The sequence below is a fragment of the Enterococcus sp. DIV1208 genome, assembly GCF_050530455.1.
Lineage (GTDB): Bacteria > Bacillota > Bacilli > Lactobacillales > Enterococcaceae > Enterococcus_B > Enterococcus_B hirae.
In genome coordinates this window covers 390172-447842 of the sequence record NZ_CP172887.1, presented here as the reverse complement: position 1 = coordinate 447842, position 57671 = coordinate 390172, and the positions used below count along the sequence as shown (strand labels likewise).

Sequence of the window (57671 nt, the reverse complement as noted above, 5' to 3'; positions counted from 1 at the left end):
ACTGGAACATACACATTCTTTTCTCGCACTTTCAAAATACAAGAGTAAGCAAGCTGCCTCCAAAGGATTTTTGAACCTCGAGAAATCTTATTATTTACATACAATGTTTTGATTGCATCTTCTTCTGTGTGTAATTCTGTTTTTTCCCGTAATTGTTCAATATCGGATAAATGTGTCTGCGTGTACTTCGTGACAGCATAACTTTTATCTTGTTTATTCAGTGAAAACACAATTTTAGCTGTGTCATCATAAAAAGGTAGACCATCATATTTCTGACTCGCTTGTACTTCCGGCGTTGCACTGTCTAGATCAGAAAAATTCTTCATATAAACATAATCGCTACCAAAGAGTACATTGTTTTTTTTGTTTAAAAAGCTATTCACTGAACTTCCCATTTTATCAGGATCAAAAATACTATTTTCTGATTCTGTCTCAGATAAAGTTTTTGTTAAAACATTGTCATTGAAAACAATCCCACTACTCAACAGTCCTTTTTTACTTGTCCCATGACGTTGACTGTCCAGTTCCTTACTAAGGTCCGTTTCCTCCGCACTTAAATAATACCCTTGTCTACTTTCTGAAGAGATTTTACCAGTATAAGAAATGTCATCACTAGAAAGTCGTTGTTGAATGGATTCGGTTTGTCCTGATCGGATCACATTATTTTCTTGACTGATCGTTTCTTGATAACTTCTAAATAAAAAAACATTTAACCCTAAAAAAGCAACGAAAAAAATCCATTCAATTTTTTTGAAATCCATTTAATTCGCCTCCGTTTCAGGTAATCGTCCAAGCAAATCATTGACAGCGTACCATTGACCTTGGTATTTTACATACCACTCAGGTAATAAATCGACGACTCGATTCGTTTCCTTGATATTTTGCCACGTGTAGCCAACAATCAACGACTCGATTTTTTCTTTGTCTGCCCCTTTATCCAAAAGACTCTGGATGACTTTTTCTGTTTGTGGCAATTCAACTTCTTCATCAGATGGAATCGGTACTTGGATCGTATTCAAGCTGGTTTGGATCTTCACTTGTGAATCTACTTGATCCGCTCCAATTTCAATCTCAACTTTCCCTTTACTGTCTGAACCAAATACAGGAAATCCTTCTACAAATATTCGATAATCGATCTGATTGTTCTCTCGATCAAAATAACGCATATTTCCTAATGAATTGCCTAATTTACTAATATATGGAAAACTTTGTGAGAAAATATTCGCTGTGACGTTGTCTTGTCCGATTTCTCCCCGAAAATCAACGATTTGTGTTTCTGAATGGATCCTCATCGTCTCATTTCCATCATAAAAAAGCAGTTCATTGCTCTCATTATTTGTTTTGACCTCATCTGGTTTTTGGAAAAAGGCATTTCTAAACAAAGTATATGGTTGTTGTGACAGGATATAACTATATTTTTTTAATTTGATTTTATCTTTCGTTTCATATTGTGTCTCAACAATCGAAGGCGTTTTTTCCATCTCTGTCCACGTACTATCGGTTGCCTTTAATTCTTTTTCCAACTCTTTCCAATCAACTGAAAGATTCGATTCGTAAATGGAATCCGTCTCAAAATCAAGGAATCGCACTTTGTTCTCATTTTTATCAAACTGGATACGCATAAAGTAAATAGAATCTGTCCGATTAGGAAGCGCTGAAAAATCCAAACTTAGATGAAAGGCTTCTTTATACTCACTAAGTAGCAGCGGCGCATTATAAGTAAGCTCAATGCCTTCTTGAATAGTTTTTAACTTGTCAAATTTCTCTTTATCGCCATTGACGATTTCTGTTACTCTGCCAAATCGAGCGCCCTCGATGACTGTTTGGAGGCGAGAAACAAGATTTTCACTATTTGTTTCCTTTATTTGTCCTGAATGCAACCAAGTCACATGTAATGGAAGAAAAACTTCAGATGCTTTTCGGTAGTTTTGTGAATCGATCATCTGTGAATTGGATTCGTCAAAATTAACCGAGGTTTTACCTGCTGGACTTAGCCAAATGGCATATGAGAGGTAGATACTTAAAGCAATCATTAGGAGTAATCCTATTCGAATAACTTTTTCAGAAATTTTCATTCCCACCATTCCTCCTCATATGGTTCATATGGCAACGAGATATAGAAGGTTGATCCTTTTCCTTCTTTACTCTCTGCCCAGATTGCGCCACGGTGGGCTTTGACTACTTCTCTAGAGATAGCCAATCCTAACCCCGTTCCACCTTGGGCTCTCGCACGCGCTTTATCCACGCGGTAAAATCGTTCAAATACCCGATTCAAATCTTTTTTAGGAATCCCAAGTCCTTGGTCAGTAATACTTAAAATCACATTATTGTGTGTTTCCAACAAACGACATGTGATCATTCCACCGTCTGGAGAATATTTGATCGCATTATTCATAATATTATCAATCACTTGGATTACTTTATCGGTATCAATCTCTACCCAAAGATCTCTTTGGGTAAATTCCCGTTTAATCGTATAGTTCTTTTCTTGGTTACCCACCATCATATCAAAGCGGTCAAGAACAAAATTGACTAATTCATTAAAATTGACGTACTCTAACTGTAATTGTGTATTTCCTGTATCCATTCGCGAAAGATTCAACAGGTCATTGATCATGCGGATCATTCGATCTGTTTCATCTAACGTTACTTTTAGGAAATTAGGAGCAACTTCTTCATCTTTCCAAGCTCCCTCACTTAAAGCTTCAATATAACTACGCATACTTGTCAACGGTGTGCGAAGTTCATGAGACACGTTCGAGACAAATTCACGACGTTCTCTTTCTGTTTTTTCTTGTTCTGTTACATCATGCAATACGGCTACCAATCCACTAATAAAACCTGATTCTCTGCGGATCATGGAGAAATCTACTCGTAAAATCATTTGGTCGCTTTCCATTAATCCAGTTGAACGATCAAGTACCATTTCATTTGGGTCTTCTAGCAGTTTACGTAATGTATATTCTTCTTCAATATCTAACAAAGTCAAAATCGACTGACCGATTGCATCTTCATTTTTGACATCCAATAAAGAAACAGCCATATCGTTGATCGTAATGACTTTACCTCTTCGATCGGTCGCAATGACACCATCTGTCATATGTGACAGGACGCTATCTAAACGATTCCTTTCCGCTTCCATCGTGTCTTGAGCTTCTTCGATTCTTTCAGCCAGCTGGTTGAATGTATCCGCCAGTTGCCCTAATTCATCTTGTCCATGGACTTTAACTTTACGACTATAATCTCCCCGAGCAATCCTAATCGCTTGCTCTCGCATCTCGCCAATTGGCTGAGTGATCGACCGTGCGACTAAGACTGATACGACCATGGAGATCAGGGCTGCGATCAACGAAGCTGTGAAGAATATAATCGCAGTATTATTGATTTCAGAATATTTTTGCTCAATATTACTTTTGACGTAAAGAGCCCCGATAACGGCATCGCCGGTCGGGGACAGGATCGGTTGAATATTGATATTCACTCGCTTATCGTCACTATCTAATGCGACATACCTTTTTGTTGTGAAATCATTGATATCTACATAATCGTTTTTCTTACCGATTGAGCTTTGATCACTAACATCCGTTGTCCCACGTATAATCCCTTTTTCATCAATAACTCGAATCTCTAAAATGTCACTCGAGGCATTGTTTTCAATGAATCGTTTGATATTGGCATTGACTTCTTCAATGTCTGCGTTGTCTTTACGATTTAATTCGGGACTGATCGTGGTCGCTAAAGATTCAACTGTTTGATTCATATCTTTGATAAATGTATTGATTGTTGAACGCTCTAACCCTCGGATAAAGTAGGCACCAATAATCTCAATCGAAATCAATAAGATCAAAATAAACGTGATCGCAATTTTGAAATTGACTGATCGAAAAAATCGCACTTTTCCTTTCATCAATTACTCCTGTTCCTGGTTACGTAAATAGTAACCAACACCTCGCCGTGTCACTAAATAATTAGGATGACTTGGATTATCTTCAATTTTTTCGCGTAGACGTCTCACGGTTACATCTACAGTTCGCACATCACCAAAGTAATCATAGCCCCACACGGTTTGCAGCAAATGCTCTCGTGTCATCACTTGTCCGATGTGTTTTGCTAAGTAAAAAAGCAATTCAAATTCACGATGCGTTAATTCAATTGTTTCGCCTCGTTTTGTTACCATATAAGCATCCGGATGAATCGTCAGGTCACCAATCACGAGTTCAGAAGGGGCAATTTCTTCTACTTCTTTGGTAGCAGTTGCGCCACGACGAAGATTGGCTTTCACTCGAGCCACTAGTTCACGATTAGAAAAAGGCTTCGTCACGTAATCATCAGCACCTAATTCCAGTCCTAATACCTTATCGATTTCAGAATCTTTTGCAGTCACCATAATGATCGGCATGTCGTAGGTTTTCCGTACTTCACGCGCGACTTCTAAGCCATCCATTTTTGGTAACATCAAATCTAGCAAGATCAAATCAGGTTCCACCTCAGTGACTTTTTCTAAGGCTTCTTCCCCGTCATATGCAGTATAAACATCATAGCCTTCCTTGGCTAAATTGAATTTGACGATATCCGAAATCGGCTTTTCGTCATCGACAACTAAAATCTTTTTCATTAAAGAGCCACCTCTTTTTTATTATTGTCATACTCTCCCATTATAACGTATTTTCCAAGATGTTTCATCTTTGTAAAAAAAGCCTTACAGAAAACATACACTTCTCACTTGAATCCTCATTTTGTTTATCCTTTATTTGTTTTTGGTGACAAAAAATAAACGAATCAAAAAATAGCAATTTTTCGATTCGTTTTACTGATTGATAGGGCTATTTTATTTTTTATAGAAAACGACGGTATTCATCAGTTATCTACAACTTGTACCGTAATTAATTCTTTGACATCTTCAGGATTGCCAGTCGGGATCGAAACAATCGTTGCTTGATCAAGGATTTCTTGTTCCTGCTTTTTCACTGCTGCTTGATCTCTTGGATCACCTTGAAAATGACTCGGAACAGGATAACAAGTGATCGTACCGTTATGATTGCTTGAATAAACAACTAAACTTTGATAACCATATTCTCCTGAAAGAGTGACCGTTTCAGTTGGAAAAGTCAAACTCGTGCTATCATAAGGATTGACTGCTGCTCCAGCAGCTGAATGTGACACATGAAGTTTAAAATTCCCACTGGCTAAATCGGTTTTGTAATGTGTACCCATAACCGCTAACCAGACACGGGCATATTCAATTTGGTCGTTTGTATAGCCACTTAGCGGATTGGGAGTGACCATTGTTTCGGTGGTGCTGCTGATTGTCGTTGATGCGCTCGTTGTTTCATTTTGCGTAGTATTCGTATTTTTCGCGACAGACTGGGAGTTAGTCGTAGTAGATTGGGTTTGTGATGATGCTTGTTTGGCTGAACTTGAAGAGTTAGTCATTGTTTGAGTTTCACTGGATGAAGCAGCCTTTGATTCTTCTGCTTTATTTCCTTTTGTGCCACAACCAACAAGAAGAAAAGCTGAAATAACCATTACAAATCCTACTTTTTTCATTTATACCACCTCTTTTTATTAATAGTTCGTATTATAACATTTTACGCTGCCAAATACATCGCTACTTAAGCTATATAATATTTATCTTTTTTTGTTTAAGTTGTAAGATGTTGATTTTTATCTTTCCTATCGCTCAGAGTCATTCTTAGCTAAACGATCAAAAACGATCAAAAAGAGACTAAGGCAAAACTTGCCTCAGTCTCTTCTAGTATCTCTAAAAACGAATAAACGGTGAGACAAAAGCAGCATCTTCGGAAATAAGCCGAAATTAACCAATAATTTGGGAAGTGCCAAGTAGATAACAATTAACAGCAACACTAGTATTTATACTTCTTTTCAATTTCCGAAAATCCCTTCTTATTTCTCGATGCTAAACACTTTTATTTCAACCTCTTCTTTGCTATTTTAAGCTGTTTGACTTTGTTGAATAGCTATTTTTCTGATTACTTTTCTAATACTTGAACCCCGACGCCTAACAAACCAGGACCTGTATGAACAACAAGTGCAGGGGATATTTGACCAAAATAGATTTGTTGCGCTTGTGGAAATTCTTCTTTCAATCTAGCCATCATCTCAGTTGCTTCTTCTTTGGCGTCTCCATGCGCAACGGCTAAGTTAAAGACTTTAGCTGTTCCAACTCGTTCTTTCACATAGGAAACAGTTCGATCTAGACTTTTTTTACGACCTCTTGCTTTGCCCACTGTATAGTAAATGCCTTCATCATTACAAGAAATGATTGGATTTAATTTTAAAGCCGTTCCTAATATAGAAGCAACTAACCCAATCCTTCCCCCTTTTTGTAAATATTCAAGGGTTGCCACGTTAAAGAATACTTTGGTCTGTTTGACTAATTCATTGAGTCTTTCAATCAATAATGACCATTCCATTCCTTCTTCTAACCATTTAGCTGCTTGAATTGCTGAAAAGCCTGCTCCGATCCCAATGTTCTTAGTATCTAGTACATACGCTTCCAATTCTTCTTGTTGTTGGGCAATCAACCGAACGATGTTATACGTACCACTTAATCCACTTGAGATTGTTACTGCTAAGATTTTTTCATAGCCGTCCTGTTTGATCTGTTCAAAAATTTTGGTAATTGTTTCGCCATCAGGTAAAGATGTTCCTGGAATCTCTTGAGGTAATCTTTGATAGATTTCTTCCGGAGTAATATCAACTTTATCAGTATATACTCGATCTTTATAAATAATCTTTAATGGAATCACATACATTTGATATTTTTCAATTAGCTCTTGTGGAACGTCTGTCCCAGAGTCTACTAAAATCGCCACTTTATTTTTCATTTTTTTTCTCCTCAATTAAATACTCAGTTTCTAGACTAATCGTTTTTTCTGCCAACAATTTCATCGCAAATGACAAGGTCGCCGATCGAACTGCGATATATTCTACGGGTATCTCTTGCTCCAATATCTGTGGATAGACTTCTCCTTGAGCCAATTGGCTAACCATTTTGATGGCTTTTTCTTGTTCGTGACAAAATAGATTGTAGGCTTCACGGATACCAACCGTTTTCCCTTGAAAGAGGATTCCTTCTTTAATTTCCGGAATCGTTAGAACTTGCTTCAATGATGTAATTGCAATTAAAAATGCAACATGCTCTTTGTTGTATCGTTTTTTGATGGGCGCTGGAACTAGCCCTAATTTCACATAGTTATTTACCATTGAAGAGGTCAACAATGGATGTTTCTCACCTCGGATAACAGGAGAAAGATAGCGATCAACTAACGTTCTGACCTGATCCATATAAAGTTCTAAATCAGGAAGTTCATCCCACTGAGGTAAATGATAATTTTCCAGTTCTTTTCCCCATTCAATTAATTGTTGTCGCATTTTTTCCATTGCTTGTTCTCCTTTGTTGTTTTCACAAACATCTTATTAGAGTTATTAAAAACATCCAATCTAGTTTTTTTAACTAGGTAATTCAATTATAATAAATTTCTCGAGAAAATAAAACAATTTTACTTGCGAATACCTAAAATAAAACAATCTTTCCCTCCTTAAATAGATATCTTGGTTCTTTGTTTGCTATTTTTTCTTACTTTTCTGATTCCTTAAGACCTACGGATAGTAACTTGCTTACTTCTAAGCTTATTTGAAACCTTCAGTCCATTCGGCATGGTACACTGAATAAGAGTGAATGGAGGGAAATAAAGATGATTCCAACAGATAAATTTTTTCAAGGAGAAAACAAAACCCACCCTTTTTTTGAAGGATGGTATTTTAAACATCAAATCGGAAATAACGTTTATGCTTTCATTCCTGGCTATTCGATTGCGGAAAATGGCGAAAAGTCTCCCTTTATACAAGTAATCAGTCATGAACATTCCGAGATTTTTTATTTTGATAGTGCGCAACTCTTTATCGAAAAAGAACATTTATTCATAAAAATTGGTGAAAATATCTTTAGTGAAAAGGGTATTTCTCTTTCGTTAACCAATGGCAATCTGTCGATTCATGGAACGATTGATTATGGCGATTTTACACCTATCCATCGGACCTACTATGCTCCTAGTATCATGGGCCCTTTTTCTTATTTCGCTTTTATGGAATGTTACCATGGGATATTAAGCATGAAACATTCACTACAGGGAGAATTAGTCTGGAATGATCAACCCATTGATTTTGATCAGGGGATTGGTTATATAGAAAAAGATTGGGGCTCTTCTTTTCCTGCAACTTATGTATGGGCCCAGTGTAATCAATTTGAGACGTCCGATGCACGTTTTTTCTTTTCTGCAGCAGAAATTCCATTTCTTGGTGGACGTTTTTTGGGAATCATCGCAGTTTTGCAGATCCAGAGCGAAGAATATCGCTTTGCTACTTACTACGGAGCTAAAATTTTATCGATCGTCCAAGAAAAAGACTATTTAGTTATCACGATCAAACAACAACAGCTTAAATTAACACTGGCAGTCCTGCAAAAAGACGGACATCTATTAATGGCGCCTCACAAAGGATTGATGAATCGAGTGATTCGTGAAAAAGCCAGTACAGAAATCTATGTAACGTTACAAAAAAATAATGAAACGCTTTTGGAACAAAAAGGGATCGCAGCAGGATTTGAGGAAGTGGATCATTTGCATGGTTTTACCTACTAAAATAGGAGACCCGCCATTAAAAATGGCGGGAAGGAGTAAAAATGAAAAAGTGTTAGGGTTCGTTCTTTTGCAAGAACTTTTGTTGGTTGGTATGGTTATATCATACTGAGCATTTGTGAATAAACTATGAATGAATTTCTATAAAGACGTAAAGTTTTTTATGATTTTTTTTAAGCTAGTCTTGCATTTTAAAATCTACAGTGCTACTATTATTAAGTAATATTCAGTAAATATTTCATAAATTTATTGGGCCGTTAGCTCAGTTGGTAGAGCAGCTGACTCTTAATCAGCGGGTCGCGGGTTCGAGCCCCTCACGGCCCATTGGGTGCCAAACCCACGTCATCAGTACATTCTTGGCTACTTCGGTAGTTTCGAAAAGAGTGTACGTGATGACATTTTTTGTTTTTCGGATATATTTTTTTGATTGATCACTTAGTATTGTCCGGGGGAAAACTACGAATGAATGAACTCCGCCAAACCGTCAATTAATTAAACCACATTGCTTCCTCTAACAGATCTCTTCATCGCAACTAAATGATAGCGTTCACTTTACTAATAAAGCATTTATCGTTACAATCTAATTAAAGTTTCAATGAAACAAAGTAAGTCTAGCCCTTTTGACGTATTACCAAAGAAGTTCGTACACCTTGGGATCCTATTTAGTTGATGAGACAGCCTTTTGCCAACCATTAACTAACTATTGGATCGTTTTATCAACTAGTAATTGGAGGAAAAAATTATGTGTGGACGTTATTTTTTTGATTTAGCATCCGATGAGCTGAAAAAATATTATGAACAAGTAAAGCCACAGGCGGAAAGTCGGCAAATCCACATTGGAAAAAATGAAATTTTTCCATCGAACCATGTAGTAACATTAGGTCTTAATCAAGAATCCGTTGTTGTGCCAGGTATCACTCGTTGGGGCTTTACCGGTTTTAAAAAAGGACAGCTAATGATCAATGCTCGAGCAGAAACTGTGGAAGAAAAAAAGACATTCTCTCACCCTTTCAAAGAGACTCGTTGTGTTTTCCCAATGTCGGGTTTTTATGAATGGGATTCTGATAAACACAAAGTAATGTTCACTGACAGTCAAACGTCCGTCCTTTATGTCGGTGGTTTTTATCGAATCCATAAAAATGAAGCTGGATTTGAAACCGAATCAATCATTTTGACCACTCAACCAAGTCAATCAGTGCTTCCCGTTCATGATCGCATGCCCTTAATCCTAGCAAAAGAACAGATTAAAGACTGGCTTAATGATTTAGATTTTGCAAGGAGTCAACTGACAGCGAAGATGCCTGAGTTAAGTCGACGAAATGTAGACGAAAACCATATATAACCAAAAACAAACATGTACTGAAAAATACAATGAGCAAAATGCTTCTCAGATACTTCGGTTTGTTTTGAAGTGTTGAAGCATCATAACATTATTCAAATATTTACAAAAAATTGAACGAACACCTCAATACTAGCTGTCTTGCACAAAAACTTCTAATATATTGGTACAAAAAATGAAGCGTTCCAAAAATAGTAAAGACTATTTTCAGAACGCTTCATTATGATTTACTAGAGTTTGATCGAACTTTTCGTGATCAGTTACCTAAACATTATTCTTTCCAGCTATCGACTGTTTTTTGATTTTCTTTGATCCAGTCTTGCGCTGCTTGTTGTGGATCTTTTCCGTTATTGATTTCTAACATGACTTTTTCCATATCTTTTTCTGACCAGTGGAAATTATCTAAGACCTTATATGCTTCTGGTTGGTCTTCTTTTAATCCTTTGCGGACGATCGTATGGATTTCTTCAGCACTTCCCATAGCTTTTTTAGGATCTTCAAGATACTTCAAGTCATATTTAGCAAACATCCAATGTGGAGTCCAACCAGTAATAACGATTGGTTCTTTCTTTTTGATGGCTTGACCTAATGCCACTGTCATCGCACCTGAAGAAGAAGTTTCTACGGTCCAATCTTTTAAGTTGTCATATTGCTTGATTGTATTTTCAGCAGCATTGACGACTCCGGCACCAGGTTCAATACCGGTGATTTTCTTACCTGCTTGATTGGTTAATTCTTCAATCGAGTTGACATCCATATAGCTTGGAACAGCTAAGCCAACTTTAGCACCAGTTAAATTAGCACCTAGATCATTTATTTGGTCTTTGTACTGTGCATATTGAGAACCATGGGTTTTTGGTAACCAAGCAGCTACCATCCCATCTGATTCTCCTTTAGAAACAGATTCCCACATGATGGAATTATCTAATGGTGTGATCGACACATCATAGCCCATTCCTTTAAGTACTTCAGCAACTACATTCGTTGAAGCTACTTCAGTATCCCATTCTACATATGAAAGATTGATTTTTTTTGTTTCTTTGTTATTAGCTAAACTACCTAAGCCAATGGCACCTAAAATCACAACCACTACAGCTCCAATAATGATTCCTTGGCGTTTTTTACTTTTTTGTTTGTTCGCACCTGTCGCTTTTTTATTATTTGGTTGATTCAAATGTTGCGTAAAACGGTCAATGATGATCGCCAAGATAACTAAAGCTACCCCGTTAACAAATCCATTTCCGACTTGTGCACGTTGTAATGCTGACAAGACGCCACGACCTAATCCTGGCGCTCCAATCATTGAAGCAATCACGACCATTGAAAGTGACAACATGGTGGTTTGGTTGATCCCCGCCATGATCGTACTTTTAGCCAATGGCAATTCTAACTTGAACAGTTTTTGCCAACTGGTACTACCAAATGAATCAGATGCTTCCACCAATTCTTTTGGTACTTGGCGAATACCTAGATTTGTGAAACGAACAGTTGGTGGTAACGCAAAGATAACTGAGGCGAATACCCCTGGAACCATCCCAATCCCAAAGAATGCAACTGCTGGGATCAAGTAAACAAATCCTGGCATAGTTTGCATAAAGTCAAGGATCGGTTTGATGATACTTTGCGCTTTGCTGCTTTTTGCCATTAAGATTCCTAATGGTACACCAATAATGATGGAGATCATACTAGACAATAAGACAAGTGTCACAGTATTCATCAAATCAGACCATAACCCTTGATTGTAAATAAACCATAGACCGATCAACGTAAACAAGGTCAGTCCTGGACGTTTCTTAGAGATAAAGAATGCAACGACTGTTAATAAAAGGATGAACACTGGTGCTGGAATAACTAATAATAAATTAGTGATCCCAGACATCACTGCTTGCCCGATCGTTTGTAGAAAAGCAAATAATCCTGCAAACGTAGTCGTAAACCATTCTGTCAATTTTTCAACCCAATCTGCTACGGGTAATTGATAGTTTAATAAATTATTCATGTTCATTCACCTCACCTGATTCTGCTAATGCTTCAATCACACTTCCTCGAATGACAACCCCTTTAAGTTTACCGTTGTCAACGACTGCTAGTGGCGTAGGTGAATCATAAATAATATTGAAGATATCACTGACAATCATGTCTTTCCCAATGACAGTGACATTTTCATCTAAGAAATCAATTAACGGCCGTTTTTGGCGTCTGGCTTCTAGCGCTTGATCAGCTGTAATGATTCCTTTTAAGTTTCGTTTTCTATCGACTGCCATCAACATACTTACTTCTTCGTTGCGCATTCGAGTCAATGCAACATTCGGACCATCTGATTCAATATTGGTAGTCAACGCTGGAACCATGATATTTTGAGCTGTTAAGACTTTGGAGCGATCCACTTCCTCCACAAATTCTCGAACATAATCGTTAGCAGGATTCGTTAAGATTTCTTCCCCTGTGCCGATTTGCATGATTTCACCATCTTTCATCAATGCAATACGGTCACCGATTCGCAACGCTTCGTTTAGATCATGGGTGATGAAAATGATTGTTTTTTGGACATTTGATTGTAATTCGAGTAGTTCATCTTGCATTTCACGGCGAATCAACGGATCAAGAGCAGAAAAAGCTTCATCCATCAATAAAATCTCTGGATCGTTGGCTAATGCTCGAGCTAGCCCCACACGTTGTTGCATCCCACCAGATAATTGATTTGGATATTGATCTTTAAATGAAAGCAAACTTGAGTTTTCAAGTGCTTGTTCTGCTTTTTGTTGGCGTTCTTCTTTCGGAACTCCTCGAACTTCTAAACCATATTCCGTATTTTCTAAGATCGTACGATGTGGAAATAACCCAAAGTTTTGGAAAACCATATTGATCTTGTGACGACGAACTTCACGAAGTTCTTCTTTACTCAATTTTGAGATGTCTTCTCCATCGATATAGATGTTTCCTGCTGTTGGTTCGATCAAACGATTCAATAATCGAATCAAGGTTGATTTCCCACTACCGGAAAGACCCATGATAACGAATATTTCGCCTTCTTGAACATCAAAGCTAGCATCGTAAACACCGACCGTTGCGCCGGTTTTTTTCAATATATCTGTCTTCGGTTGATGATTCTTCATCATTTCTAAAGCTATTTGTGTCTTTTTACCAAATATTTTTGTTAAATTTTTTACTTCTACCTTTACCAAACAAATTTCTCCTTTTTTATGTTTATGTAAATTCATTTTACTTTCTGAAAAAAGTGACCACACTATACTAACATCGTGTAGTCACTTTGTCAAAAAGGAGACTTTTTTGTTTGCTTCCAAAATAAAAAAAACTTGAATAAAGCCCTAGCGGTTAGGCTTATTCAAGATTAAAATTTGATGATAAAAAATAATTGAAGGACTAGTTTTCTGGATAGAAGAAATTAGTCATTCTTTGTAAGGTAAATTCGTTTCCAATGAAATGTACAGTGTCACCCGCTGTGAATTTAGCATACGGTCCAGGTGAAACGAGCAACTCTTCTTTATGGGAAATCGCAATCACTGTCGCTCCTGTTGCTTGCCAAATATTCAACTCGCTGATGGAGCGGTCAAGATGGGTCGCTTCTTTCGTCAACGTTAATTCAAATGGCAATAAAGGATTCATCTTATGTATCCGTTTCGTTTGACTGACTAATTGATCTAATAATTGTGAAAAATGATCCAATTCTTCTTGTTGCTTTTCTACACTTGCCATAATTTCAGCTTTTGTTTCTTGGATCGATTGAACATCTTGGTATTGCAATAAAAAATCTTTGGCTTTCTCTTTTGAGGCAACGAATGCCCCACTGCCATGGCGAACCTCCATGATCCCTAGATCAACTAGCACATTGATTGCTTTTCTTGTAGTTTCAGGAGAAGCATTATATGTACTTGCTAAAGTGGATCTCGCATGGATCTTCTCCCCTACCTGATAACGGTTTTCCACGATTCGTTCAGCCAGATCAACTGCGATTTGTTGGTATCTTGGACGAACAATTTTTTTCTTTCCTGCCATTTATTCTCCTCTTCCTTCTCTTTTTCAGTTACATCTTACTATGGGAAATCAAAATAAGCAAAAAATCTTAAAAAGGTTTTAAGTCTGTTCCTTGGAGAAAAATCAAAAGAAGCAGAATCAACCACTCAAAAAAACAACGAACGATGAACTGTTTTTCGATCATCACTCGTTGTTTTTATCATCTCACATCCGTTAGATTTTCTTTACTGGGCAAGCACTTTTACAGTCATCACACGTTTTTCCTGATTTGATACGTGAAAATATAATATAACCAGCACTGCCAAAGATCAATACACTTAATAAAAAAGTCGCCATTTAATTTCCACCTTCTAATGATAACGTCAAAATTTCTTGTTTCTTCTGCTGCTTTTTCAATAAAGCGTAACCTAATCCAATCAGGACCATACCTGCTAAATAAGTCGAAAATACGATAGAGCCGCCTTCTAATAAATGAGCGAACTGATAAATCATGAAGCTTACCAAGTAAGCAAACCCACATTGATAACCAACTGCGATCAGTGTCCATTTCCTTGAATTCATTTCACGATGGATCGCACCGATTGCTGCAAAACAAGGGGCACAAAGCAGATTGAACGACAACAAGGAATAAGCAGCAGCGGAAGTATACGTACCTTGTAATGCTTGCCAAATCTCTCGACCATTTTCCGCTACTTCTTTGTGCCCAAACAAAATACCAAAAGTCCCAATGACATTTTCTTTGGCCACTAATCCAGTGATCGTAGCTACTGTTCCTTGCCAATTCCCCCATCCTAGTGGTTGGAAAAGAGGAGCCACAATCCGTCCAACACTTGCTAGAATACTTTGATCTTCTGTAACAGGTTGACCAAAAAAGTTATACGAAGAAGTAAACCAAATCAAAATACTTGAAACAAAGATGATCGTTCCTGCTTTTTTGACGAATGATTTACTGCGGTCATAGGTTTGGCGTAAAATCGTTGTTCCTTGTGGAAAATGATACGCTGGTAGTTCCATAATAAATGGTGCGGTATCGCCAGCAAATAACTTCGTCTTCTTCAACATGATCCCTGATAAAACGATGGAAGACATACCTAGAAAATAAGCAGAGGGTGCTACCCAAGAAGTATGGGGGAAAAAAGCTCCTGCAATCAAAGCAATGATTGGTAATTTAGCAGAACATGGCATAAACGTCGTGACCATAATCGTCAAGCGCCGATCTTGCTCATTTTCAATGGTTCGGCTAGCCATCACCCCTGGAACGCCACAACCTGTAGCAATCAACATAGGAATAAACGATTTTCCTGACAAACCAAATTTCCGAAATAAACGATCCATCACAAAAGCGATCCGTGACATGTAGCCACAATCTTCCAAGAAACTTAAACACAAGAACAAGACGATCAGCTGAGGTAGAAAGCCCAACACTGCGCCTACCCCTGCTATGATTCCATTGAGGATCAATTGTTGCATCCACTGTGCCACTTGCCAGTTGACCAGTACCTGTTCGACGTGTTGTGGCAACCAGCTGCCAAATAACGTGTCATTGATCCAATCAGTTCCCATTGTTCCGATTGTTTGAATCGCTAAATAATAGATCAGCCACATGACAAAAGCAAAAATTGGTAAAGCGAACCAGCGATTAGTAACGATTCGATCGATTTTATCACTGATGGACAAGCGAAATGAATCCGTAGACACGACACAAAGTTCAGTAAGTTGCGTTAGCCATTCATATCGTTCATTAATAACTATTGTTTCGCTATCTTCATCAAATAGTCTCTCTGTCAGACGAATCAGCTGCTCAATTTCTTTTTCTTGTTTTGTCGTTATTGTTTGTTTTTCCCATAACTGTGGATCACGCTCAAAATATTTGATGGCAGACCAGCGTTGAAAAGGCTGATCTTTTCCTAATATCTCTTCGATTTCATGGATTGCAGCTTCTAGTCGATCGTCATAATTAGTTAGTAAGGATACCTTCTGTTCTTTTGGCTGCTTGGAGGCATCAATGATTTTCTTCGTGAGTTTATCCAATCCTTCTTTTTTCAATACACTGATAGGAATCACAGATATGCCTAAACCATAACTTAATTTTTCGACATTGATTTTTTTGCCATTTTTTTTAATGATATCCATCATATTCAGTCCGATAATGATGGGGATTCCTAGATCTAATAATTGTGAAGTCAGATAAAGATTTCTTTCTAAATTTGTGGCATCGACAATATTGATGATCAGATCAGGACATTCGTTGGTCAAATAATCTCTCGCAATTACTTCTTCAGGTGTATAAGGTGACAGGGAATAGATTCCAGGTAAATCTTGAATCTTGATTATCGGATTCTTCTTCATTTTTCCTTCTTTTTTTTCCACCGTTACCCCTGGCCAATTCCCTACGTATTGTTTAGCACCAGTTAAGGCATTGAATAAACTACTCTTTCCACTATTAGGGTTACCGACTAAAGCTACCTTCATTTTTTACACCTCTTTTTGCACAAGGATCAACATTGCTTCTTCTTTACGAAGCGTTAACTCATACCCTCGCAAGGTAATTTCTAACGGGTCTCCTAGTGGTGCTAATTTTCTTACGGTCAAAGGAACATTTTTCGTTACACCCATATCCATCAAACGCCGTTTAACAGCGCCTTTTCCATGTATCCCTACAACGATTCCTCGTTCTCCAACAGTCAGTTGATCTAATGAAGTCCAGTTATCCTTAGAAAGTTCGTTCTTTTTCACTAAAATTTGTTTAAACAACTCTCGATCGATCGCGATCCGATTATTTTTTAGCAGGACGATTCCATTACTTCCTGATCGATTGATAACAACGAGTTTACTTCCAACGATTATACCGAGATTTTGCAAATGTTTTTTGACTGCTTCACTCGTTTGCAATTTTTCAATTTGGTAAACAAGATTTAGCTTCGCTTCTTCTAAAGGGACAGTGGCATCTAAAGATAAAGTAGCATTCAAATTCATAAATCGATTTTCATCTCCTTCTTGTGAAAAACATCATGATAGTTCTTTCTATTTTTTTTCCCTATTATTTACTTCATTTATCAACATACATTGAGAATCATTCTCAATAAGAATACTCTCGTTACTTGATAAAGTCAACGAACGTTGTGATTTTATGAGCGAACTTTCATTTAACCATTTAATAAGGAGATAAAAAAATCTTTTCGGGGATTTTTCCACAACCTTCACTGTACTAAAACAAGTATTTTTTCCCCTGTTACTTGTTTTCAGCTGTTTTTCAAAAACCACAAAACATAGTATTCCACAGTTTCCACAACACAAGATGTAGTGTTTGTTGTTTGACTTTTTTACTAATAGTTTTATACTATTCATTATAGATAAACAAGAGCTGTGGAGGAGGCAATACACATGAATGTCAAAATATTTTCTAAAAATAATTGTATGCAATGCAAGATGGTCAAACGCTTTTTAACTGACAACCAAATCGATTTTGAAGAAGTTAATATCGACGAACAACCAGATGCAATTGAATGGTTAAAAGCTCAAGGATTCCAAAGTGTTCCTGTCATTACGTCAGATGCACAAACGGTGATCGGGTTTCGACCAGATCAACTTCGCAAACTTGCTAGTTAGTCACCAGTCAATCGAAATGGAAAAGAACGTAGAATTGGATTTGATGGAATTGAGGCACTTGTTTTTGCCGTAAACTCCCCAAATCCTTTTTTACAGCACGAAACAATATTCACTATCAAAATATGGAATGAAGGTTGGGCGTACTTATGAGTCTTAAGCAGTTAAAAGATGTTAGTTACTTTAAATTAAACAATGAAATCAATCGACCAGTAAATGGTCAGATCCCGCTAAATAAAGATAAAGAAGCGCTAACCGCTTTTTTTGAAGAAAATGTCAAACCAAACACGATGACGTTTGCAACAGCAATGGATAAAATCAATTATTTGATTGAAAACGACTATTTAGAGTCAGAATTTATCCAACTGTACTCTGCTGAATTTATTGAATCACTTTATCAATTTTTAGCAGAACAACACTTTACCTTTAAATCATTTATGGCTGCCTACAAATTTTATTCACAATATGCGTTAAAAACGAATGATGGTACTGCTTATCTTGAATCTTATGAAGATCGAGTAGCTTTCAACGCACTTTATTTTGCTAATGGTGATGAACAATTAGCGTTGTCTTTAGCAGATGAAATGATCCACCAACGTTACCAACCTGCTACCCCTTCTTTCTTGAATGCCGGTCGGAAACGTCGTGGGGAACTCGTTTCTTGTTTCTTGACACAAGTAACTGATGATATGAACTCTATCGGTCGTTCGATCAACTCTGCTTTACAACTATCACGTATCGGTGGTGGTGTTGGGATCACTCTTTCAAACCTACGTGAAGCGGGGGCACCGATCAAAGGTTATGAAGGAGCAGCAAGTGGTGTTGTCCCTGTTATGAAATTATTTGAAGATAGTTTTAGCTATTCAAACCAATTAGGTCAACGTCAAGGTGCTGGTGTCGTTTATTTGAACGTCTTCCACCCAGATATCATTGCTTTTCTTTCTGCCAAGAAAGAAAATGCAGATGAAAAGATCCGAGTAAAGACACTTTCACTTGGTGTAATCGTTCCTGATAAATTTTACGAGTTAGCTCGTAAAAATGAAGAAATGTATCTTTTCAGTCCTTATAGTGTGGAAAAAGAATATGGCGTGCCATTTTCTTATGTCGACATCACTGCTGAGTATGATCATTTAGTAGCGAATCCTAATATTCGGAAACAAAAAATCAAAGCACGTGAACTTGAAAATGAAATTTCGAAATTACAACAAGAATCCGGTTATCCTTATATCATCAATATTGATACAGCTAATCGTGAAAATCCAGTTGACGGAAAGATCATCATGAGTAACTTGTGTTCGGAAATCCTACAAGTTCAAACACCTTCTGTTATCAATGGAAAACAAGAATATGAAGTATTAGGAACGGACATCTCATGTAATCTCGGTTCGACTAACATCGTTAACTTGATGGACAGCCCTGATTTTGGTCAGTCTGTGCGTACGATGACACGGGCATTGACTTACATCACAGATGCTTCCGATATCGATGTTGTCCCTCCAATCCAAAATGGAAACAAATTGAATCATACGATCGGACTAGGAGCAATGGGCTTACACACTTTCTTTGCGAAGGAACAAATGGCGTATGGCTCTGAAGAATCCTTAGATTTCACAAATATTTACTTTATGCTTTTAAATTACTGGACATTAGTTGAAAGTAATACGATTGCTCGTGAAAGAAAACAAGTCTTCCATAACTTTGAAAAATCTGCTTATGCAGATGGAAGCTATTTTGATAAATATGTTACTGGAGAATTCCAACCAAAATCTGATAAAGTAAAAGCTTTATTTGAAGGAATCTTTATTCCAACTGCTGAAGATTGGGAAAACTTAAAACAAGCGATCATGACCGATGGTTTATACCATCAAAATCGTCTAGCTGTAGCACCGAATGGTTCGATTTCTTATATCAATGACACTAGTGCAAGTATTCATCCGATTACACGCATGATCGAAGAGCGTCAAGAAAAGAAAATCGGGAAAATCTATTACCCAGCGCCTTATCTGTCAAATGAAACAATTCCTTACTATACTTCAGCTTATGACATGGACATGCGAAAAGTCATTGACATTTACGCAACTGCTCAACAACATGTAGATCAAGGAATGAGTTTAACCCTATTTATGCGTTCTGAAATCCCAGAAGGTCTATATGAATGGAAAACAACGACTAAACAAACAACACGTGATTTGAATATCTTACGTCACTACGCTTTCCATAAAGGAATCAAATCAATTTATTACGTTCGGACGTTTACTGATGATGCAGAAGAAATCGGCAGCAATCAATGTGAAAGTTGTGTCATCTAAAACAAGTAAGCAAAAAAAATGAACAGACAGGTAATTTAAATAAAGGAGCATTTCTCATGTCAGAAACTTACTATGAAGCAATAAACTGGAATGAAATTGAAGATATCATTGATAAATCTACGTGGGAGAAACTAACTGAACAATTTTGGTTAGATACCCGTATTCCTTTGTCTAATGATTTAGATGACTGGCGGACACTGTCACAGTTAGAAAAAGATACGGTTGGCCATGTCTTCGGTGGACTGACTTTACTCGATACTGTCCAATCAGAAAGCGGAATGGATCAGCTGCGTAAGGATGTCCGTACGCCGCATGAAGAGGCTGTATTGAACAATATCCAATTTATGGAATCGGTCCATGCAAAAAGTTATTCTTCCATTTTTAGTACATTGAATACAAAAAAAGAAATCGAAGAAATCTTTGAATGGACGAATACAAATCCTTATTTACAAAAAAAAGCGGAACGTATCAATGAAATCTACAAAAATGGCACAGCTTTAGAAAAGAAAATCGCTAGTGTGTTCTTAGAAACATTCTTATTTTATTCCGGCTTTTATACTCCTCTTTATTATTTAGGAAATAATAAGTTAGCGAATGTAGCAGAAATCATCAAATTGATTATTCGAGATGAATCTGTTCATGGGACTTACATTGGCTACAAATTCCAATTAGGTTACAATGAACTATCAGAAGAAGCACAAGAACAGCTAAAAGACTGGATGTATAATTTATTATATGAATTGTACGAAAATGAAGAACGTTATACCGAGGAACTGTATGATCCAATCGGTTGGACGGAAGAAGTAAAAACATTCTTGCGCTACAATGCCAATAAAGCATTGATGAACCTGGGAATGGATCCACTTTTTCCAGATACAGCGAATGATGTCAATCCAATCGTGATGAACGGTATCTCTACCGGTACCAGCAACCATGATTTCTTCTCACAAGTGGGAAATGGCTACCTCTTAGGGCATGTGGAAGCAATGCAAGATGACGATTATTTGATTGGTTTAGATGACTAAATAGGAAAAGAACGTTTAAGCGTTGGGTTGTCCCCACCTTAAACGTTCTTTTTTATGTGCTTTTTCTCAGTCAATCATTTGATATGTTCATGAAACTAAATATGGAAAATTCTCTCTGCATACTGGTCTTCGATTTTTAGGTTTCGTTCGTGTCCCCCATCGATATTCGCACTTAAATAAACTGGCGGTTCAAAACCTTGAGCAACCATTCGCTCAATGGCTTCTAACATCGTTTGTTGGAGTAACAATGTAGCCGCATATGTCGAAGTCCCGCAGACTTTGGTCTCTAATCCATCAACAGGTAATACCGCATCACCATAAACAGAGTGGTTATCTAAAACAACATCCGCAAATTCATACAATAACTTTCCACTTTCATTTCGTGAAGTGGATGCTTTAGAGGCAGCCAATGCCGTGACCACGATCAATTTATTTCCACGCTTTTTGATTTCCTCAGCCATTTCAATTGCCATGGGTTTTTCCCAGAATTAGAAATCAGGAAAAAGACATCATTGGGATGGATGGATACTTTGTGCATGAGCGTTCGTCCGACACCAGCATGTTGTTCGTACATGCCCCCCGCAGGATCTAAAATCAGTTTTGACGGTATCAATCCACCTGCACGCCCACTGATTTCTAGCGCTGCTGCATGGGAATGTCCGCTACCAAAAGCCTGCGTAATCCCACCGTTCATAATTCCATCGGCTACGATTTGGGCTGCTTTCGTTATATTTTCTGTTTCATACTTCTCTAATGTTTCAGTTAATTTTTTACATTCTTCAAAAAATGCGAGTGTCATAAGGCTCTCTCCTTTTTATGATTATTCCTCATTTAGTTAGAAAATCACATGATTCCGAATACTCTTAATAAGATCGATAACACCATGATCGCTAAAATCGCTCTTGTTGAATTAAAGTATTTTTTGCCTAACAACCAATAAATGACACCCACTAAAAGGGCTGGAATCATCATCGGCATGATCTGATCTAGTGTTTCTTGAAGGTTAAGTTCGACATCTCCCGTTTTAAAGGTCCAAGTAATTTGGGCATTGATCACCGATGGAATCATGGCACCAATCACCGTGACCCCTAATAAAGTAGCAGCATTGGTCAACGCATTCAAATGTCCGGACATACTAGTCACTAATTTCACGCCTTGAGTATAACCTATTCTTACAGAGAAAAATCGAAAGACTAAAATCGCCAGATTTACTAATACCCAAACAGCAACTCCGATCGCGTTTCCTTGTAGAGCTAAATAGGAAGCCACTGAACCAAAAACAGTTGGGAACAATACTCCAAAAATCGTATCCCCGACACCAGCAAATGAACCCATTAATCCAGTTTTCAAACTAGACACCGTATCTTTTGATTGTTTGCCTTCCGCTTCTTCAGTAGCGATATCGATTCCCAAAATAAAACCGCCCATATGTGGTGTTGTATTAAAAAATTGACTTTGCATGTTCATCATGGCAATCTTGGTTTCTTCATCGTCGCCGTAGAGTTTTTCGATGATCGGTAACATGGAGTACAAATAGCCCCCACCCATCATTCGCTCATAGTTCCAAGACAATTGGCTACCATACAACCAATTGATACTTACTTTATCTAGGTCTTTTTGATTAATCTTCGTACTCATCAGCACTTAATCCTCCTTTTCCATTTGCATCAGCTTGAGCCACTTGTGTCAGATTGTTTTGCTTTCCAATCAAATTCTTAAATTGTAAAATGGCTAAAGCCAATCCTAATAAAGCCACGCCAAACATAGGCATCTTTAAGTAAGCAACTGCCAAAAACCCAATCATCAAGTACGTAATGAAATTTTTAACTGGTAAAAATCTTAATAAAATGGCGATACCGACTGCTGGTAACATGCCTCCTGCAACTGCCAACCCGCCAGTCAACCATTCTGGAATTACATCTGAAACAATTTGAATCACTCGGTCACCAAAACTAAAGACGATAAAAATAGGAACGCCTCGTGATAATCCCCAACTCATTGCTCCCAACAAGTGATAAATTCTTATTTTTTTAGTATCAGCTAAACGAATATTTTTATCGATTCTCTTTTGAAAGAACACATTGCAAAAACGAGCAAAAATATCTAACTGGATCATCAACAATGCTACTGGTACAGCTAATCCGATACCAAATTCCACACCTCTTCCACTCGTAATCGCAAAAACAGTTCCCACGATCGAAGCGGTCATATAATCTGGGACACTTGCTCCTCCATAAGCTTGAATACCCAATCCCATTAATTGCAATGTCGCACCTACTGCCAATCCAGTGGTCAGATCCCCCATTACTAAACCTGTAATGGTACCTACGATCAGTGCTTGGTTAGCAATCACATTGATCCCTAGATTTTCGATGATGACATAAAATCCTAACAGTGATAATACGATGATTTGCCAAATTTCTATATTCATTCGTTCCCCCTACTTTCCGTAAAATTGTGAAAATCGTTTTTCTTCTTCCATTGGTACCATTTGTGCCGTCACAACTATTCCTGCTTTTTCCAACTCTAAAATCTTCGCAATTTCTGCTTCGGTTAAAAAGACGGATTTTTTGATTTGAAGGGTTCCTTCTCTCGAACTGGCATTGCCTAAATTAAATGATTCAATTGGTACACCCGCATCGATCAAATCAAAGATCGTTTGAATCTTTTTGGTAAGCAACATGATTTTTTGATCTTGATAAATCCCTTCTTTTAACCGTTTCGCAGCGGTAACCGTTTTCAATATACTCAATTTGATACCACCTGGAACAGCAGCTTTTAAAGAGGCCTTAGCAATTGGATCATTGACCACTCCATCATCAACGATCATAACTCTTGTCGTTCCCATTTTCCCTAACCAAAGTGTCGCTACTTGACCATGGATCAACCGTTCATCCAATCGGACATGGCTGATCCCCAATTCACTCATTTTGTTGGAAACGGAAGCCACAACTGATGGCTCAGTCTCTGCTGTGTTCGATGGTAAATCCGCTGCGGTGCTTCCAAGGGACGTTTTAATCCCTTGAACACCGACGGTCGAAATGGTCTGAACGATTTCATTCAGCGAAGCCTTAGGATTAAAGCGTTCGCTATAAGCTTGAAGCAGCATCGGAATATTCAAACCAGAAACAATTTCGATTTTTCTGCTTCCTTCTTCTTTCAGCTGGTTCAGCTGATTAAAAGGTGTCCCACTCCATAGATCAACTAAACACAACAGTTCATCATCAACGGAATACTTCGCTAACACCTGTTCCACTTGGTGGCGAAACTCTTCTGGACTATTTTCAGGCATCAATACACACACATCTACCTGTTCTTGTTCTCCAAAGATCATGTCTCCCGTTTGCTTTACGCCTAAAGCGAACTCGCCATGGCTTGCAAGAATAATGCCGATACTCATTTTTCTTCCTCCTTTAGTGTTAATTCAATCACTGGGATCAATTCATTTGGTTCTTTAATCGGAATGTTTAGCATCAACATGCTCGGGTCAAGCGCCTCCTTCACATGAACTTCAGTAATCTCTTTGTATAAATTAGTTGTCGCTTTTCTTTCTCCTCCTAAATGCTTCGTATCGACAAAACGAATCTCGGAACCATCATTGAGTAGTTTTGCAAACTTCACTTTCCCACCTAATTCTGGTAATAAAATCGTTCGATAAGGCCAACTAAAAATGTGAAGATATAATTTATTTCCTTTTTGAGTGTATCGACAATCTTGAGGTGGTGTAAAACTAGATAACCCCGCACCGTAAATCGCTTTTCCATATTTTCGTAGCCATTGACCAACAGAACTTAAAATGCTATCGCTGTTGTCATCCCACTCTCCTCGTGCGTTTGGTCCAATATTCATCGTGAAATTCCCACCTTTGGAGACAGTATCCACTAGTTGTTTCGCTACCATTTCACTCGTTTTGAAATTAAGGTTATCCCGATCGTAACCCCAACTATTATTTAAGGTTTGAACGGTTTCCCATACCTCTTCTTCGTTGTCCATTGCCTTACTTCTAGCAAATTGTTCTGGGGTAAGTACACCACGATGTAAGTCTAACCGGTCATTAATCAAAATATTGGGTTGAATCTCATGGATCATTTTTTCTAATTCAACACTACCCCAATCTTGCGCCCCTTTACCGACCGAAGTCCCCCAATCTCTGCTTTTATAAGAAAAATCAAACCATAGATAGTCAATCGTACCGTAACTTGTCAATAATTCTCTGACTTGATTCGCCATAAATTGGCGATAATTTTCCATGTTGCCAGGATGTTGTTCGATATAGGTTGGATTATTTCTCATTGGATGATAGCCATCTACTAAGAAATCTGGATGATGCCAGTCTAATAGAGAATAATAAAGACCGATCTTGATTCCAACTTGACGAAATGCTTCAATCAATTCTCCTAACAAATCTCTCTGATATGGTGTTTTTCCTATATGATATTCTGTTTCTTTCGTATGCCATAAACAAAAGCCATCATGATGTTTTGCTGTAATAATGACATACTTAAAACCTGCTTCTTTGGCTTTTTGAGCCCATTCATGTGGATCTAATAAATCAGGATCGAATTGATCCAGATATTTTTGGTAATCTGCTACACTGATTTCTTCTAAAGTCTGGACCCATTCATGTCTTCCTGCCACTGAATACAATCCGAAATGAATAAATAAACCATATCGACTCTCAGAAAACCATTTTCGTTCACTATTTACACTCATTTTTTTCCTCCGTTAACATTTCTATTTGATTTAACCAAAGTATAACGAGCAATTTAAAACGTTTCCATACTTGAATAATTTGTTGACATTTATTCAAAAAATGATTCACGCGAAAATATGTAAGCGTTCTATTGTATGATTATAACCGAAGCAGATTTGCTATCCACTTAGAAAAGGAGGAAAAATCTATGAGTACGATCTTAGCCTTTGATTTAGGTGCTACCAGTGCGCGAGGTATCGTTTTTTCCTTAATGAATGGTCAAATCAAGGAAGAAAAAGTTTATCGTTTCACTGATTACCAAGTGATTGACCCCAACAAAGATGAAATCCATTGGAATATTGAGAAAATCATGACGAATATCAAGGAAATCATTACTTTAGCAACTACAGAATATGTCATTGAAAGTATCGGCATCGATACATGGGGCTGTGATTTTGGTTTGATAGATAAAAAAGGACAGCTAGTGCTACCACCACTTTGCTATCAAACTATGCTGAAAGAACCTAATTTACATTATGGTGGGGATTTACCAACTCACTTTCACGAACGTACAGGGATTCCAAATGCATCGATCAATACCAGTTCCCAACTACTCTACTTGAAAGAACATTATCCTGAGCAGCTAAATAAAGCAAGTACTCTTTTGATGATGCCTGATCTGATCCATTTTTTATTAACAGGTACGATCTTAACAGAATCTTCGATCGCCTCAACGAGTCAATTATTCGATATCGATAAACATCAATGGGCATCCGACCTTATTGAACAATTAGGGATTTCCCCTTCCTTGTTCTCAACGATCGTTCTTCCATATACAAAAATCGGTTTGATAAATCTAGCCGAAAAACAACTTCCGATTCATTCGGTGATGTCCCATGATACTGCTAGTGCGATCTTTGCTTTACCAACCAACGATCACTCTTGTTTCTTTTTATCCTCTGGCACCTGGTCTGTTCTAGGAGAAAAATCAGAAAGAGGAATTTTGGTCAATCACCCATTAGATACGAACTATTCTTATGAACAAGCCGGTGATGGAAAAATATTAAAACTCAAAAACATGTTAGGAATGTGGTTCATTGAGGAAGCTTTAGCGTTCAGCAATCAAACCCAGTCAATCACGATCCAACAGATCCAAGACATGCTACTTACTGCTGAGCCGATTCATTTTTTCTTTGATAACGAACATCCTGAATTTTTGAGTAAAGGTCAATTTGTAAAAAAATTGCAGCAATACGGAAACCAACATCATTTTTCATCAATTGAAGAGCCACAACAATTGTTTTTAGCCATCTATCAAAATCTAGCATTTAAATACGCTGAAACGTTCGATAAATTAGCAGGTTCCGCTCCTTTCACTAAGCTATATTTATTTGGTGGTGGGAGTAAATCACACTTTTTGACTCAACTAACAGCCAATTTAACGCAAACGACGATAGAGGTCTGCTATTCTGAAAATTCAGCTTTAGGTAATGCGTTAGCCCAATTTTTAGCGATCAAAGCAATCAAAAATAGAGAGGAATTGGTGACACTCGTCACAGAAAATTATCAACCAATTTCTTTTTTCCCAGAAGTTTCGACACCCTTTGAACAAACGTACATCAACTATAAACAATTTATGAGGAGGAATATCAATGAATTATCCTAAAATCGGCATTAGACCTACGATCGATGGCAGACAAGGAGGCGTCCGTGAATCATTAGAACAACAAACGCTGGACATGGCGCGTCGAGCAAAAGAATTGATCGAATCATCCCTTTATTACATGGACGGCACTCCAGTACAGTGCGTTTTACCAGAACAAACGATTGGCGGTTACGCCGATGCCAGCTTTGTTGACGATGATTTTGCCCGTCAAGATGTGGTCGCTACCTTAACGGTGACACCTTGCTGGTGCTATGGCACAGAAACGATCGATTTACGACCAGATACCTTTAAGGCGATTTGGGGATTTAATGGTACAGAACGACCAGGAGCTGTTTACTTAGCTGCCGCTATGAGTGGCTATGCGCAAAAAGGAATCCCTGCCTATAAGATCTATGGTGAACAAGTCCAAGATAGTGACGACAAGTCGATTCCAGCTGACGTCCAAGAAAAAATCTTACTCTTTGCACGTGCGAGTGTGGCGGCTGGGGAAATGAAAAACAAATCTTATGTGAACATTGGTGCTTCTTCGATGGGAATTGCCGGTAGTCAAATCAATCAAACCTTTTTTGAAAAATATCTAGGAATGCAAGTTGAATATGTGGATATGACTGAAGTCTTACGTCGAATCGAACTAAATATCTTTGATCCGAAAGAATATGACACCATTAGAACTTGGATCAAACAATATTGTCAGGAAGGAATCGATATCAATGCAGGCAAGTCATTCCCTGAAGTCATTACAAAATCACGCTATATCGCTGAAGAAGATCAGTGGGACTTTATTGCCAAACAAACCCTAATCGTTCGTGATCTTTTATTTGGCAACCCTGAACTAGCAAAATTGGGTTGGCTGGAAGAAGCAAAAGGCAGAAATGCCATTGCTGGAGGGTTCCAAGGACAACGACAATGGACCGACTGGCTACCCAATGGTGATTTTATGGAATCTATTTTAACCAGTACTTTTGACTGGAACGGCCCTAAACAACCCGTCTCATTCGCTACTGAAAATGATACCTGTAACGCTGCTGCTATGTTATTTGGCTCTTTATTGACTAATAAAGCACCGATTTTTTCCGATGTCAGAACCTATTGGAGTGCGGAGTCAGTAGAAAGAATCACTGGGCACAAATTAACGGGTAAAGCACAACACGGCTTGATCCATCTACTGAATTCAGGTGCGAGTGCTTTAGATGGCAGTGGTGGAAGTATCGATCACGAAGGTAATCCAACGATGAAAGAATTTTGGAATATGACAAAAACCGATATCCAAGCCTGCTTAGAAAAAACAAAATGGTGTCGTGCTAATTATGAATACTTTAGAGGTGGTGGTTTCTCCAGTCAATACCATCTACAAGCAGAATTACCTTTAACGCTCATTCGTTTGAATATCGTTGAGGGTGTGGGACCAACTTTACAAGTAGCAGAGGGTTATTCCTGTGCATTACCTGATGAAGTCCATGACATCTTAAACGAACGAACCGATCAAACATGGCCAACACTCTGGTTTGCACCAAACTTAGGTGAAAAAGGCTTTGAAGATGTGTATACGATGATGAACCACTGGGGAAGCAACCATGGCGCTAGTGTCCACGGTCACGTAGGCGCAGAACTACTGACATTAGCCAGTATGCTTCGCATTCCCGTTTCACTTCACAACGTACCTAGTGAAAAAATCTTTAGACCCCACGCCTTTTCTGGTTTCGGAACAAAAGATTTAGAAGCAGCTGATTTCAATGCTTGCCAATCATTTGGCCCCTTTTATAAATAAGATGATGGAAGAAGGATTATGATGTATTCAATACAAAAACAAGAATTGATCGATTATGGAAATAAATTAATAGCAGATGGCTATACCTTAGGAACAGGCGGAAATTTAAGTACGTATATCCGACAAGATGAAGTGATGCTCATCACGCCTTCTGGAATCCCATTTGATAAAATCGAATTACCTGACATCGTGACTATGCGATTAGATGGAACGATCGTTCAAGGTCATCGTCGCCCTTCCAGTGAATGGCGAATGCACGGGATCATGTATGAAAAGCGGGAAGATCTAGACTATATCATCCATGGTCACACGATTTATTCCACTGCGCTAGCGGTCCTCAGACAACCATTGCCTGCATCACATTACATGATTGCTGTTGCCGGTAAGGATGTTCGTTGTGCAGACTATGCTTCATTTGGCACGGAAGAATTATCTCTAAATGCCTATGAAGCCATGAAAGATCGAAAAGCCGTTTTATTAGCAAATCATGGCGTTTTGACTGGTGGAAAGACAATGACTGAAGCCTTTGCCGTTTTAGAAGAATTAGAATATTGTTCAAAAGTCCATATCATAGCTTCAAGTGTTGGCAAACCAACCTTGATGTCCGAAGAAGAAATGGCAAATATGGCGATTCGTTTTAAAACATACGGACAAAAATAAGTTTCTTGTGGTACACTTTAGTCATGTTAGACCAGTGGTTAAGGAGGGATAGCCATGACTGAGTCACGAAAAGAACAAATCTTAACTTTGCTAAAAAAATATAAAAAATTAGATAACTCAGAACTGCAAAAACAGTTGTTTTGCTCTCCTTCGACTTTAAGGCGTGAATTAGTCGCACTTGAAAAAGATGGGATCATCCGTCGTTACCGTGGTGGTGTCGTTTTAGAAGTCGAACGAAATCACGTCATCTCAACAAATTATCGTGAAAATGTCATGGTTCAAGAAAAAGAAAAAATTGCGGAGATCGCTAGCACATTTATCGGACCAGGAATGAGTCTTTTTATTGACTCAAGTTCAACTGTGAAACAGCTGCTTCCCTATTTAGTTAAACTGTCAAATCTCGTTGTCATAACAAATGGCTTGAAAATCGCCTATGAGCTTTCCCAAGCTTGTACGGAAGATTCCAAAGTTTTTATGCTGGCGGGTGAAGTAATCAAGGATGCCGAGAGCGTTGTTGGGGACTATGGGAATTCTTTCTTAGACCTTTTTCAAATCGATTTATGTATTTTTAGTTCGACAGGAATTGATTTATCAGGGATCTATGAAGCTAATTTTGCTCAAGCCTTAGTGAAAAAGAAGGTAATGTCTAGAGGAGATAAAAGTTTGTTATTAGTCGACTATACAAAATTTGATAAAAAACATGCGTATAAATTTTCTGATTGGACCTCTTTTGAATACATCGTCACGGATCAACAACCAGCAGATGATTACTTACAACTTGCATTGAAACACGATACCGAATTTCTCTATTGATCGATCATTTTTGAGAGATCGTGACAGAGGTACCTAAACCTAAGTACGCAAAATAAACCAAAGAATCCAAAAAATAGATTTCCCTATTTTTGAAGTTCTTTGGTTTATTTTTTGTTTATATTCTCAGCATTCCTTACACGGGTATTGCAAGAAAAGCGTATTTATTCCCTAAAAGTAATTTTTGATTCTTGTATAGCTATAGACTGTACGCATTTATACTATTTGATTCGACTGTTTTTCCAGTCATCTCTTCAAAATCTTTTTTCATGATCTCCCAAGAAGTTTTGATATCCTCATCTAAGCCGAATAATCCGCTACGCCCAATAATATAAATATCTGGATTGGCTTGATCAATTCGCTTAAATGATTGACGGTTAGACGAACCATCCATTTCGATCAAATAATGATATCCTTTTTCTTGCCGTAATTGTCGTAATGCGGTGATTTTATCTAATGTACTTTCGATAAATCGTTGACCAGCAAATCCTGGATCAACTGTCATGATCGTTACTTTATCAACTAATTCGATATAAGGAAAAATCGTTTCAATTGGTGTTTCAGGGTTTAAGACTACTCCAGCTTTTAAGCCAGCATCATGGATTTGATCAATCAAACGAAAAGCTAAACCGTCAAGTAATTCAGCATGCATACAAATCCACTCACATTTTTGTTGGATTAGTTGATTTACCCAAAAACTTTGATCGCTGACCATTAAATGAGCAGACATAGGTAATTGACTGATTTTACGTACTTCATCGATGAACCATGGCGATAATGTAATGTTCGGAACGTAATGGCCGTCCATGATATCGATATGGTAAGAATCAACATGTTCATTCAAAAATTCGATTTGTTCTTTGAATTTATCTAAGTCCATCGTCATTAAGGATGGTGAAAAAGCTACTTTGCTCATTGAAAAAACTCCTTTATTCTATAATTTATCTACACTATAGCGACACCTTTTAACTAATTTGCTTTATCGCTTAAAAGATTTGAATGTCATCTAAACGAATGTCTTCCTCTTCTTTTTCTGGGACTGTTGTGACTTCCTCACCAACATCTTTCTTAATGATGGCTAAAACAACCGCTGTCACGATCACATTGACTAAAATGGCGATAACGCCTGCCCAAGGACGTGACATCGTTGGGATCATTAAAACGCCTCCAAAAGGAACCGTTGCATCTGCACCTAAGATCATAGTAGTCGCACCACCAGCAAAGCCCCCGATTGCAGTTGCTACAACCCCACGAACAATATCATTCATCACTAGCGGGATGACCCCTTCAACGATATTGATCACACCCATAGGAACTGCTGACTTTAAGGTTTCCACTTCAACCTTTGTATAAATGTTTTTGCGGAAAAGTTTAGCTATGAAATAAGCCAAGCCAAAACCGATTGGTGTAGCGGTATTCACAAGTTGTAAAGCTGTAATAGGACCGTTCACGCCTTCTGCTTGCATTGTTAACACAAAAGCAAAAACCGTCTTGTTGATTGGTCCACCATAGTCAACACCGCTTAGTAAACCGATCACTCCCCCAAAGATCAACAAGGAAGAGTTTCCTAATCCATCCAAGAAGTTCGTTAGCAAAGAAGTGAATGCTGCGACTGGAGCTCCAATCACATAGACCATCACTAATCCACCAATAAATGAAGCAACAAAAGGAATAATCAATGTTGGCATCAAGCCTTTTGCCCAATTTGGTACTTTGAAATATTTTAAAATTGCTAAAACAAGATAACCAGCTAGATAACCACCTAATATTCCACCAATAAACCCTGCACCGATCGCATTAGCTGTTAAACCAATAATAAAGCCAGGAGCAATACCAGGTTTTCCAGCAATGGAGTAAGAGATCCCCGTAGCAATCACGACTGGTAATAAGCCTAAACCAGCACCACCCATCGTTGCTAAGGCATCAAAAAATGAAAATTCGCCTTGCACCAAAGTTCCTTGGCTCGTTCCACCAAATGCCATCCCAATCGCAATCAGAAATCCCGCACCACACACAATGGGAATTAAATAAGAGATGGCAGTTAACAAATGCCCTTTCAGATTCAGCTTCTTTATCTTTTCCATCAGTCTTCCTCCTTATTTTTATGAAATACTTTGCTGTACTAACACTTCTTGCGCTTTTTCAATCAATTTATTGGGTGATTTCACCGCAATCTCAGTTGGTACTTGGATGATTCTTTTCCCTTCAAAGCGTTCTCGACCACTGATTTTCACGTCAACTGCTAAGATTACCAAATCTGCTTCCTTGATTTGTTCGGGCGTTAATTCATTTTCGATCCCGATGGTTCCTTGAGTTTCTACGTGCATCTCATGTCCTGCTTTTTTTGCCGCATTTTCTAGTTTCTCTTGGGCAATATAGGTGTGGGCAATCCCCACGGTACAAGCTGCTACTCCAACGATTTTCATCTTTTTATCCTCCTTTGATTTTTAGCTGAATGCTGCGACCACTTCATCTGCATCTTTTGCTTGGATCAATTGCTCGATTACTTCATCATTCCCTAGTTTCCTAGCAAATAGCGAAAGTAACTTCAAGTGTTCTTGTGCCCCTTCATTATCATCCCCCACTGCAAATAAAATAATTCCTTTGACTCCCTTACCATCTAATGATTCCCAAGGGATCTCATTTTCTGTAACACCGATTGCCACACCAATTCTATCTACATAAGGACTTTTCCCATGAGGAATGGCAATATAATTGCCGATCCCAGTTTGTCCTTCTTCTTCTCGCGCATAGATATCTGCCATGAAGCCATCTACATCTGTAATATAATGATTTTGCAATAACACCGTTGCCAATTCTTTGAGTACTTCATCTTTCGTTTCCCCCACTAAATTGGTCTTAATATTATTTGGATCAATGATTTTTGCTACTTCTACCATCAAATTTCACTCCTATTCTTTACTGTTTTACGACTTCCATGGCTTTCTCAATCAACTTATTTGGTGATTTGATCGCAATTTCAGTCGGTACTTGGATGATCCGCTTTCCTTCAAACCGTTCTCGACCACTGATTTTTACATCCACTGCTAAGATCACCAAATCTGCTTCTTTGATTTGTGCAGGCGTTAGTTCATTCTCGATCCCGATGGTTCCTTGGGTTTCTACGTGTATCTCATGCCTTGCTTTTTTAGCTGCATTTTCTAATTTTTCTTGAGCAATGTAGGTGTGGGCAATCCCCACGGTACAAGCTGCTACTCCAATGATTTTCATTTGTCATTTCTCCTTTCGTTTCCATCGATTGTTTCCAGTCTTTTTCCTTCTTTTAAAGTTTTGATTACTTGTTCATCTGCTAGTAGGCGCATGAAGTTTGCTATTTGACGCTTGGTTTCGATTTTTTCTTGCGGTGCCAGAAATACCGCAAGAATCAACTCGACTTGTTGGATTGCTGGGTTCCAGTTCGCAATTCTTTGTTCTAATGGCAAAATAATGACTTTTGTTGCTTTGACTAATTGATTTTCAATATGAGGTAGAAGTACCCCTTCATCAATTTGAATATCTCCAGTTTCCTCGCGTTCCAACAACGCTTGTACGATTTGTTCTTTTTTTATTCCCATTTCTGAATCGACTTGCTGTGCTAGCCATTCATAGACTTCATTTCGTGAATGGAATACTGTGGGAGGAACATATTCGAGCCAATCATCTTTCATTGTATATTTCCTCAATCTTTCGTTGGATTCTTAACTGATCATCTGCTGTTAACATGCCGCTAACAAGTAATGTACGTGCAGGCAGCGGATCTTTGATTCCAATGGTGGTTAAAATCAATTCAATTCCGGGATTTTTTTCTAATGCTGATTGGTAATTCTTGGTGGCAATCACATCAACGACCGCCAGTTCAGGAAACTTCTTATTGATTTTTGCTCTTAATAATTCTGAAGTACCGATCCCTGTAGTACACATGATCAGTGTTTGAATCGGTAGTTGCTGTGTTTCCAACATCCGTGCAAAATATAATGTGATAAAACCGATTTCATCTTGATTGATCAAAGGCAGCTGATACTTTTTGCTAACATCTTTAGAAACAACTGATACATTTTTATAAATCTCTTCATAGGTCAATTGAATTTGTTCTAACAATCCGTTTTTGACATGGATATGATTTTTTAACCGATTGAGCATTGGTTTGATGTGATTTGCTAGATCAACAAAAATCGCTTCATTCGCCACCTTCAGATTGATTTTATCGCCCACCTCTTTCAGGTAATAAGAGGTAATTTCTGATACTTTATCTGGAAAAACCTGTTTCTTTTGCGTTGTTTTTTCCATCCGTGAGGATACCAGATATTGATACAAATAATAGACTTCGTTCATCGGTAAGCGAGTAACGAGATAACGTTCCACGTTTTGGATCACGATCATCGCCATCTCATAAATTGGACTTTCGTGGTCTAACGATTGAAGTTGCTCGGTAGATAACTCGATTTCTTTGATTTGGTAATTCGTCTTTCTGGAACGGCTGATCATGATGTACAGATGTGAAAAAATATTGACGTTATAAGGATAAGGGATTCCACCGCCTAATGTTTTTTCAATCAATTTCAATTGTTCTGATACAAACAACACATCGTAACGATTAAAATTCAACTCTTTTGTTCGATTGATTTCATCAATATCAAGAATATTCATCCGCCAGATGACTTCGGCGATCCCTCGCCGAATATTTGTTTCTGATCCTTGGATCGCAAGCGTGCGATTTTTACGGATCAGTTCAAGATCAAACTTTTTTATTTTCTTAGCTATCTGCTTTTCATCATTGGCAATAGCAGAATCACCAACATAATAATCTCTGAACAGCTCAGTGATTTTAAGTGCTTTAGGTGAAACCATCAGTAATTCTTCCATTACTCGATCTTGACGTTCAGCAGGCGATAGCTCTACAGAGGGTTTATTCAGTTCATTGGTTTGTTCGATAAACTTCCCATAATCTAATTTGTACCCCCGACCTTTTTCGGCTAGGATCAAGTGACCGTTAGGAAATTCAAGATTGATTTTCTTTATCAAACGGTAAATTGTTTTGGTCGAAGTTTCTAATAGAATGGCTAGTTCTTCTGAAGTCATATAATCTTTTTGTTTTGATAACAAAAGGATCAACTTATTTTCTCGATTCATCTGACTAGTCATGTTTCATCCCCCCTGTGTATCTTTATCATAAGACACATTATTTATTTTGTTTCACTGGACTTTGTCCATTGCAACAGACAATTTTGTATGCGTTTTCTTTAACTTCGTTATCCGTTACTTACTTTTTACGAAAGCGTAAGAAAGATTTTGTTTATTATAGTCTTTTTTAACTTATTATGGGAAAAAATTACTCATTTTCAAACAATCCCAGGATCCCATAAGAATTTTAACAAAAAAAGAGGAGGTTGAGACAAAAGTGTTTAGCATCAAGAAATAAGAAGGAATTTCCGAAGATGCTGCTTTTGTCTCACCGTTTATTCGTTTTAGAGATACTAAAAGAGCCTGAGACAAGTTTTGTCCCAGGCTCTCTCTAATAAATAATAAATGGTGTACAAAATTACTTAGTGACTACTGTTGTGCTACCTTCTACTTCTTTATAGTACCTTTAATTTTCACGTCCATTCGTTTTTATCTCTTGGATCGTTGGTTCCACACCAGAATCAAACTTTCGCAATAAGTAAATTTTTCTGATATTCAAGACTAATGTTTTAATGACAGCATACACCGGAATACAAATCAACATTCCTAGAATCCCTGCGACACTGCCAGCACCGATCAACACTAAGATAATCGTTAATGGATGCATATTCATGTTTTTTCCAAATAACAACGGTTTGATTACATTTCCATCTAATTGTTGGATAACAAGGATCGAAAGCGCCATGTATAATGCTTGGAATGGCGAAACAAATAGACCAACGATCACTGCCGGGACAGCGCCAATAAACGGTCCCACATATGGAATAATATTGGTGATACCACAAAATACAGCTAACAATAAACTATATGGTTGTTTAAAGATGGTCATAGCAATAAAACTCATGATACCAATGATAACCGCATCAACGATCGTACTACTGATATATGCCGATAACGTCTCATTTAGTTCTTTGACCGTTTGACGTACTTCACCTCGAATCCCTTGTGGAAAGAATTTTGCTAAAGCATCGATAAATTTGTGTCCGTCTTTAAACATGAATAATAGAATAAAAGGCACGGTAAACAGTAAAACAAAAAACTGCATCATAAATGAAAAAACTTTAGAGACACTGCTGGATAAGCTTACCAATACAATATTGAACAAATTACTCAACGAAAGATTAGCCGAAGCTAATTGTTCTTCAATATTGAAATTTTTGATTTCCTCACGCTGTGCCAATTCATTGAGCCATTTACTTGTCTCTTCCGCATACATCGGCAAACTTTTAGTCAACTGGATCGTCTGTTCTGCCAATTGAGGAATCACATTCATTATCGCTAAAACCGCTAGTACGACTAGAACAACTAGCGTTAATATGTATCCATAAACCCTTGGGATTTTTCGTTTTTCCAAAAAAACAACGACCGGATCAAACATATAATAGAAAAATCCAGCAACCAGCAATGGCAATAAAATCGCTGATAACATTTTTAACACTGGACTAAAGACATTTGGCATCTGTAAAATAAAATATACCCCAATGATCGTTAGTACCAACTCGACAGTCCAAAATAATAATTTTGAATTTTTAAACTTTGCTTGCATACATCTCCTCCAACACTTGATACTTTCATTTTATCATTTTATTAGAATTAAAGCGCTCTTTTCTGATAAACAGCTACAAAAATATTCTTTCTTTTTCTAATTACTAGTAGCTAATTTTCAAATTTAAAAAACTTCTAAGCTTAATGACTGAAATCATTATCTAAACAAATGCAAATAAATCAAAAAAAGACACCAAAAACGCTCATTGGCTAAAATAGGAAATACTCTCTTAGCGAATGAGCGTTTTTTCTTTTGTAACCGACTCTTCATAAAACCAATGTGTGAAAAGCCTTATATTACCAACTGAAAGGAATTGTTTCATTGTGCCACACTAACTAAATGAAGCTTCATGATATTTTTATGGACAGATAACTCTTCAATGACATCTGCATAAGTCATGTCCTTTGGTAAGTCAATTGTATAAATATTTTTATATACCCGATAATCATCCACAAAATCCACATCAAAATTCACGTCTTCAATGAAGATTCCCCGTTGCTCAAAATACTCTGTCAAAAAATCTTTGGTTTCTTTCCGATGGATATATTGGATTTCTAATTTTTTAGTCGTTGGTACATGGATGATTTGTTTCACCACTGTTAATGCAATGACGATGCCAATAAAACTAATGATCGCAATCCAATAAAATCCCATACCAATGGCGATTCCTAGTCCAGCAATTGCCCACAGGGAAGCAGCTGTGGTTAGCCCGGTGACTGATTGTTTCGTGACAATGATCGTGCCAGCTCCTAAAAACCCAACGCCACTAACGACTTGTGCAATCAAACGTGCTTCATCTGAGCGAATCGTACCAACTAGTTCTGGGTATTCTAACGCATCACGTAACGCTTTACTTGCAATTTCCACTTGGATCAACGCAATGATACAAGCACCCATACATACTAAAATATGCGTCCGCATCCCTGCTGGACGATTTTTATATTGCCGTTCAAATCCAATCGCCCCGCCAAAGATCAATGCAATCCCTAGTCGTAAGATGATTTCTGGGACCGATAAGATCATCTCATCCATATAAATCCCCTCCAAACCAATATAGCATGTTTCGCAACTTCAAACAAAGCAAATCACCCCATTGCTTTGTGCGACAGATTAAAAATCTTATTCGATCAAAAAAGGGAGCTGAAAACGAGCAGCCCCCCAAAATTTTTATTTATTCTTATAGTTTGCTTCCTGCTGCATCATCAATAATCACGATCACGTTGTCGTGTTCTTGTAAAGCACTTGCTGGCAAATCTGTGGTCATTGGTCCTTGAATCATTCCTTTGATTGCATCTGCTTTGTTTTCACCATAAGCAAGTAAGACAATCTCTTTTCCTTTTAAGATCGAACCAATCCCCATTGAGACAGCTTTTGTTGGAACATCTTCTGCCTTTTCAAAGAATCGTTTATTCGCATTGATCGTTGATTCTGTTAAGTCCACTACTGAAGTTGTGCCATCAAATGGTGCACCAGGTTCATTGAATCCGATATGTCCATTTTGACCAATTCCTAGAATTTGGATATCGATTGGATGTTGTTCAAGGATTTCATCGTATTCTTGACAAGCCGCTTCAAGATCAGCAGCTTTTCCATCTGGTACATATGATTCTTTAAATGGTTTTTTATCAAACAATTGGCTATTCATAAAATGACGGTAACTTTGATCATCTGAACCGCCTAGTCCAACGTACTCGTCTAAGTTTACAGAAGTCATGTCACTGAAATCCAGATCGCTTGAAGTCATTTCTTTGTATAAAGTAATTGGCGTACTACCTGTTGCAAGACCTAATACTTTTGCCCCATTTTCCATGCCTTTTTTAATAATTTCAAAAGCTTTTTTTCCGCCCTCTTCAGCATTTTTCACTCGAATGATTTCCATAACGACTACTCCTTTGTTTTTGGTATAGCCCAATTATAGCACGACTCGTCTTTTTTTACAATATTAGTATAGACCAAAACCGACGATTTTCGTTTTCTTGACAATCTTGTCCCTTGCATGTTAGGTTGCATAAGATAACCTATCGCATGTCCTTTAAACTGATACTTTTAGTATACGTTTTTTATAATTAAAACATTAAAGACCAAGAAATTTAGAAAACAATCGCTACTTCTCATTAACTGAGAAACGATTTTCTAAAAGACGAGCAACTTATTTAAAAATTTTAACTGACATGTTCTCCTAGATTCGTTCGATCATGTCGAATGATCCCATAGTATGTTGAACAACTTCAGATCAGCTTTTTTATTTGTTTTGCTTTCTTCTATTAGTCTTCTTAACATGCATAACATTATTAGAAAGGAACAGAACATGAGTCTTTTAACATTAACAAATATCACGCAACAATTTGGAGATAAAATCTTATATGAAAATGTACAACTCCAAGTCAATGCTGGAGAACATCTAGGATTGATCGGACAAAATGGAGCTGGCAAAAGTACGTTGATCAAGATCATCACAGGAGAAATTCTACCAGATGATGGACAAGTCCATTGGCAAAAAAATATCCATAGAGGCTATTTAGATCAATATGTAGCGGTGGATGAAACATTGACCATCGTAGAATTTTTAAAAACAGCCTACTCTGATGAATTTAAAAAAGAAGCATTGATTACCCAACTTTATCAAGAATACAGCGAAACAATGGAAGAGGAGTTACTCGAAAAAGCGGGAAAACTTCAAACAGAATTAGACCAAGGAGTATTCTATCAAATTGATACCTTAGTCGCTGAGATGAGTAGTGGTCTAGGCATTGATGTTTTAGGATTGTCCACTCCTCTAAAAAAACTGAGTGGTGGTCAACGTTCCAAAGTGATTTTGGCAAAATTACTCTTAGAAAATCCCGATGTTCTGATCTTAGATGAACCAACCAATCACTTAGATGACCAACATATCCAATGGCTTACTCAATTTTTACAATCATTCGAGGGCGCTTATATCGTGATTTCTCATGACCAGGAATTTTTAGATAAAATCACAACCCATATCGCTGACATAGAATTTGGTAAAATCACCAAATATACGGGTCATTTAAAACAAGCATTACGACAAAAAGAACAAAACCGTGAAAGTTATCTACGCCAATTTCATGCCCAACAAAAGCACATCGAAAAAACCGAAGCTTATATCCGAAAATATAAAGCTGGTTCTCGCTCTACCATGGCAAAAAGTCGCCAAAAACAATTAGATAAAATTGAGCGATTGACTCCGCCTGCCTCAACAGCTAAGCCAATCTTTGATTTTCCTTATTCTCCGATCGTAACGACATTGGCTGTTGAAACGACCGATTTAGTTATTGGGTATGACCGACCTGTGCTTTCGCCGATCAACCTAACCATCCGCTTTGGTGAAAAAGTGGCGATTCGTGGATTTAACGGTATTGGTAAATCCACACTTTTGAAAACCTTGATTGGCGAAATCGAACAACTAGCCGGCGAATATCACTTTCCCGACAACACAGCGATCAATTATTTTTCACAAGATCTCATTTGGGAAAAACCTTTAGAAACACCCTTACAATATCTAGGCGCACAGTTTCCTAAAGCAACCGTTAAAGAATTAAGAAGACAACTAGCCAAATCTGGTTTAGTCAATCAACTAGCTAGTGAACCACTTTCTACTCTTAGCGGTGGTGAACAAACCAAAGTAAAATTGGCACAACTCACGATGAACCAAGGAAACTTATTAATTCTTGATGAACCAACGAATCATATCGATCATGAAACAAAAGATAGCTTACAAACCGGTATCAAGCATTTTCCTGGGACGGTAATCATCGTCTCTCATGAACAAGAATTTTACCAGGATTTAGTCGATCGAGTCATTGAAATCGAGGGATAAAATTGACTAAATTCTCTAAAAATAGATTATGTACAGCCTTTAACACCAGCCTGTCTCCTCTACACAAGAACCCTTGTGTGGATGGGGGCTATTGCTGTTTAGATCATCGTTTTTTACAATCTTCTCTCTTTTCTTAATTGTCTAGGTAAACATCGCCCCAATTTAGAATCATTAAAAAAACGGTAGACTCATTAAGTGTCTATTGTATCTTCATTCGCCAAAGTTCGAAGATGGTTACTTTTTTCTACATGGTCAATTATTAGCAAAACCAACGTCGTAAAAGCGGTTAGTAATCTAACTTTTTCTAAAATGGAAATTACTACTTTACCCGTTATCTCCTACTAAATAAACATCCTTATCACTTCCACCACTTCAATCCACGTCAACAAATCACATTGTTCAATTTTTTCAATATTTCTTGTGGTATAATCAACCGATCTTAATTGGTGTATAGCTACTTCACCCACTATTTTCTGCGGGTCTTTTATTTCAATATATGTTGCAAAGTTCCTCTTTGTAGAAGTGATAGGACAAACTAAGCAAAAACCTGTACGCTCATTAAACTCGTCTCTACTAACTACTAACGCAGGTCTACGCTTTCTTATCTCTTTACCTTTAGAAGGGTCAAAGTCGATCCAAATAATATCCTTTTGTTTTGGATATTTCCTCTAGTATTCCTCGCCTTCAAGTTTCATGCTATCCCATTCGGATTCTTCGGCTGTAATCGATTCTCTAAAACCTTCCCAAGCCTTTTCGTTTTTAAAAATATCTTCTTTCTTAGGTTTCAATATATACGCTTCTCCTACTTTCAAAATAGTAAATATTTCTCCCACTTTTGGAGATATATCCTTCGGGAAAATTGTTCCCACAGAATTACCTATTTTTCTTGCTACTGTTTCCATATCTTTCATCTCCAATCCTTTTGCTAAATTAAGTTAAACTCAGTTTAACGAAATTATCAAAACATATCTTTTAAGTGAATAGATTTTTATGGAAACAACTCATTTTCATATGAAAATGTTATACAAATTAAATATAAATATTTCTAAGTAGTCTACTGAATATTTTTTTGGATCTTTCATAATATAACTGGTACTAAACAAAGTGATTTTATACTATTGAACGTATCCATATTATTTTTTCGTTGGAAGTTGCACGAAATTTTCTAATAACTGCGGTTGATCACGAAATCAGTTATAGAAACTCCCAAATAAAATAGGATAGAAGTATATTAAAAAAGTAAGCGAAAGAATCGAAAAACGACTTTCGAATCCTTCAGCTTACTTTTCAAGTTGGACACTTCTATCGCAACCGCTTTTGAAAAATGATGTATTGACAAATATAGGCACATAATTGAAAGGCTAAACCAGTAAGTGTCACACCGAGCCAACCAAATTGTTGCCACATCGTTGTGCCTAGTAATGAACCAGTAGCACCACCAATAAAATACATAAACATAAATACTGTATTATTCCGATTACTTGCTGCTTCGCCTAGTCCTTGTACTCGTGTCTGATTTGCCACTTGACCAAATTGATTCCCGACATCTAACAGAATAATTGCCACTAACAAAACGACTAAATGACTCCCTGCAACTAATAAAGCAACAAAACTGAGCGTTTGCATCGCAAGTCCCATTCCGACAATCTTTCTCTCGGAATAAGAATCAGACAACCGACCAACAATCGGTGCAGCTACTGCTCCTGATAGTCCAAAAATCGCCAAAATTCCTGCTTCAAATGTTCCCCAATGGTACACCGGACTACTGATATAAAAAATCAATGTTGACCAAAAAATCGAAAAAGTTCCAAACATAAAAAAGCCACTAATAGACGCTTCTCTCAATAAGCGTTGTGTTTTCACTAAATAAGGTAAACTTTTTAAGGAATCAAGATACGATACAGATGAAGTTGTTTTTATTTGCGTTCTTGGCATTTTCCAATACAATAATCCGGTCAAGATAGCCACTAACACTAAAGCAAAAAGATAAATCATCCGCCAAGAAAAGAGGCTTGCTACAATGCCCGAAACCGTCCGTGAAAGTAAGATACCCACTAATAAACCGCTTAACAAGGTCCCCATCACTTTCCCTCTAGCCTTGGGTCCTGCCAATACTGCTCCATAGGGAATAATGATTTGAGGCACGATCGATAATAAGCCGATCAAAAAAGAAGCACACGCAAATAATGTAAATGACGGTGCAAAAAAGGCCGCTAATAATGAAATCGCAGAGAGTGCAGCCATTCGGATAATCAGCTTCGGACGATCGACTACATCCCCTAATGGCACCAAAAACAACAAACCTAACGCATAACCAAGTTGAGTCAACATCGTCAAAATACCAATCGCACTTGTGCTAACCGATAAACTGGTTGCCACTTTCGTACCGATCGGTTGGATATAATACATATTCGCTACTACCACACCACAAGTAATTGATAAGAGCAAAATCAGTGAAGATGTTAACGTCGTTTTTTCATTTTTATCCATTTATCTCCCTCATTTCCTTTATTAGTTTACAACTTCTTAGAAAAATTGGGAATAGGAAAGTTCAGTGTTTTACTACTTTATGAAACATAAGTTATCGTGAAATTAAAATAAAAATGAATCTTAAAAGTATAGAACGAAATCAAAGGGATATTTCTTTTAATCATTGATAATATCAATTATTTTACATGTCGTTTTCTACGATCCTTGTAAATAATTACCACTAGAAGTGTCAAAATAAGGACACTAGCTACTAACAACAAAGCCGTCTTACTATAGCCATGAAATAACGCTTCGCCTCCACAAGCATAAAGAATCGAGGAAGGAATCACGCCAATCACGATTGATAAAATGATGTCACGAATTTGTAGATTTAACGTCATCGCTGCAAAGTTGATAACGGAAGAAGGGATCACAGGAACCATGTACCCCACCATTACGCCAATTTTGGGATGTTTCATATTGCGGATCGCTGTTACCCAGCGATTGGATTTTTTTGAATGATCAAACAGCTTTAAATGTTGCATTAAAAAAATCGATAACATATTCCCAAAAGCATTACCAGAGACATTGATTAAAGTTCCTAGCAACGGACCATAGCTTAAACCTACCAATACACCGATGACAGAAGTAGGGATACCTGGAACAGCACACATCACGCTGATCAGTAATATCAAAAAGAGCGCTGTCCGAAAGCCATGTGATCGAATCTGATCCAGTAATGCTTGTCGACTGGTCTTGGGATCCAAAAACATTTGGATATCCGTCTGATACTCCAAATATAAACGATAACCAATAAATAGAATCAAAAGGAGTCCAATAATGATTAAGAAAACACGTAGTTTTTTTGTTTTCATTTTTCCACCTGCCTAAAATAATCCATCTTCTATTAGAGTATCACAAAAATAACTATGAGTCTTTTTTATTCATTTTACGCTTTTTATCACATTGGTAATTATTCAGAAGTATGAGAAAAAGAGTCTGAGGAATCACTTTAAAAACGGGTAAACGGTATTCAAAGAGCTGACCTTAGGCGATAAGTCAAAAAATCTCAAAACATGGGCAGCTGTTTCAAAAAATTCTTTCTTATTGTCATTGGAGCTACCCGATACTCTCACAACCTCATTTCCACGGTATTCCAAATTCTATCAGAAAATAAGCCGTAGAACACCAAAAATAGGGGATGCTATTTTTGGATTCTCCGGCTTATTTCTCAGAGCTAGACACTTCTGTCACAGCCTCTTCTGTTCATTTATTTTCCTTTTTTATGTGTTCAAAAAAGTCTTTTTTTATCGTTAATCTGGCAAAAAAAATAACCAAAAGGATTCCTAAGATAATTAGATAGGGTATAAATGTAAGTGTTATTTCTTCTAATCCAAAATGATCGAATATTTTTTTTAATAAATAATCACTCAAAAAAACGAGAAAAAGCACACGAAACGTTCCCCAACCTTTATCATTTGGCAGCATCTCAACCATACCGACAACAACAATAGGTACTCTAAAATAAATTTCATTGAGAGTAAATGAGTGATGCCCTTTCAAAATGAATTCTACACTTCCTATTAAAATAAACAATACAAGAAATACACCTATTATATATCTGGAATCGAACTTTTTCATCATTACACCTTACTTACATTGTTTTATATTCTGTTCCAATAAAAACAGTCTGCGAATCATTCCACATTTCCCGAACGTATAATCCAAACCAACCGTTCCCATTTGTATGTAATGCTGCTCTCCAGTTCTTAATCTATCATGATATCTGGCGGGCTATGAGTTGGCAATATGCTTAAAAATAAACGATAATGGTCTTTCTCGGCTTCAATTACAATGATAACATACGCAAAAAGAACGAAATAATAGCTATTTAAGACTTCGAGTCCGTTAAAACAACCTCTCATCCCTACCTCACTATCATCCCACTCCTAAAACGAGCTTTTTCTTTCAGAAAATCTTTAATGTTGGAATAAAAAATAACACCTAATCATTAGCTGATTAAGTACTATTACCAAATATCTAAGTACAAAATATCTAATGCGTGTCTACCGTCTTCTGAAAGATTATAGTTCTCATCAAAGGATTGAAGGATATGAAAATCTTCAATTTTATCGTAAATCTGCACAACTTCATCATCCGTATAATTACGATCTTGAATAATGACGTTCAATTTAGTTTTCAAAAACTGGATAACTGCAGGGCTTAGCATTTTATAAAGTTCCATCTTTTACTCCTTATTTCTTTTTTAGAGACATTGGATAGACTGTCATCCTTCAAATATTATCAATCACATAAATTATAGAGCCATAATAAAAAAGCATTGAAACCCTATCGTATCAAGGGTCTCAATGCCAACTAATTTCGAAAAATTATTTAACAGTTACAGATGCGCCAACTTCTTCAAGTTTAGCTTTTAATTCTTCAGCTTCTTCTTTAGATACGCCTTCTTTAACTGGTGCAGGAGCTCCGTCAACTACAGCTTTAGCTTCTTTCAAGCCTAAGCCAGTTGCTTCACGAACTGCTTTGATAACTTTAACTTTTTGGTCTCCAGCTGCAGTTAATTCTACAGTGAATTCTGTTTGTTCTTCAGCAGCAGCAGCGCCACCAGCAGCAACTGCAGCTACAGGAGCAGCAGCAGATACGCCAAATTCTTCTTCAATAGCTTTAACTAAGTCGTTAAGTTCTAGGATAGTTGCTTCTTTTAACTCAGCAACAATGTTTTCAATGTTCATTGCCATTATAATTTCCTCCGTTTTAGATGTTCGTATTTTTATTTATGCTATGCGGCTATTAAGCTGCATCTCCATCTTCTTTGTCTGCCACTGCTTTGACAGCGTAAGCCACGTTGCGGACTGGCGCTTGTAGTACAGATAGCAACATAGATAGAAGTCCTTCGCGGTTTGGCAATTTTGCCAATGCTGTGATTTCTTCCAATGAAGATACTTTACCTTCGATGATACCGCCTTTGATTTCTAATGCTTTTGCTTCTTTAGCAAATTCGTCCATGATTTTCGCTGGTGCTACAACGTCTTCGTTACTAAATGCAACGGCTGTAGGTCCAGTGAATACTTCGTCTAAGCCTTCTAATCCAGCTTTTTTAGCGGCACGTGAAAGGATTGAGTTTTTGATAACTTTCATTTCTACGTTTGCATCACGAAGTTGTTTACGTAAACGAGTCACTTCATCAACAGTTAAACCACGGTAGTCAACTACGACTACAGAAGCTGCTGCTGTAAATTTTTCGCTCACTTCATCAACGATTGCTGCTTTTTTTGCGATAATTGCTTCACTCATTTTTGAGTTTCACCTCCTGAATTTTGATGGAAGAGTTTTTACACTTGATCATTGACCAAGTATTGTTCATCATCTACTCACTTCGTTCTTAGTGATTCACTTCGCTTGAGAGGGAACTTCGCTCACTCTGTTCGCCAAGTATTGTTCATCATCTATTCACTTTGTTCTTAGTGATTCACAATAAAAAAACTCTATGCCACCGTAGACATAGAGGGACTATTGAAAGTATTCAATAAACGTCCTCGGTAGGAAATTAAGGCTACGCCACCTACTGTCTTCGGTACAAGTTAATTATTAACCTCAACTAGCTTAGCATGCTAAACTAGTTGAGTCAAGAATTATTTTTCAGTTGGATCAATCAACGTTCTAATTCAAGAATTAGAAAGAAGCTTGGTCTACATGGATACCAGGTCCAAATGTTGTTGTAACTGTGATATTTTTCATGTATTGACCTTTAGCTGCTGATGGTTTAGCTTTCACTAATACATCATGGATTGTTGCAAAGTTTTCAACTAATTTTTCATTGTCGAATGATACTTTACCGATTGGTACATGGATATTTCCAGCTTTGTCTACGCGGTAAGTAACTTTACCAGCTTTTACTTCGTTAACAGCTTTTGTTACATCCATTGTTACAGTACCTGTTTTAGGGTTTGGCATTAAGCCTTTAGGTCCTAAAACACGTCCTAGACGACCAACAGTTGCCATCATATCAGGTGTAGCAACAACTACGTCAAAGTCAAACCATCCGTTTTGGATTTTTTGAACCATGTCGTCGTCACCAACGAAATCTGCACCAGCTGCTTCAGCTTCTTTTGCTTTGTCTCCTTTAGCAAAAACTAAAACAGTTTGTGTTTTACCAGTTCCGTTTGGTAATACTACAGCACCACGAATTTGTTGGTCTGCTTTTTTAGGGTCTACGTTCAAACGGTATGCAACTTCAACAGTCGCGTCAAATTTTGCAATGTTTGTTTCTTTTGCTAAAGCTACAGCCTCGGCAACAGGATAAACTTTACTTGAATCAACTTTTTTTAATGCGTCTTGCATTTTTTTGCTCTTTTTAGCCATTTTGGTTCCTCCTTGATTGTGGTTATAACGGTTGTACCTCCCACGTGTTCTATATCTTTCAATACAGAGCCAACTGAGAAGCTACTTTCTTAGGGTGTAGCGATTATTCTACAGTGATCCCCATGCTTCGTGCAGTTCCTTCAACCATGCGCATAGCTGCTTCGATGTCAGCTGCGTTTAGGTCTTCCATTTTTAATTCAGCGATTTCTTTTACTTGATCGCTAGAAACTTTAGCAACTTTAGTTTTGTTTGGTTCGCCTGAACCTTTATCGATTTTTGCAGCTTTTTTCAATAATACTGCAGCTGGTGGTGTTTTTGTAACGAATGTGAATGAACGGTCTTCGTATACAGAAATAACAACCGGAATGATTAAACCTGCTTGATCAGCTGTACGAGCGTTGAATTCTTTAGTGAATCCCATGATATTGATACCCGCTTGACCTAGTGCAGGACCTACTGGTGGAGCTGGAGTTGCTTTACCTGCAGGAATTTGCAATTTAACGATTTTTTCTACTTTCTTTGCCACGAGACATACCTCCTTAAGTCCGTGATGTGGTTAATTGGAGATGCATATTTCTCCTCCCACGTTTTCACTCATAATCCTTCGATTATCAGTCAAAATAATGCATATGACAATGCACACTGATACAGTATAGCAAATATATTCTATTTTTCAAGATTTTTTTCTGATAAATGTTTAATTTATTGCTTGAACCTCTAAAAAAAAACTAAAAATCAACAGGAAGTCCACCTCATCTTCCTTCTTTTGTGATACACTTACGCTGAAAAGAAAACAAGCGAAAATACATAAGGTATCACTACCGCTCACTCATTAGTAATTTAGAAATTTCTGCTTTCTTCTATTTAAAAATATAAAAATATTATTCGATATATTTTCATAGCTATCATTGATGCATTTCCTAGATTAATGCACGCTTGTGAAATATTTATTTAATTTAACTAATGTAGTTTATGGTTCAAAAATGATGAGGAAACGAGTAAGTGAGCTATACACCGTTCACTTACTTTTGCTGGGGTGTTTATCTATTTTAAAGAGGTGGAAAAATGAAAGAATTAAGATATCGTAGTGTTTTTGACATTATTGGTCCAGTCATGATCGGTCCAAGCAGCTCTCACACTGCTGGAGCTGCTCGAATCGGCAAAATCGTCCGTAGTATTTTTGGGGAACAACCAGATTCTGTGGATATCTATCTTTATGAATCATTTGCAAAAACCTATCGGGGACACGGAACAGACATCGCCTTAGTTGGTGGTTTGTTAGGCATGGAACCAGATGATGCGCGTCTGGCAGATTCACTGCAGTTAGCTTATGAAGCAGGAATGGAAGTTCTCTTTGTGCCTAAGGGTGAAAAAGCAGAGCATCCTAACTCCGTTAAACTATTGTTGAAAAAAGGAAAACGGAAACTTTCAGTCACTGGTATCTCGATTGGTGGCGGAAATATCCAAATCTCGGAATTAAACGGCTTCAAAATCTCATTAAGCATGGGAACACCGACCTTTATCATCGTTCATCAAGATGTACCTGGGATGATTGCTAAAGTAACGAATATCCTTTCAGAAACAAATACAAATATCGGTACAATGACTGTTACACGAGAATCAAAGGGTGAAAATGCCATTATGATTATCGAAGTAGATGATCCACAAGTAGATGACACTATAAGTAAACTAACGCAATTACCGAAGATCGACAGCGTTAATTATTTTGATTAAAGGAGGAAGAAAGATGTTTTTCTCTATTGAAGAGTTAGTTCGCCAAGCAGAAAATTATCCTAGTGTCGCAGAATTAATGATTGCTGTTGAAATGGATATGAGTGGTCGTCCACGAGAACAAATCATTGCAATCATGGAAAAAAACCTCAGTGTCATGGAACAATCCATCGCTGAAGGAAACGAAGGTGTAACGTCTGTGACTGGAATCACTGGCGGCGATGCCCAAAAACTAGCTCGTTACTTAAAAGAAGCCGACTTTTTAAGTGGTGAAACCATTTTGTCAGCAGTCCGCAACGCTATCGCTGTCAACGAAGTAAATGCAAAAATGGGGTTGATTTGTGCCACCCCTACAGCAGGAAGCGCTGGTGTTGTACCTGGTGTCCTCATGGCTGTCCGTGACCGATTGTCTTTGACCCACGAACAACAGATTGAGTTTCTTTTTACCGCTGGTGCCTTTGGATTAGTCATTGCCAATAACGCCTCCATCAGTGGTGCAGAAGGCGGATGCCAGGCAGAAGTTGGTTCAGCAAGTGCAATGGCCGCTGCCGCCCTTGTCTGTGCAAAAAATGGTACGCCCCATCAAGCCGCCCAAGCTATCGCAATTACGCTGAAAAACATGATGGGTCTGATTTGTGATCCTGTCGCAGGCCTCGTTGAAGTCCCTTGTGTTAAAAGAAACGCCCTTGGCTCTTCTCAGGCGTTCATTTCGGCAGATATGGCATTAGCAGGAATCGAAAGTGTCATCCCACCAGATGAAGTTGTCGCAGCGATGTATCAAGTAGGTCGTCAGATGCCAGCCATCTTTAAAGAAACGGCTGAAGGTGGCTTGGCGGTTACACCAACAGCAAAGCGTTTGACTGAAGATATATTGAATCGATAACCATTACTTGGGTTTATGATCCTTTACTCCCCATGAATACAACTATATTTTAGAGGTTGAGACAAAAGTGTTTATTCGCTTTTAGAGATATGTAGAAGAGACTGAGACAATTTTTGTCCCAGTCTCTATTTTCATCTTAGCTGCACCTTTACGTCGTATCTCACACTGATTGATGCTCTGAATCGTTCATCTTCGATTTTCGTCCTTCTTTTTCTTAATCTCTTCTCAGAATGAAACACTTTTTAATGCCCTCTACTTCATGTTCCAAAGAAACTGGCGCGTGAGGGCATCAACTTCTTTATTCTCATGAAGCATACTATGCGTTACGTTCTCCCCTGTGATCACTTTTTCTTCCACTTGATTTCCATGTTGCTTCAATAACGCATACACTGCTAAAGCGCTGCTTAATGGCACCGTCCCATCACTTAAATCCGTCTCACTCACTTGTCCTGCAATCAGCAGGATTTGTGTAGTGGTTGGCACATTGCCAATAAGTCGTTGGTAGTCTTGATAACGACTAGAAGCTATCGCTGGACCATTAGCTAATTCATCGCTGATACTTTGCCCATTATTTTCTTCAAAGTCATTGAATGGTGCGGCAATTGCCACGAATTTATCCACTTTAGGCAACGTTTGATCTTGTCCATAAGTAGCTAAATACCGAAGACCACTGACGCCCCCCATCGAATGTCCTACCAGATTCACTTGATTGATTCCATACGTCTGTTGCAAATAACTTAAGCAGTCTTTGATCCATTCTGTTTGGTTCCATTCATTATTTTTATTATCTACAAATAGAACTTGGATCATTGGATTATCTGCTTCTTTTGAAAGTTCTCCTTCTGCCTGTACATTGCCATTGACATCAACCGTCAATGTTAATTCTTTTTTTCCACTCTCTGATGATTCCAGGCGCTGGATCATTCCTTTGAATGAATTAACTGTCCCACTATATCCATGGAAAAACAAAGTAGGGGTAGTCGATTGCGTTTCCTTTTCTTTCGTTGCTTGCGTTGTTTCAACTGTCTTAGCAGCTTCAGACGACTGACTTGTTTCTTTTGTCTGACAGCCACTTATAAAAAGAACACTGATCATCAATAAAAAGCCGACGATTCCAGACTTTCTCCAATTTTTCATTGTTTCTCCTTTCTAATTTGATCGATCCTCTGACTAGCATTCTCAATTTTCCACTGACAAATCGGCTCAAATTCCCAACCTATATTAGTGATTATTCGTGAACGACTTGAAAAAATAAACCGAAATATTGCAAAAATAGGTTAAACAATTTTTGCAAATCTCGGTTTCAATCTTTTAGTCGTGATGCTATCTGATTGTCGCATGGATTTCTATTTAAAAATCCATCCTCAGATAGTTGAATACTTAGTCGATTTTATCTACTTGTTCAAAATCAAGTTCAGTACTTGTTTCACGACCAAACATATCAATATTAACTTTTAGTTTTTCTTTTTCTTCATCTACTTCAGTTACTTGACCTTCTAAGCCTGCAAAAGCACCTTCGATGATCTTGATTACTTCGCCAACTTCGATCTCTAGATCTGTTTGACGAAGACTCATACCGATTGAACGTAAGATGTGACTTACTTCTTCTGGCAATAATGGAGCTGGCTTACTACCTGCACCATGTGACCCTACAAATCCTGTTACACCAGGTGTATTACGTACAACATACCAAGAAGCATCTGTCATAATCATTTCTACTAAGACATAACCAGGAAATGTTTTATGAACGATTTCTTTTTCTTTTCCGTTTTTTACTTCTTTCTCAGTTTCTTCAGGAACAACTACACGAAAAATAAAGTCAGCCATTTTCATACTTTGCGCACGTGATTCGATATTTGCTTTTACTTTGTTTTCATAACCAGAGTATGTATGTAGTACATACCAATTTTTTTCAAAAGATTCCATTAAAGGCTCCTCATTTCGTTGTAAAATAAAAAAACCCCAGTTTCCCGAAGTTTTTCTTCACGTTGATTATAGCACGATATCCTTGCTTTTACTAGCGACTTATTTTAGTAAGTAAGCAAATAAGCTTTGGATCGCTGTGTCCATTACGAAAAACATCACACCAAAGATAATTGATGTTTCAATGACAACTAGTGTGTCTTTGCGTAATTGTTTGCCACTAGGCCAAGTCACTTGTTTCATTTCATCTTTTACACTTTTAATGAATTTCATTGCGGGCCCTCCTGTCCTCTATTTTGTTTCTTTATGTAATGTGTATTGATTACAATATTTACAAAATTTATTGATTTCCAAACGTTCGCCACTTTTTCCTTCACTAACCGATTTGGTATAGTTTCTAGAACCACAAACGGAACAAGCTAATGCTGCTTTCTTCTTTGCCATCCGCTCCTACCTCCTCACTGAAAATCAAAATTATACTCATTTACAGTATCATGGAAAAGATTTTCTGTCAATTCGAGATTGAATAACCTATTGTTTTATAATTAATTATGATATGATTAATTTGAAATTAAGTAAAAATGAGATACATGGAGGTAACTTTATGCTACTAAAAACACTCGTATATAAGAAAAAAGATTTAACAACTGTCACAGAAACTAGTACCTTGGAAGAAGCCTTAGCGATTCTAGAATCCTCTGGTTATCGTTGTGTGCCAATTTTAGATGCTTCAGGAAATATTTTCCGTGGAAATATTTACAAAATGCACATTTATCGTCACAAAGCGAATGGTGGAGATATGACTTTACCCGTCACCCACCTCTTGAAAAATGCAACAAAATTCATTTATTTAGATACTTCATTCTTTAAAATATTTTTTACGATCAAAGAGTTGCCTTATATTGCTGTTCTTGACAATGACAATCATTTCTACGGTATTTTGACCCACAGTACATTGCTAAACATGCTTTCACAATCTTGGAGCGTAGAACAAGGCAGCTATGTTTTAACGATTGCTTCTACTGGAAAACAAGGAGATTTAGCTACGATCGCTAAAATCATCGCAAAACATAGTAGTATCGCAAGTTGCATCACTTTAGATATTGAAAAAGAAGAATACATCCGTCGTACACTGATCACGTTACCTGCACATACAGATCAAAAAGTTTGCGACACGATCGTGAACCATCTTGAAAAGAAAAATTACAAAGTGATCGAAATCGAAAATTTACAAAACCCTGAATAAATGTGTAAAGGATCAGTCAACTTTACGACTTTACGATAGAAAAAAACATACTAAGATTAGCGGATAGAATCAATAACGGTTGGTTCAATCCGCTAATTTTTCAGAAATAAAAACAGTAGCTAAAGATGAATTTCTTTTAACTACTGTTATCCCTTTTTATAAATATATTTTAACTGATTAACAGGTTTTCCTATATCTACCTATTGATCGCTATACTCTTTTTTCAAAGTCTAGGGAACGATCCAAGTAATACATCAATGGTGCAGAAATAGCCATAATGATGAACTCACTCAAAGCTAGCGTACCGTAAGTTGTCCAAAATGCTTGTCCACCAGTTGGTACCAACATGTACGCAATCAATCCCATACTAATTGTAAAGAAAAGCGTATTTAATGCTAATCTTATTTTGACATTCTTTACTTTATTTTGTAGCAAAGCAGTCAACCCCAATGAAATCAAGGTTTGTCCCCCACCATAGACCACATCTAATATACCAAAACCAAAAAATGCGTTATAGACAATGACGCCACCTAACACGCCCCAAAGTAATTTCCGGTTGAAGACTACTAAGTGATTCAAGCTTTCAGAAATACGAAATTGAATAGGTCCAGAAGAGACTGGTGCCACTAAAATCGTAAGTGCCAAATACAAAGCCATAATGATTCCATTTACTACAACGACCATCAATCGTTGGCGTTCCATCGTTTTTTGCATAAAATATTCCTCATTTCTCCTAGTTTTTTTAATGCGGGATGGTTGATGAACCGCAGCTGTCATAAGCAAGGATTCATTATAGCAGATATCCCCGCGATTTGAAACTGCTCCTACAAAAAACGTTCTCTAAATATAAGTCTTTTACTTCCATGCTATTTATTCAAATCAGGGTGAACTTTACTTCTTATTTATGCACGGTGCTTTTTCAAAATTCCTCTTCTCTGCTATAATAGCCAAGGATAAAAAATAATGTTTGTTTTCTTAGTTTCGCTAAGACACAAACCATGTAAAATTAACGATAGAAGTTTCAGTTGCTTGTTCACTAAATGACTAAGCAAAAAATAGTTTGATCATTTTTTCTATTTTAATGAATGAGTGGAATGAGTGAGATTTACTCATCTTCTGAATCAGATGCAGGAGGTAAAAATGAATTTCCATTATTACTTATTGATCAATCCAGCTGCTGGAAGTGGTGCTGGTAAAAAAGTAGCAGAAAAAATGATTCCGCTATTTGCCGAAAAAAAGCTTCACTATTCGATCCAATACAGTGAGTATCCAGGGCATGATGCTAAAATTGCCGAAGAGTTAGCAAAAGAAACATTAGTTGAATGGACAGACGAACCACAAGAAAGCGAGTCTGAATTTCCCCTACTCGTGATCATCGGTGGTGATGGTACACTGCATCAAGTGTTAAATACCTTTTATCAACTAGATGTGGCATTTCCAGTAGCCTATATTCCCGCAGGCTCTGGCAATGATTTCGCTCGAGGGATTGGGTTACCTAGAAATGCCGAGAAAGCATTAGAAAATATCCTAAAGACGAACAAACCTCAAGAAATCAACCTCTTAACTTACGAGGAAAAAGTGAGTGACAAACAAGGTGTAGTAGTAAACAATTTTGGTATTGGCTTAGATGCGACAATCGTTCATGCTACAAACCACTCTACTTCAAAAACAAAATTAAATAAATATAATTTAGGTTCTTTTGCTTACCTATTTTCTATCCTACGTGTCTTTTTTTGGCAAAAAGGGTTTCCAATCTTAGTGGACATTGGCGGAAAACAAATCAGTTTTGACAAAGCCTTTTTATGTACTGCAACGAACCATCCTTATTTTGGCGGCGGTGTAGCGATTGCGCCGACAGCAGAAATTGCCAAACCAACGATCGATCTAGTTGTTGTTGAACGAGTGAATTTATTCAAAATCTTGGGAATCATCTTCTTATTACTACAGAAAAAGCAAATGAAATCAAAAAATTTCCATCATTTTACTACTAGCAGATTGCGCATACTATCAACTGTTCCTCAGTATGGTCAAGAAGATGGTGAAGATAGCCAAAAACAACCTTTTGATTTGCAATTAGCTACCAAAAAGCAACTGTTTTGGTGTAACGTGTCACATTGATTTTGCCTATTTTATATACATTTTCTTCCATGGGGAAGATAACCCCATAAAAAGAGCTGTAGATATTAAAAAGACCGCAAAAGTCAGACTTGTTGGGCTAACTTTTGCGGTCTTTATCTATCTCTTGGCTCTTAAAAAATAAGTAACATTCTCATTAGGAGCGATTCAAGTGAGCCTGAGCCAAAACTTGCCTCAGGCTCTTCTGCCTATCTCTAAAAACGGATAAACGGTGTTCAAACATCAGCTCCTTGAAATAAGCCTGAATTTTTCAAAACATGAGAAGCTGTTTCAAAAAATTCTTTCTTATTGTCATCAGAGCTACCCGATGTTTTCACGACCTCTTGCTAAACGGCGTTCAAGAAGCAACTCCTCAACAATAAGCGATGATTTTCTAAAATATGAGGAGCTATTTAATAAAATCCTCTCTTATTCGGAGCTAAACGCTTCTTTCACAGCCTCTTGCTCCATCCCAATCATTGGATCAATCCACTGTTTTTCAATCGCTTCGGTTGTTAAAATATATGTTTTTGGCAGTTGCTCTGTTGGTGCTTCTTCCATCACTTTTGATTCGACAGCCGTTTCGGTTGTGTCTTGTTCTACTGATAAAGTAAAGAGATCATCGCCAACATTTCCCTCCGTTGAATCTACGACATTTTCTTGAGTGGCTTGTTGACTTGTCTCTGTTTTTACGGAATGAGCAGTTTCTCCCGCCTTGGTATAATTTCCTTCTTCAAAAGGATCATTACCTACAAGGGAATCTTCATAAGCGACAAGCTTCGTCCGTGTAACAAGACTCATACTGTCATTTTCTTCGATCCGCTTCTTCAATGTCGTCATTCGACTAGCCGATTCATTCGCAACGCAGGTAACGTAAGCTTGTTCTTCCCCTAGTAGAATCAATAGTTCTTTACTTCTTGTGACAGCCGTGTAGAGAAGATTCCGTTGCAACATCCGTTGGTACTGATGAACCATCGGTAAAATGACCATCTTAAATTCGCTTCCTTGAGATTTATGGATCGAACAACAATAAGAAAGGGTGATTTTATTCCATTCATTGCGTTTGTAAGTCACTTCATTCGCATCAAATTGAATCACTAATTCATCCACTTTATCTTCTGAATCTTTCGCTAACACGATCCCCGTGATCTCACCCATATCACCATTAAACACATTGAGTTCAGGTGTGTTCACTAATTGTAATACTTTATCACCGATTCGATAAACAGTCTCATTCCAGTGGACTTCTTTCCGCCCTGCACCTCCAGGGTTAAAAATCGACTGCATCATTTTGTTTAACGCATCGATTCCAGCTGGACCACGGTACATTGGCGCCAAGACTTGGATATCTTGTGCAGTGAAGCCTTTATTTTTGGCTTTTTCAACAATCTTTGCGATTAAAGGTTCGATACTGTAGGCATCGCTTCGAAAGAAAGAACGATCTTTTTGATTTTGCAAAAAATCACTTGGTAAATGACCTTCTTTGATTTCATGAGCAAGGGGGATAATACTTGATCCGTCTCCCTGCCGATAAATTTGATTCAATTCCACTTTCGGGATTTGGTCAATTCCTAATAAATCATGCAAGACTTGTCCCGGTCCGACAGATGGTAATTGATCTTTATCTCCTACTAAAATCACTTGCATGTTGGTAGGGATGGCTTTAAATAGCGTATTAGCTAGCCATGTATCGACCATCGACATTTCATCGATGATCAACAACCCACCTTCTAATTCTTTCGTACTTACTGAAGGAGATTTTTCTCGACCATTCAAACCTAGTAGTCGATGGATCGTACTGGCAGGTAATCCTGTCGTCTCGTT

The 57671-nt window shown here is 37.6% G+C and carries 59 protein-coding genes, 1 tRNA gene and 1 other annotated feature (2 of these 61 only partly in view); of the genes, 15 read left to right on the top strand and 45 right to left on the bottom strand.

Annotated features, from left to right (window positions below; all coding sequences use genetic code 11):
• The 7 genes from IGK91_RS02090 to IGK91_RS02060 form a co-directional block, all read right to left on the bottom strand.
• On the bottom strand, positions 1-761 hold the 5' portion of the coding sequence (locus IGK91_RS02090; RefSeq protein ID WP_010720050.1) for a two-component system regulatory protein YycI. Its footprint begins 112 nt before the window's first position; only the first 761 of its 873 coding nucleotides appear in the window; it begins with the start codon at positions 759-761; the stop codon falls past the left edge of the window.
• Positions 762-2075 (bottom strand): YycH family regulatory protein, encoded by a 1314-nt coding sequence (locus IGK91_RS02085; RefSeq protein WP_010720051.1) that lies wholly within the window; start codon positions 2073-2075, stop codon positions 762-764. It abuts the gene before it with no gap.
• Positions 2072-3907, bottom strand: coding sequence for a cell wall metabolism sensor histidine kinase WalK (gene walK / locus IGK91_RS02080; protein WP_010738440.1), 1836 nt, complete (start codon positions 3905-3907; stop codon positions 2072-2074). Before walK ends, IGK91_RS02085 begins: the two co-directional genes overlap by 4 nt.
• Positions 3908-3910: 3 nt before the next feature.
• Entirely contained in the window at positions 3911-4615 is a 705-nt protein-coding gene (gene yycF / locus IGK91_RS02075; protein WP_010720053.1) for a response regulator YycF, read from the bottom strand.
• Between the two features lie 242 nt (positions 4616-4857).
• Positions 4858-5547, bottom strand: a complete 690-nt coding sequence (locus tag IGK91_RS02070; RefSeq protein WP_010738441.1) for a hypothetical protein — start codon at positions 5545-5547, stop codon at positions 4858-4860.
• 443 nt (positions 5548-5990) lie between these two features.
• Positions 5991-6848 carry a DegV family protein gene (locus IGK91_RS02065; protein ID WP_010738442.1) on the bottom strand — a complete coding sequence of 286 codons (858 nt, stop codon included), beginning with the start codon at positions 6846-6848 and terminating at the stop codon, positions 5991-5993.
• Positions 6838-7404, bottom strand: a complete 567-nt coding sequence (locus tag IGK91_RS02060; protein ID WP_010720056.1) for a DUF1836 domain-containing protein — start codon at positions 7402-7404, stop codon at positions 6838-6840. Before IGK91_RS02060 ends, IGK91_RS02065 begins: the two co-directional genes overlap by 11 nt.
• A gap of 314 nt (positions 7405-7718) precedes the next feature.
• Here IGK91_RS02060 and IGK91_RS02055 point away from each other — a divergent pair, with 314 nt between their 5' ends.
• The 3 genes from IGK91_RS02055 to IGK91_RS02045 all read left to right on the top strand — a co-directional run bounded on the left by IGK91_RS02055 (position 7719) and on the right by IGK91_RS02045 (position 10002).
• Positions 7719-8663 (top strand): tocopherol cyclase family protein, encoded by a 945-nt coding sequence (locus IGK91_RS02055; protein WP_081122941.1) that lies wholly within the window; start codon positions 7719-7721, stop codon positions 8661-8663.
• A 248-nt stretch (positions 8664-8911) separates the two neighbouring features.
• Positions 8912-8984: transfer RNA gene (locus tag IGK91_RS02050), tRNA-Lys, on the top strand.
• A gap of 418 nt (positions 8985-9402) precedes the next feature.
• Positions 9403-10002 carry an SOS response-associated peptidase gene (locus IGK91_RS02045; protein WP_010738444.1) on the top strand — a complete coding sequence of 200 codons (600 nt, stop codon included), beginning with the start codon at positions 9403-9405 and terminating at the stop codon, positions 10000-10002.
• Positions 10003-10270: 268 nt separating this feature from the next.
• Here IGK91_RS02045 and IGK91_RS02040 read toward each other — a convergent pair whose 3' ends face one another.
• From IGK91_RS02040 to IGK91_RS02015, 6 genes are all read right to left on the bottom strand, one after another.
• Positions 10271-11998: an ABC transporter permease/substrate binding protein gene (locus IGK91_RS02040; protein ID WP_010720060.1), complete on the bottom strand. Its 1728-nt coding sequence runs from the start codon at positions 11996-11998 to the stop codon at positions 10271-10273.
• The gene (locus tag IGK91_RS02035; RefSeq protein WP_181934179.1) at positions 11991-13184 is read right to left on the bottom strand and encodes a quaternary amine ABC transporter ATP-binding protein; all 1194 of its coding nucleotides are present in this window, start codon (positions 13182-13184) and stop codon (positions 11991-11993) included. Before IGK91_RS02035 ends, IGK91_RS02040 begins: the two co-directional genes overlap by 8 nt.
• A gap of 199 nt (positions 13185-13383) precedes the next feature.
• On the bottom strand, positions 13384-14016 hold the full coding sequence (locus IGK91_RS02030) for a GntR family transcriptional regulator (RefSeq protein ID WP_010720062.1): 633 nt from the start codon (positions 14014-14016) through the stop codon (positions 13384-13386).
• Between the two features lie 192 nt (positions 14017-14208).
• Positions 14209-14331 (bottom strand): hypothetical protein, encoded by a 123-nt coding sequence (locus tag IGK91_RS02025; RefSeq protein ID WP_010738445.1) that lies wholly within the window; start codon positions 14329-14331, stop codon positions 14209-14211.
• Positions 14332-16467, bottom strand: a complete 2136-nt coding sequence (gene feoB / locus IGK91_RS02020; protein ID WP_081122939.1) for a ferrous iron transport protein B — start codon at positions 16465-16467, stop codon at positions 14332-14334. It abuts the gene before it with no gap.
• Positions 16468-16470: 3 nt separating this feature from the next.
• Positions 16471-16971 carry a FeoA family protein gene (locus tag IGK91_RS02015; protein ID WP_010720065.1) on the bottom strand — a complete coding sequence of 167 codons (501 nt, stop codon included), beginning with the start codon at positions 16969-16971 and terminating at the stop codon, positions 16471-16473.
• A gap of 408 nt (positions 16972-17379) precedes the next feature.
• On the opposite strand from IGK91_RS02015, the gene nrdH reads away from it, so the two are divergent.
• The 3 genes from nrdH (at position 17380) to nrdF (ending at position 20935) form a co-directional block, all read left to right on the top strand.
• Positions 17380-17604, top strand: a complete 225-nt coding sequence (nrdH, locus tag IGK91_RS02010; protein WP_010738447.1) for a glutaredoxin-like protein NrdH — start codon at positions 17380-17382, stop codon at positions 17602-17604.
• Between the two features lie 146 nt (positions 17605-17750).
• The gene (gene nrdE, locus IGK91_RS02005) at positions 17751-19910 is read left to right on the top strand and encodes a class 1b ribonucleoside-diphosphate reductase subunit alpha (protein ID WP_010720067.1); all 2160 of its coding nucleotides are present in this window, start codon (positions 17751-17753) and stop codon (positions 19908-19910) included.
• A gap of 56 nt (positions 19911-19966) precedes the next feature.
• Positions 19967-20935, top strand: a complete 969-nt coding sequence (gene nrdF, locus IGK91_RS02000; protein ID WP_010738448.1) for a class 1b ribonucleoside-diphosphate reductase subunit beta — start codon at positions 19967-19969, stop codon at positions 20933-20935.
• A gap of 95 nt (positions 20936-21030) precedes the next feature.
• Here the strand turns inward: nrdF and IGK91_RS01995 are convergent, their stop codons facing one another.
• From IGK91_RS01995 to IGK91_RS01970, 6 genes are read right to left on the bottom strand one after another with little or no spacing between them, the layout of a single operon-like run.
• Positions 21031-21408 (bottom strand): sugar isomerase domain-containing protein, encoded by a 378-nt coding sequence (locus IGK91_RS01995; RefSeq protein ID WP_240187606.1) that lies wholly within the window; start codon positions 21406-21408, stop codon positions 21031-21033.
• On the bottom strand, positions 21360-21734 hold the full coding sequence (locus tag IGK91_RS01990; protein WP_228012198.1) for an SIS domain-containing protein: 375 nt from the start codon (positions 21732-21734) through the stop codon (positions 21360-21362). The genes IGK91_RS01995 and IGK91_RS01990 overlap by 49 nt, the downstream gene beginning before the upstream one ends.
• 44 nt (positions 21735-21778) lie before the next feature.
• A complete protein-coding gene (locus IGK91_RS01985) occupies positions 21779-22573 on the bottom strand; it encodes a PTS system mannose/fructose/sorbose family transporter subunit IID (protein ID WP_010720070.1) in 795 nt (264 codons plus the stop codon).
• On the bottom strand, positions 22557-23366 hold the full coding sequence (locus IGK91_RS01980; RefSeq protein WP_010720071.1) for a PTS mannose/fructose/sorbose/N-acetylgalactosamine transporter subunit IIC: 810 nt from the start codon (positions 23364-23366) through the stop codon (positions 22557-22559). The genes IGK91_RS01985 and IGK91_RS01980 overlap by 17 nt, the downstream gene beginning before the upstream one ends.
• Positions 23367-23375: 9 nt before the next feature.
• Positions 23376-24335, bottom strand: a complete 960-nt coding sequence (locus IGK91_RS01975; protein WP_010720072.1) for a PTS mannose/fructose/sorbose transporter subunit IIAB — start codon at positions 24333-24335, stop codon at positions 23376-23378.
• A complete protein-coding gene (locus tag IGK91_RS01970; protein WP_010738450.1) occupies positions 24332-25648 on the bottom strand; it encodes an alpha-L-fucosidase in 1317 nt (438 codons plus the stop codon). Before IGK91_RS01970 ends, IGK91_RS01975 begins: the two co-directional genes overlap by 4 nt.
• 188 nt (positions 25649-25836) lie before the next feature.
• On the opposite strand from IGK91_RS01970, the gene IGK91_RS01965 reads away from it, so the two are divergent.
• The 4 genes from IGK91_RS01965 to IGK91_RS01950 are packed head-to-tail and all read left to right on the top strand — an operon-like array spanning position 25837 to position 30535.
• The gene (locus IGK91_RS01965; protein WP_080292457.1) at positions 25837-27294 is read left to right on the top strand and encodes a rhamnulokinase; all 1458 of its coding nucleotides are present in this window, start codon (positions 25837-25839) and stop codon (positions 27292-27294) included.
• On the top strand, positions 27281-29062 hold the full coding sequence (locus IGK91_RS01960; protein ID WP_081115340.1) for an L-fucose isomerase: 1782 nt from the start codon (positions 27281-27283) through the stop codon (positions 29060-29062). The genes IGK91_RS01965 and IGK91_RS01960 overlap by 14 nt, the downstream gene beginning before the upstream one ends.
• Positions 29063-29083: 21 nt before the next feature.
• Entirely contained in the window at positions 29084-29722 is a 639-nt protein-coding gene (locus IGK91_RS01955) for an L-fuculose-phosphate aldolase (RefSeq protein ID WP_010738454.1), read from the top strand.
• 54 nt (positions 29723-29776) lie between these two features.
• Positions 29777-30535 carry a DeoR/GlpR family DNA-binding transcription regulator gene (locus IGK91_RS01950; RefSeq protein ID WP_010720077.1) on the top strand — a complete coding sequence of 253 codons (759 nt, stop codon included), beginning with the start codon at positions 29777-29779 and terminating at the stop codon, positions 30533-30535.
• 196 nt (positions 30536-30731) lie between these two features.
• Here the strand turns inward: IGK91_RS01950 and alsE are convergent, their stop codons facing one another.
• The 10 genes from alsE to IGK91_RS01900 all read right to left on the bottom strand — a co-directional run bounded on the left by alsE (position 30732) and on the right by IGK91_RS01900 (position 39138).
• Positions 30732-31448, bottom strand: a complete 717-nt coding sequence (alsE, locus tag IGK91_RS01945) for a D-allulose 6-phosphate 3-epimerase (RefSeq protein ID WP_010720078.1) — start codon at positions 31446-31448, stop codon at positions 30732-30734.
• A 70-nt stretch (positions 31449-31518) separates the two neighbouring features.
• The gene (locus IGK91_RS01940; RefSeq protein WP_010720079.1) at positions 31519-32616 is read right to left on the bottom strand and encodes a PTS fructose transporter subunit IIC; all 1098 of its coding nucleotides are present in this window, start codon (positions 32614-32616) and stop codon (positions 31519-31521) included.
• Positions 32617-32634: 18 nt separating this feature from the next.
• Positions 32635-32958 (bottom strand): PTS fructose transporter subunit IIB, encoded by a 324-nt coding sequence (locus IGK91_RS01935; RefSeq protein WP_010720080.1) that lies wholly within the window; start codon positions 32956-32958, stop codon positions 32635-32637.
• Positions 32959-32979: 21 nt separating this feature from the next.
• A complete protein-coding gene (locus IGK91_RS01930; RefSeq protein WP_010720081.1) occupies positions 32980-33432 on the bottom strand; it encodes a PTS sugar transporter subunit IIA in 453 nt (150 codons plus the stop codon).
• Between the two features lie 19 nt (positions 33433-33451).
• Positions 33452-33763, bottom strand: a complete 312-nt coding sequence (locus IGK91_RS01925) for a PTS fructose transporter subunit IIB (protein WP_081122936.1) — start codon at positions 33761-33763, stop codon at positions 33452-33454.
• Positions 33760-34200, bottom strand: a complete 441-nt coding sequence (locus IGK91_RS01920) for a PTS sugar transporter subunit IIA (RefSeq protein ID WP_010738455.1) — start codon at positions 34198-34200, stop codon at positions 33760-33762. The genes IGK91_RS01925 and IGK91_RS01920 overlap by 4 nt, the downstream gene beginning before the upstream one ends.
• Entirely contained in the window at positions 34190-35674 is a 1485-nt protein-coding gene (locus tag IGK91_RS01915; protein WP_010720084.1) for a BglG family transcription antiterminator, read from the bottom strand. The genes IGK91_RS01920 and IGK91_RS01915 overlap by 11 nt, the downstream gene beginning before the upstream one ends.
• Before the next feature lie 445 nt (positions 35675-36119).
• Positions 36120-37259 (bottom strand): AI-2E family transporter, encoded by a 1140-nt coding sequence (locus tag IGK91_RS01910; protein ID WP_010738456.1) that lies wholly within the window; start codon positions 37257-37259, stop codon positions 36120-36122.
• A gap of 318 nt (positions 37260-37577) precedes the next feature.
• Entirely contained in the window at positions 37578-38291 is a 714-nt protein-coding gene (locus tag IGK91_RS01905; RefSeq protein ID WP_010738457.1) for an MgtC/SapB family protein, read from the bottom strand.
• 145 nt (positions 38292-38436) lie between these two features.
• Positions 38437-39138, bottom strand: a complete 702-nt coding sequence (locus tag IGK91_RS01900; protein ID WP_010720087.1) for a glucosamine-6-phosphate deaminase — start codon at positions 39136-39138, stop codon at positions 38437-38439.
• 429 nt (positions 39139-39567) lie between these two features.
• Here IGK91_RS01900 and IGK91_RS01895 point away from each other — a divergent pair, with 429 nt between their 5' ends.
• Complete coding sequence (locus IGK91_RS01895) at positions 39568-41097, top strand: ABC-F family ATP-binding cassette domain-containing protein (RefSeq protein WP_081130431.1); 1530 nt, start codon at positions 39568-39570, stop codon at positions 41095-41097.
• 341 nt (positions 41098-41438) lie between these two features.
• Here the strand turns inward: IGK91_RS01895 and IGK91_RS01890 are convergent, their stop codons facing one another.
• The 10 genes from IGK91_RS01890 to rplK form a co-directional block, all read right to left on the bottom strand.
• Positions 41439-41741 carry a type II toxin-antitoxin system PemK/MazF family toxin gene (locus IGK91_RS01890; RefSeq protein WP_071859326.1) on the bottom strand — a complete coding sequence of 101 codons (303 nt, stop codon included), beginning with the start codon at positions 41739-41741 and terminating at the stop codon, positions 41439-41441.
• A 24-nt stretch (positions 41742-41765) separates the two neighbouring features.
• Positions 41766-41999 carry an AbrB/MazE/SpoVT family DNA-binding domain-containing protein gene (locus IGK91_RS01885; RefSeq protein WP_010738460.1) on the bottom strand — a complete coding sequence of 78 codons (234 nt, stop codon included), beginning with the start codon at positions 41997-41999 and terminating at the stop codon, positions 41766-41768.
• A 400-nt stretch (positions 42000-42399) separates the two neighbouring features.
• The gene (locus tag IGK91_RS01880) at positions 42400-43587 is read right to left on the bottom strand and encodes an MFS transporter (protein WP_010738461.1); all 1188 of its coding nucleotides are present in this window, start codon (positions 43585-43587) and stop codon (positions 42400-42402) included.
• Positions 43588-43763: 176 nt separating this feature from the next.
• Positions 43764-44441, bottom strand: coding sequence for a TVP38/TMEM64 family protein (locus IGK91_RS01875; RefSeq protein WP_010720092.1), 678 nt, complete (start codon positions 44439-44441; stop codon positions 43764-43766).
• A 391-nt stretch (positions 44442-44832) separates the two neighbouring features.
• The gene (locus IGK91_RS01870; RefSeq protein ID WP_010738462.1) at positions 44833-45207 is read right to left on the bottom strand and encodes a hypothetical protein; all 375 of its coding nucleotides are present in this window, start codon (positions 45205-45207) and stop codon (positions 44833-44835) included.
• A 388-nt stretch (positions 45208-45595) separates the two neighbouring features.
• Entirely contained in the window at positions 45596-45811 is a 216-nt protein-coding gene (locus tag IGK91_RS01865; RefSeq protein ID WP_010738464.1) for a hypothetical protein, read from the bottom strand.
• Between the two features lie 145 nt (positions 45812-45956).
• A complete protein-coding gene (rplL, locus tag IGK91_RS01860) occupies positions 45957-46325 on the bottom strand; it encodes a 50S ribosomal protein L7/L12 (protein ID WP_010720148.1) in 369 nt (122 codons plus the stop codon).
• Between the two features lie 52 nt (positions 46326-46377).
• Positions 46378-46881: a 50S ribosomal protein L10 gene (rplJ, locus tag IGK91_RS01855; protein ID WP_010720149.1), complete on the bottom strand. Its 504-nt coding sequence runs from the start codon at positions 46879-46881 to the stop codon at positions 46378-46380.
• Between the two features lie 173 nt (positions 46882-47054).
• Positions 47055-47180: a sequence feature (ribosomal protein L10 leader region), on the bottom strand.
• Positions 47181-47259: 79 nt separating this feature from the next.
• Positions 47260-47949: a 50S ribosomal protein L1 gene (rplA, locus tag IGK91_RS01850; protein ID WP_010720150.1), complete on the bottom strand. Its 690-nt coding sequence runs from the start codon at positions 47947-47949 to the stop codon at positions 47260-47262.
• 103 nt (positions 47950-48052) lie between these two features.
• The gene (gene rplK, locus IGK91_RS01845; protein WP_010720151.1) at positions 48053-48475 is read right to left on the bottom strand and encodes a 50S ribosomal protein L11; all 423 of its coding nucleotides are present in this window, start codon (positions 48473-48475) and stop codon (positions 48053-48055) included.
• A gap of 539 nt (positions 48476-49014) precedes the next feature.
• Between rplK and sdaAB the strand changes: the two genes are divergently transcribed.
• Positions 49015-49683, top strand: coding sequence for an L-serine ammonia-lyase, iron-sulfur-dependent subunit beta (gene sdaAB, locus IGK91_RS01840; RefSeq protein WP_181934178.1), 669 nt, complete (start codon positions 49015-49017; stop codon positions 49681-49683).
• Between the two features lie 13 nt (positions 49684-49696).
• Positions 49697-50563 carry an L-serine ammonia-lyase, iron-sulfur-dependent, subunit alpha gene (sdaAA, locus tag IGK91_RS01835; RefSeq protein WP_010738508.1) on the top strand — a complete coding sequence of 289 codons (867 nt, stop codon included), beginning with the start codon at positions 49697-49699 and terminating at the stop codon, positions 50561-50563.
• Between the two features lie 252 nt (positions 50564-50815).
• Here sdaAA and IGK91_RS01830 read toward each other — a convergent pair whose 3' ends face one another.
• The 4 genes from IGK91_RS01830 to rpmG all read right to left on the bottom strand — a co-directional run bounded on the left by IGK91_RS01830 (position 50816) and on the right by rpmG (position 52930).
• The gene (locus tag IGK91_RS01830) at positions 50816-51700 is read right to left on the bottom strand and encodes an alpha/beta fold hydrolase (protein ID WP_010738509.1); all 885 of its coding nucleotides are present in this window, start codon (positions 51698-51700) and stop codon (positions 50816-50818) included.
• A gap of 243 nt (positions 51701-51943) precedes the next feature.
• Entirely contained in the window at positions 51944-52489 is a 546-nt protein-coding gene (nusG, locus tag IGK91_RS01825; protein WP_010720157.1) for a transcription termination/antitermination protein NusG, read from the bottom strand.
• Between the two features lie 99 nt (positions 52490-52588).
• On the bottom strand, positions 52589-52759 hold the full coding sequence (gene secE / locus IGK91_RS01820) for a preprotein translocase subunit SecE (RefSeq protein ID WP_010720158.1): 171 nt from the start codon (positions 52757-52759) through the stop codon (positions 52589-52591).
• Between the two features lie 18 nt (positions 52760-52777).
• Positions 52778-52930 carry a 50S ribosomal protein L33 gene (gene rpmG, locus IGK91_RS01815; protein WP_002294578.1) on the bottom strand — a complete coding sequence of 51 codons (153 nt, stop codon included), beginning with the start codon at positions 52928-52930 and terminating at the stop codon, positions 52778-52780.
• Positions 52931-53090: 160 nt separating this feature from the next.
• Here rpmG and cbpA point away from each other — a divergent pair, with 160 nt between their 5' ends.
• Positions 53091-53732, top strand: a complete 642-nt coding sequence (gene cbpA / locus IGK91_RS01810; RefSeq protein ID WP_010738510.1) for a cyclic di-AMP binding protein CbpA — start codon at positions 53091-53093, stop codon at positions 53730-53732.
• 210 nt (positions 53733-53942) lie between these two features.
• Here the strand turns inward: cbpA and IGK91_RS01805 are convergent, their stop codons facing one another.
• On the bottom strand, positions 53943-54446 hold the full coding sequence (locus tag IGK91_RS01805; protein WP_010738511.1) for a QueT transporter family protein: 504 nt from the start codon (positions 54444-54446) through the stop codon (positions 53943-53945).
• 426 nt (positions 54447-54872) lie between these two features.
• Here IGK91_RS01805 and IGK91_RS01800 point away from each other — a divergent pair, with 426 nt between their 5' ends.
• The gene (locus tag IGK91_RS01800; RefSeq protein ID WP_010738512.1) at positions 54873-55850 is read left to right on the top strand and encodes a diacylglycerol/lipid kinase family protein; all 978 of its coding nucleotides are present in this window, start codon (positions 54873-54875) and stop codon (positions 55848-55850) included.
• A gap of 426 nt (positions 55851-56276) precedes the next feature.
• On the opposite strand, the gene recD2 is transcribed toward IGK91_RS01800, so the two are convergent.
• On the bottom strand, positions 56277-57671 hold the 3' portion of the coding sequence (recD2, locus tag IGK91_RS01795) for an SF1B family DNA helicase RecD2 (RefSeq protein WP_081123490.1). It continues 1221 nt past the right edge of the window; the window shows 1395 of its 2616 coding nt (coding positions 1222-2616); the start codon falls outside the window, past its right edge; the stop codon is at positions 56277-56279.

Bases quoted from the DNA above. Each gene is read 5' to 3' on its own strand.
- IGK91_RS02060 (WP_010720056.1), bottom strand. From the start codon at position 7,404: ATGGAAAAAATGCGACAACAATTAATTGAATGGGGAAAAGAACTGGAA.
- IGK91_RS01940 (WP_010720079.1), bottom strand. From the start codon at position 32,616: ATGGAAAAGATAAAGAAGCTGAATCTGAAAGGGCATTTGTTAACTGCC.
- IGK91_RS01905 (WP_010738457.1), bottom strand. From the start codon at position 38,291: ATGGATGAGATGATCTTATCGGTCCCAGAAATCATCTTACGACTAGGG.
- IGK91_RS01830 (WP_010738509.1), bottom strand. From the start codon at position 51,700: ATGAAAAATTGGAGAAAGTCTGGAATCGTCGGCTTTTTATTGATGATC.
- rplA (WP_010720150.1), bottom strand. From the start codon at position 47,949: ATGGCTAAAAAGAGCAAAAAAATGCAAGACGCATTAAAAAAAGTTGAT.
- IGK91_RS01870 (WP_010738462.1), bottom strand. From the start codon at position 45,207: ATGAAAAAGTTCGATTCCAGATATATAATAGGTGTATTTCTTGTATTG.
- feoB (WP_081122939.1), bottom strand. From the start codon at position 16,467: ATGAAGGTAGCTTTAGTCGGTAACCCTAATAGTGGAAAGAGTAGTTTA.
- IGK91_RS01950 (WP_010720077.1), top strand. From the start codon at position 29,777: ATGACTGAGTCACGAAAAGAACAAATCTTAACTTTGCTAAAAAAATAT.
- IGK91_RS02070 (WP_010738441.1), bottom strand. From the start codon at position 5,547: ATGAAAAAAGTAGGATTTGTAATGGTTATTTCAGCTTTTCTTCTTGTT.
- IGK91_RS02055 (WP_081122941.1), top strand. From the start codon at position 7,719: ATGATTCCAACAGATAAATTTTTTCAAGGAGAAAACAAAACCCACCCT.
- IGK91_RS01975 (WP_010720072.1), bottom strand. From the start codon at position 24,335: ATGAGTATCGGCATTATTCTTGCAAGCCATGGCGAGTTCGCTTTAGGC.
- IGK91_RS01880 (WP_010738461.1), bottom strand. From the start codon at position 43,587: ATGGATAAAAATGAAAAAACGACGTTAACATCTTCACTGATTTTGCTC.
- IGK91_RS01800 (WP_010738512.1), top strand. From the start codon at position 54,873: ATGAATTTCCATTATTACTTATTGATCAATCCAGCTGCTGGAAGTGGT.
- IGK91_RS01805 (WP_010738511.1), bottom strand. From the start codon at position 54,446: ATGCAAAAAACGATGGAACGCCAACGATTGATGGTCGTTGTAGTAAAT.
- rplL (WP_010720148.1), bottom strand. From the start codon at position 46,325: ATGGCAATGAACATTGAAAACATTGTTGCTGAGTTAAAAGAAGCAACT.
- IGK91_RS01920 (WP_010738455.1), bottom strand. From the start codon at position 34,200: ATGAAAGATGATTGGCTCGAATATGTTCCTCCCACAGTATTCCATTCA.
- IGK91_RS01915 (WP_010720084.1), bottom strand. From the start codon at position 35,674: ATGACTAGTCAGATGAATCGAGAAAATAAGTTGATCCTTTTGTTATCA.
- walK (WP_010738440.1), bottom strand. From the start codon at position 3,907: ATGAAAGGAAAAGTGCGATTTTTTCGATCAGTCAATTTCAAAATTGCG.
- rpmG (WP_002294578.1), bottom strand. From the start codon at position 52,930: ATGGCAAAGAAGAAAGCAGCATTAGCTTGTTCCGTTTGTGGTTCTAGA.
- IGK91_RS01885 (WP_010738460.1), bottom strand. From the start codon at position 41,999: ATGGAAACAGTAGCAAGAAAAATAGGTAATTCTGTGGGAACAATTTTC.
- IGK91_RS01925 (WP_081122936.1), bottom strand. From the start codon at position 33,763: ATGAAAATCATTGGAGTAGCAGCTTGTACCGTGGGGATTGCCCACACC.
- nrdE (WP_010720067.1), top strand. From the start codon at position 17,751: ATGAGTCTTAAGCAGTTAAAAGATGTTAGTTACTTTAAATTAAACAAT.
- alsE (WP_010720078.1), bottom strand. From the start codon at position 31,448: ATGAGCAAAGTAGCTTTTTCACCATCCTTAATGACGATGGACTTAGAT.
- secE (WP_010720158.1), bottom strand. From the start codon at position 52,759: ATGAAATTCATTAAAAGTGTAAAAGATGAAATGAAACAAGTGACTTGG.
- IGK91_RS01935 (WP_010720080.1), bottom strand. From the start codon at position 32,958: ATGAAAATCGTTGGAGTAGCAGCTTGTACCGTGGGGATTGCCCACACC.
- IGK91_RS01965 (WP_080292457.1), top strand. From the start codon at position 25,837: ATGAGTACGATCTTAGCCTTTGATTTAGGTGCTACCAGTGCGCGAGGT.
- IGK91_RS01960 (WP_081115340.1), top strand. From the start codon at position 27,281: ATGAATTATCCTAAAATCGGCATTAGACCTACGATCGATGGCAGACAA.
- yycF (WP_010720053.1), bottom strand. From the start codon at position 4,615: ATGAAAAAGATTTTAGTTGTCGATGACGAAAAGCCGATTTCGGATATC.
- IGK91_RS01970 (WP_010738450.1), bottom strand. From the start codon at position 25,648: ATGAGTGTAAATAGTGAACGAAAATGGTTTTCTGAGAGTCGATATGGT.
- IGK91_RS02065 (WP_010738442.1), bottom strand. From the start codon at position 6,848: ATGAAAAATAAAGTGGCGATTTTAGTAGACTCTGGGACAGACGTTCCA.
- IGK91_RS02040 (WP_010720060.1), bottom strand. From the start codon at position 11,998: ATGAATAATTTATTAAACTATCAATTACCCGTAGCAGATTGGGTTGAA.
- IGK91_RS01990 (WP_228012198.1), bottom strand. From the start codon at position 21,734: ATGACACTCGCATTTTTTGAAGAATGTAAAAAATTAACTGAAACATTA.
- sdaAB (WP_181934178.1), top strand. From the start codon at position 49,015: ATGAAAGAATTAAGATATCGTAGTGTTTTTGACATTATTGGTCCAGTC.
- IGK91_RS01910 (WP_010738456.1), bottom strand. From the start codon at position 37,259: ATGCAAGCAAAGTTTAAAAATTCAAAATTATTATTTTGGACTGTCGAG.
- cbpA (WP_010738510.1), top strand. From the start codon at position 53,091: ATGCTACTAAAAACACTCGTATATAAGAAAAAAGATTTAACAACTGTC.
- IGK91_RS01900 (WP_010720087.1), bottom strand. From the start codon at position 39,138: ATGGAAATCATTCGAGTGAAAAATGCTGAAGAGGGCGGAAAAAAAGCT.
- IGK91_RS02045 (WP_010738444.1), top strand. From the start codon at position 9,403: ATGTGTGGACGTTATTTTTTTGATTTAGCATCCGATGAGCTGAAAAAA.
- IGK91_RS01985 (WP_010720070.1), bottom strand. From the start codon at position 22,573: ATGAGTACGAAGATTAATCAAAAAGACCTAGATAAAGTAAGTATCAAT.
- IGK91_RS01995 (WP_240187606.1), bottom strand. From the start codon at position 21,408: ATGGCAATTGAAATGGCTGAGGAAATCAAAAAGCGTGGAAATAAATTG.
- IGK91_RS01895 (WP_081130431.1), top strand. From the start codon at position 39,568: ATGAGTCTTTTAACATTAACAAATATCACGCAACAATTTGGAGATAAA.
- nusG (WP_010720157.1), bottom strand. From the start codon at position 52,489: ATGGAATCTTTTGAAAAAAATTGGTATGTACTACATACATACTCTGGT.
- IGK91_RS01865 (WP_010738464.1), bottom strand. From the start codon at position 45,811: ATGGAACTTTATAAAATGCTAAGCCCTGCAGTTATCCAGTTTTTGAAA.
- sdaAA (WP_010738508.1), top strand. From the start codon at position 49,697: ATGTTTTTCTCTATTGAAGAGTTAGTTCGCCAAGCAGAAAATTATCCT.
- IGK91_RS01875 (WP_010720092.1), bottom strand. From the start codon at position 44,441: ATGAAAACAAAAAAACTACGTGTTTTCTTAATCATTATTGGACTCCTT.
- IGK91_RS02015 (WP_010720065.1), bottom strand. From the start codon at position 16,971: ATGAATTTGAATGCTACTTTATCTTTAGATGCCACTGTCCCTTTAGAA.
- IGK91_RS02030 (WP_010720062.1), bottom strand. From the start codon at position 14,016: ATGGCAGGAAAGAAAAAAATTGTTCGTCCAAGATACCAACAAATCGCA.
- nrdH (WP_010738447.1), top strand. From the start codon at position 17,380: ATGAATGTCAAAATATTTTCTAAAAATAATTGTATGCAATGCAAGATG.
- IGK91_RS02085 (WP_010720051.1), bottom strand. From the start codon at position 2,075: ATGAAAATTTCTGAAAAAGTTATTCGAATAGGATTACTCCTAATGATT.
- IGK91_RS01980 (WP_010720071.1), bottom strand. From the start codon at position 23,366: ATGAATATAGAAATTTGGCAAATCATCGTATTATCACTGTTAGGATTT.
- rplJ (WP_010720149.1), bottom strand. From the start codon at position 46,881: ATGAGTGAAGCAATTATCGCAAAAAAAGCAGCAATCGTTGATGAAGTG.
- IGK91_RS01930 (WP_010720081.1), bottom strand. From the start codon at position 33,432: ATGGTAGAAGTAGCAAAAATCATTGATCCAAATAATATTAAGACCAAT.
- IGK91_RS01955 (WP_010738454.1), top strand. From the start codon at position 29,084: ATGTATTCAATACAAAAACAAGAATTGATCGATTATGGAAATAAATTA.
- IGK91_RS02025 (WP_010738445.1), bottom strand. From the start codon at position 14,331: ATGGCGACTTTTTTATTAAGTGTATTGATCTTTGGCAGTGCTGGTTAT.
- nrdF (WP_010738448.1), top strand. From the start codon at position 19,967: ATGTCAGAAACTTACTATGAAGCAATAAACTGGAATGAAATTGAAGAT.